Genomic DNA, 56221 nt, shown 5'->3' on the forward strand with positions numbered 1-56221 from the left:
AGGAGGCATCATGGCTGTAATCGTTCCCTCGCGCCGTGTGCGCAAAACCCCGTTCACACCCGGTGTCGAGGCGGCAGGGGTCAAGGCCTATACGGTCTACAACCACATGCTGTTGCCAGTCGTTTTTGAGAGCGTTGAAGCGGATGCCGCGCATCTGAAAGAGCATGTGCAGGTTTGGGATGTGGCGGTGGAGCGCCAGGTTTCGATCAAGGGGCCGGATGCCCTGCGGTTGATGAAGCTGATCAGCCCGCGCGATATGGATCGGATGCAGCCTGATCAGTGCTATTACGTACCGACAGTGGACCACAATGGCGGCATGCTGAACGATCCGGTGTCAATCAAACTGGCCGAGGACCATTTTTGGCTAAGCCTTGCTGACGGCGATGCCCTGCAGTTTGCCCTTGGGCTGGCGATTGCCAAGGGGTTTGATGTCGAGATTGTAGAACCCGATGTATCGCCACTGGCGGTGCAGGGTCCTAAGGCGGATGACCTGATGGCGCGGGTCTTTGGCGACGTGGTGCGGGACATCCGATTTTTCCGATACAAGCGGTTGGCGTTTCAGGACACTGAATTTGTCGTGGCGCGGTCGGGTTGGTCAAAGCAGGGCGGGTTCGAGATTTACGTTGAGGGTAGTGACTATGGCATGCTGCTTTGGGATGCCTTGTTTGCGGCGGGCGAAGACTTGAACGTGCGCGCGGGATGCCCGAACAACATCGAGCGGATCGAAAGCGGATTGTTGTCGTTCGGCTCTGACATGCGGCGCGAGAACACGCCGGTGGAATGCGGCCTGGGCAAATTCTGCAACAGCCCTGAGGAATACATCGGTCGGGCGGCCATTGAGGCCCAGCTGCGCGATGGCCCCCCAAGGCAAATTCGCGCGGTGGCGATCTCGGGTGATAGAATTCACAGCTGTAGCGAAGGTTGGCCGATGCTGGCGGATGGTAAACAGGTTGGGCTGGTGGCAAGTGCGGTTTGGTCGCCAGAGTTTCAGACGAACGTTGCCATCGGCATGGTGGATCGCAGCCATTGGGACGCAGGGACCGTGACCGAGATTGCGACGGAACATGGGATGCGCGAAGCGACTGTTCAGAAATCTTTCTGGCGGTAGCGTGAGCGGCGGGGGCAGGGTGCCTCCGGCGGGAGTATTTTTGGCAACACGAAGCCTGGTTTGGGATTTGGTGAAATGGAGAGAACTATGTTCAACGCTTTGGTGATGGAACAGAACGAAGACGGTTTGGCCGCGGCCAATCTGAAGCAGATCGATGAAGATGCATTGCCCGAAGGCAATGTAACTGTGGCGGTGGAGTATTCCACCGTGAACTACAAGGATGGTTTGTGCTTGTCGGCCAAAGGTGGCGGGCTGGTGCGCAAATACCCCCATGTGCCGGGAATTGATTTCGCAGGAACCGTCGAAGCCTCGGACGATGACCGATACAAGCCTGGCGACAAGGTTGTGCTGACCGGTTGGCGTGTGGGTGAGATGCATTGGGGTGGTTACGCCCAGAAGGCTCGGGTCAAGGCCGATTGGCTGGTGCCGCTGCCTACTGGTTTGACTACGAAACAGGCGATGGCCGTAGGCACCGCAGGATTTACCTCGATGCTGGCTGTCATGGCATTGGAAGACCACGGGCTGAAGCCGGGGCAGGGACCGGTGCTGGTCACAGGGGCCGCAGGCGGCGTTGGCTCGGTCGCGACGGCGATCCTGGCTAATCTGGGGTATGAGGTTGCCGGTGTAACCGGACGCCCGGAAAGCGGCGACTATCTGAAGTCTCTGGGGGCCACGTCCATAGTGCCACGTGAAGAACTGAACGAGACCACCAAGCGTCCACTGGAAGCAGAAACCTGGGCTGGGTGCGTTGACGCCGTCGGCGGTGACATGTTGGCGCGGGTGCTGGGGCAGATGAAGTATGGCGCGTCGGTTTCGTCTGTTGGGTTAGCGGGCGGCGCGGCGTTGCCAGCAACCGTGATTCCGTTTCTGCTGCGGGGCGTCAACCTATTGGGCATCGACTCGGTTATGCAACCTTATGCAAACCGACTGCGTGCCTGGGAACGGATCGCCAAGGATTTGCCCATGGACAAGTTGGAAGCGATGGTCCACTCGGCGACTTTGTCGGATTTACCACAATTAGGGGCCGACATCCTGAAGGGCCAAGTACAGGGTCGAGCGGTAGTCGACGTCAACGCCTGACTGGACCAAAAGCCGAAACACTCCCCAAAGCGGGCAACCGCTTCGGGGAGGTCACTACAAGATGGCAGACAGTCCCGAGACGTAGCTGTCCCAGCCAAGATCATGGTTGGTGAGGCTTTCTTGCGATGTGAAGCCCTCGTGTAGTATGTCGAGCCGTGTGTCTTCTCCATCAGGATGGAAACAGACCATTATCCACGTCTCTTCGTCTGCCCCATTCCATCGCCAAGAGTAACGCAAGCGTTGCTCTGGCCGAACTTCGCTGAACGTGCCTTCGCAATCGGCAGTATTGTTTTCTGGCGTCATGAAGAGTTGATAGCGTCCACCAACCCGAGGCTCGACGTTCATGCGGATTGCAGGGGGGATCACGGTCTGCGAGGAAACCCAGGCGGCGTAGACCGTGGCGACCGGGGCCGGGATTTTATAGGATTTGCGGATTTTCAATTTGGCGCCTTTGATCGGGATTTTGGGGTAGGTATGAGTTTAGCAGGCCATCCGGGTTGGGCCAAATTTCGCGCAGCAAAAAAAGAGTAGGCCCTGTGCTTTAGACCTCTGTCAGACCCTAAACTGATGCGATAGGGTCTTGGGGAAGTTGAATGAGGGCGCGCTGATGACCTATGACAGTGATAACATTTTCGCAAAGATTCTGAGGGGCGAAATCCCGTGTGAGAAGCTTTATGAAGATGAAGAGACTTTTGTTTTTATGGACATCATGCCGCGCGCGGATGGGCATTGTTTGGTCATCCCTAAAACCCCGTGTCGCAACATGCTGGATGCCTCGGTAGAGCAGTTGGCTGCCTGCCTGAACACAGTGCAAAAGATCAGCCACGCTTGCATGGATGCTTTTGACGCGCAAGGGATCACTTTGCAGCAATTCAACGAACCAGCAGGTGGCCAAGAGGTTTACCACCTGCATTTCCATATCCTTCCGCGTCACGAGGGCCTAAAACTGCGCCCTCCAGGGCAAATGGCGGACTTCGCTGTGTTGAAGCAACAGGCGGATAAAATTCGCAAGGCGCTCGCGAGGTAGACCCCAAATGCGATTTAATCCTCCCTCGGCCGGTTTTGCTTCGGTCGCTGTATTTGTGTCCGCCTCGGCCTGGGGGCTGTACTGGATTCCACTGCGTGCGCTGGACGAACAAGGCGTGGGAGGCAGCTGGGCCGTCGCCCTGCTGAACGCCCCTGCAGCGCTGGTGCTTGCAGTCATTGTTCTTTTCCAGTTACAGGCACATCGCGGACATATGCGCGATGCAGCAGCCATCGGGCTGGCGACAGGTCTTGGTCTCGCGTTGTATGGAATTGGAATTGCACACACGACTGTCATGCGGGCAACGCTGTTGTTCTATCTCACGCCCGTTTGGGCGACGCTGATCGGCATAGTCTGGCTGGAGGAAAAGGCTGGGGTGTTGCGCTGGGTGGCAATCGGCATTGGGCTAGTGGGCCTGCTTTTGCTAGTGTCAGGTGGCGACGGATCTACTTCATTGGGGATCGGGGATGTCTTTGCCTTTTTCTCCGGCGTCGCTTGGGCCATTGGGGCCTCCATGATCAAGAAATACGAAGGCGTGCCCCTGGCTGGCATGACGATGTTCCAGTTCACTGCGACCACCTTTTTTGGCTTGCTATTAGGGGCAGTGGCTGGCGTGCTGCATGTTCCGGATCAAGGGGCTTTGCTAGCGGCCTTGCCTTATGGCGCGTCGATCTCGATCCTGTTGATAATTCCGGCAGTGATTGTGCTGTTCTGGGCGCAAAAATTCCTGTTTCCGGGGCGAGTGGGGTTGTTGATGATGTCCGAAGTTTTGGTTGCCGGAATTACGGCCAGCCTATTCTTGCCACATGAACGGATGAATGGTGTGGAATGGGCTGGGGCGGCGTTGATTCTTAGTGCCTGTCTGGTTGAAGTTCTTCTGACACCATCGGAACAGACCTAGAGGCCGGAATCACCTTGCAAGCGCGCAATCTCTGACGCAACCTGCGCGAAAATGTGACTTCTGGAGCCAACATGCAGCTTGATATCGATTTTGTCCGCAGTCAGTTTCCGGCCTTTGCGGAGCCGTCTCTTGAGGGTCAGGCGTTTTTTGAAAACGCAGGTGGTTCGTATACGTGTCAGCCGGTGATCGACCGCCTCACGCGGTTCTATCACCAGCGCAAGGTACAGCCCTATGGACCCTACGCGGCGTCGCAACTCGGCGGAGCTGAAATGGACGAGGCGCGGGTGCGATTGGCCGCAATTCTTGGTGTGGAGACGGATGAGCTGAGCTTCGGCCCCTCGACCACGCAGAACACCTATGTGTTGGCTCAGGCCTTTCGCCAGTGGATGAAACCGGGCGATGCGATCATTGTGACCAATCAGGATCATGAAGCCAACACAGGCCCATGGCGGCGTCTGGCCGAGGCAGGCGTTGAAGTGCGAGAGTGGCAAATTGATCCTGAGAGCGGGCATCTTGATCTGGAAAAGCTTGAAGATCTGCTGGATGATGACGTGCGACTGGTTTGCTTTCCGCATTGCTCAAACGTTGTCGGTGAGATCAACCCTGTTGCCGAGATTTCGGCCCGCGCGCATGCCGCAGGGGCCTTTGTCTGCGTTGATGGCGTGAGCTATGCGCCGCATGGATTGCCTGACGTCGGCGCGATGGGGGCGGATATCTATCTGTTTTCAAGCTATAAAACTTACGGGCCTCATCAGGGCATTATGGTAATCCGCCGGGCCTTGGGGCGCATGCTGCCCAATCAAGCGCACTATTTTAACGCGGACACGCTTTACAAACGCTTCACCCCGGCCGGTCCCGATCACGCACAAGTTGCGGCCAGTGCCGGCATGGCAGATTACATAGATGCACTGGCCGCCCACCATGGCGTGGGGGAGGATACGCCCGGCGGGCGTGGCGAAGCAGTGCACGACCTGATGCGAGCACACGAGCAGCGATTGCTGCAGCCGCTTCTTGATTGGGCAGCTAGTCGGAACTCAGTGCGGCTGTTGGGCCCTGAGACTGCGGAAAACCGTGCACCGACAGTGGCTCTGGCATGCGAAAAACCAGGCTATGCGCTTGCAGAGGCTTTGGGCGAGCATGGGATTATGGCCGGAGGTGGCGACTTTTATGCGGTGCGCGCATTGGAAGCACAGGGTGTAGACCTTGACAAAGGCGTCCTGCGTCTCAGCTTTGTGCACTACACCTCTCAAGTCGAGATGGATCAGCTTCTGAACGCGCTGGAAGCCGTGTTGTAGGTCGATTTCCAGTGGTTTTGCCGTATTCTGCGGCGCGGCAACAGAAAATCTTGCCCAAACCGAATTAGTCGGATTAGCATCACGAGGACCAACCGCGGGGGAGAATGCGGATGATCCTGACAACCACTAATGGGCAGACGGGGCTGCCTCGGTATTTTGCACGGGTTTTTGACATTGCGAGGCGGATCAACCGTGGTCGCATTGATTTTGTTCTGAATGATGGCCGCACTTTCCGCGCCGAAGGTGCGCTTCCTGGTCCCGTAAGCGAAGTGTCAATCCACAATATAGATACTTTTGCTCGGCTGGTCCGGGAAGGAGATCTTGGATTTTGCGATGCCTACATCGAAGGCTGGTGGAGCACGCCTGATCTGCAAGCGTTTCTGGATTTCCTGCGATCGGACAACGACGTTTTGTATGATGGGTTTCCGGGTATGACGTTTGTGCGTGTCTATGAACGCATGCGCCACTGGATGAACCGAAACACACGAGAACAGGCCAAAAAGAACATCAGCTACCACTATGATCTTGGCAATGATTTCTATGGGTTGTGGCTCGACGATACGATGACATATTCGTCAGCTCTGTTTCGCACAGGACAAGAAAGCCTGGAGGCCGCCCAGACCCAAAAATATGCTTCGATGGTGGATCAAATGGGAGCTGAACCAGGGGATCACGTGCTGGAGATCGGTTGCGGCTGGGGCGGCTTTGCAGAATATGCCGCGAAAGAGCGAGGGTTGAACGTGACCTGCCTGACGATCAGTCAGGAACAGATCAACTATGCGAGGGAACGTATTGAAAAGGCAGGTCTTTCCGACAGGGTAACATTCAAGCTTCAGGATTACCGCGACGAGACCGGCGAGTACGATGGTATTGCCAGCATCGAGATGTTTGAGGCGGTGGGCGAAAAGTACTGGCCTGCCTATTTTGATACCGTGCGTGAGAGGCTGAAACCCGGAAAGAATGCGACCCTTCAGATCATCACCTTGGCCGAAGAACGTTTTGAGTCCTATCGAAAAGGTGTCGACTTTATTCAAAAATACATCTTCCCTGGCGGTATGTTGCCCAGCCCCGGCGCGCTGCGCAGCGAAGTACAAAGGGCTGGGATGGAATTTCTGTCGTCGCTGGAATTCGGGGAAAGTTACAGCCAAACCCTGCGGCGGTGGCACGATACCTTCAACGATAAGTGGAACGACGTGCAGACGCTGGGGTTTGATGATCGATTTCGCCGCATGTGGAATTTCTATCTCACCTCTTGCGCCGCCGCGTTTCACAGCGGAAACTGCGACGTAACACAGATCACAATACGCAGGCCCGGCTGATGCCCACAGGATCGAAACTCATTGGCGCCCTTTGCCTTGGCATTTTGGGCGCGCTTGTCGCTGAACTGACCAAGCCGCAATTTCCCGAGGGTACGCCCTTTGGCTACTACACCTTTGTGTGCGGCGGTTTTGGGTTGCTGATCGGTTGGCGTGTTTTGGGCGCACGTGCAACTGGCAAAGGGCTCACAGATTCGATCAATAACGGCATCACTGCAGTGGTGGCCCAAGTGCTGGTGACACTCTTTGCACTGTCGTCCTATGAGATGATTGCTCAGTCCATGCGCTATCGCTATAGCGACCTGACAGAGGCGCTTCGAGGTGTAATCGAGATTGGTGGTGGATACGCCTTGCATCTTTTGAGTACGCAGGTTCTTACCACATTGGTTATTGGCGCTGTGCTGTCCGGAGTAATTGCCGATTTTGCCTATCGGCATTGGAGATAAGCTTTTGAAATCGTTGTTTTTCTATGGCACATTGCGGCACGTGCCATTGCTATCTCTGGTGCTGGGCCGCTCAGCTCAGACTTTGGATGTTTCCGAAGCGACACTTGCGGATCACCAGGTATTTTGGGCCAAGGATCAGGCCTTTCCGATGATCGTCAGAGGTGAGGGGACTGCCAAAGGCGTTTTGGTTGCCGGGTTGTCTGATGAAGATATTGCACGGTTGAACTACTATGAAGGTGGGTTCGACTACTCCCTAGAGAAGGTCGTGGTTTCTGTTTCCAACGAAGATTTTGAGACCGAAGTGTACTACCCGGAGCCCGGCCGGTGGCAGATTGGTAACCCTTGGTCTTTGCGCGATTGGGTGGCGCGTTGGGGCGAGATGACTCTTCATGCTGCTGAAGAGGTGATGGGGTATTACGGGGCTCGAAGTGCCCAGGAAGTTGCCCGTATGTTCCCCATGATCCGGGCAAGGGCCACAGCACGCGTGAATGCACGTGTGCGCAATCACGCCTATTCTCCCGGTGGCTTTACGGACAAGGATGTGAGCATCCAAAAGGTGGTGCGGCCCTACGCAAATTTCTTCTCACTGGAAGAGTACGACCTGTCCTTTCGACGTTACGATGGCGGGCAAAGCGACATGGTCTTGCGCGCAGTTTTCAAGGCCACAGATGCCGTCATCGTGCTGCCGTATGACCCGGTTAGGGATCGGGTTTTGTTGATTGAGCAGTTCCGTCCAGGGCCTTTGGCGCGAGGAGACCAGCTACCTTGGCAGCTGGAACCCATCGCCGGGAGGGTGGATGCCGGAGAAACAGCCGAAGAAACCGCGCATCGTGAAGCCTTGGAAGAGGCGGGGCTAACACTGGAGGCGCTGCATGAGGTGGCGCATTGTTACAGCAGCCCCGGGTGTTCTACGGAATACTACGATATTTACGTTGGCACATGTGATTTGCCGGATGATGTGACGGGCGTTTCTGGCGTTAAAGAGGAAGCCGAGGACATAAGGTCCTATCTTTTCAGCTTTGACGAGTTGATGCAGATGGTGGACCGGATGCAGGCCGTGAACGCACCCCTGGTACTGGCGGGATTATGGCTCGCACGACATCGTGAGCGGTTGCGCGCGGGCGCTTGAGTTCCCGCCACACCCGAACTACACAGGAATCCAAGGTATTTGGAAGGAAAACGCGATGCGAATTGCCGCTGATCTTGCTGACGCCGTCGGCAACACTCCCCTGATCCGCCTGCGTAATGCCAGCGAGGCGACAGGTTGTGACATTTACGGCAAAGCCGAGTTCATGAACCCAGGCCAATCTGTCAAAGATCGTGCCGCGCTGTTCATCATATGGGACGCTGTGGCGCGCGGGGACCTCAAGCCCGGCGGCACCATTGTTGAGGGCACCGCGGGCAACACGGGGATAGGTCTGGCGCTGGTTGGGGCGTCGATGGGTTTCAAAACTGTGATTGTCATCCCGGAAACCCAAAGCCAGGAAAAGAAGGACATGATCCGTCTCGCGGGAGCCGAGTTGGTTCAGGTGCCCGCGGCACCTTATTCAAATCCGAACAATTACGTCCGATATTCAGGTAGATTGGCTGAAAGGCTTGCCAAATCCGAACCAAATGGGGCCATTTGGGCAAACCAGTTTGACAACATTGCCAACCGACAGGCGCATGTTGAGACCACGGGGCCGGAAATCTGGGAGCAAACTGGCGGCAAAGTCGACGGTTTTGTCTGCGCCGTTGGCTCCGGTGGCACGCTTGCGGGGGTTGGGGCGGCGCTGCAACCCAAAGGGGTCAAAGTGGCACTGGCGGATCCCGGCGGATCGGGCATGTTCAAGCTGTACACCGGCATCGATCACGGCGGGGACTCGATCACCGAAGGAATCGGACAGGGCCGGATCACGGCCAACCTAGAAGGGTTCACGCCGGATGCATGTTACAAAGTTCCCGACGATGAGGCGCTGCCCGTTGTCTTTGACCTCTTGACCGAAGAGGGCCTGTGTCTAGGGGGGTCCTCAGGTGTCAACGTAGCCGGGGCCATTCGCATGGCAAAAGAAATGGGACCCGGGCACACAATCGTGACGGTTCTGTGTGATTATGGAACTCGGTATCAGTCAAAACTGTTTAACCCTGCTTTCCTTAAGGAAAAGGCACTTCCGTCCCCCTCATGGTTGGGCGACCAGAGCCCCGGCAGCATTCCCGGTGTTTTTGAGGATGTCTAAACTCGGATGATTGCTTTTCGCCCCGTCTTTCTCGCCCTGACTTTGGCGTTGCTGTTTTTTGCGCAATTGAGTTTGGCGCAGAACACCTCGGGAGAGCCGGACTACGATGCATGGAGAAAAGTCGCGATCCGGGCGGAATTTGCAATCGAGGCCGATCGAGCTTCTGGCGCGGCCATGGACGAGCTGCGCAACCAGCTTATCGGCTGGAGCGCTAAATTTGCGGCAGCTGAGGAGCGTTCGACTATTTCAGAGGCAACTCTGAAAGCCCGGTTGGGGGCGTTGGGGCCGGGACCTGGTGAAGGCCAAAGCGAGCCTGCAGAAATTGCCCACCAACGCCAGGAACTGAATGCTCTTCTGGCCGAGGCCCGCATACCGTCGGTTAGGGCCGGCCTTGCCAAAGTTGAGGCAGACAGGTTGGTGCAGGGTATCGATACATTGTTGCGCGACCGTTATACGAGCGAATTGCTCAAACGGGGGCCCATACCCATTGCGCCATCAAATCTGGGAACTGGTCTGCAGAACCTGATGATGTCTGTGGGGCATGTGATCGGAGAAGTGCGAACTGCCTGGGCATACGAACGGTACGAGCGTCAGCTTGGTCAGAATTTCCTGATCTTCGCTTTTAATATGGCGATCGGCCTAACCTTGCTCGTTCGGGGGAGCACTTGGACGGCCACTGCTCAGCGTTTGTTCATGCGTGACCGAGAAGGTCCGCTGGCCGAAATCGTGGCTTTTGGATTGTCACTGGGATACCTGGTTCTTCCCCTGATCGGGATTGCATTTGTATCCGAGGCTTTTTACGCAACCGATTTGGCTGGATTGCGCGGGGATCGCATACTTGCCACGCTTCCAACGGCTCTTTTTGTCTATATTGTCCCTGTTTGGATCGGGCGTCGTATTTTTGTGCCGCTAGGAGGCTTGCGGGACATTCCCTATTTAGATGAAAGAGCGCGAAAAGAAGGGCTGCGCGCCTCTTATGCTGTCGGAACTGTTCTCGCTCTCTATCAAGTCGTACGTGCGGTGGCGGGTTATGACGGATGGGCACTCGAAGCGCAGTCGGTGGTGCTGTATCCTCTCATTGTAGCGGCTGGATATCTCATGCTGCGCTTCGCACGGGTGTTTCGCAAACGTGTGCGCGCCGCGCAAGAACAGCAACATGGGGAAACGCGGTATTATGACCACTTTCTCAATTTGGTTGCGCGATTTTACCAGGCCGCCGCAATTGTTGGGGTCCTATTGGCGACTGCAGGGTACACGCGAGCGGCCGAGGCATTGGTGTTCCCCGCTATCTACACGGTTCAGTTGATTGCCTTCCTGGTGCTTCTGCACTTTTTCTACAATCGCTTGTTCACGTATGGTCAGGACGAAGGCGCAGAAGAAAAAACCCTTTGGCCTTTGTTGCTTTCCCTTTTGTCAATTGCCATCGCAAGCCCTGTATTCCTGATGATCTGGGGAATGCGAGGTCAGGAAATCACCAGCCTGTATCAACAGGCTTTGGGAGGTTTTCGGGTTGGCGAGATTACGATTTCTCCCTCTGAAGTAATCCTGTTTGTTGCGATTTTCTCGGTTGGATTTGTTCTGACCAGATTGATTCAAGCCTTTCTGAAAAACACGTTCTTGCCGCGCACAAGGTTGGATCCAGGAGGGCAGAACGCGGTGGTCGCCGGTGTCGGCTACGTCGGCATCACAGTCGCGGCTATGGTTGCCCTGAACAACACAGGCATTGATCTGGGATCTATTGCTCTGGTGGCGTCAGCGCTTTCAGTTGGCATTGGTTTTGGTCTGCAGACCATCGTGTCGAATTTTGTCAGCGGCATTATTCTGTTGATAGAACGTCCTATCGCCGAAGGGGATTGGATCGAGGTCAACGGCCAGATGGGCTATGTGCGAGATATTTCAGTTCGCTCGACTCGGATTGAGACTTTTGACCGCACAGATGTGATTGTTCCAAATGGCGATCTGGTGGCAGGGACCGTGACAAACTACACCCGAGGCAACACGGTCGGGCGTGTGATTGTTCCAATTGGCGTGGCCTATGGCACAGAGCCTAGACAGGTCGAGAAAATCCTGTTGGAGGTGGCGAATGCGCACCCGATGGTGTTGGCAACTCCTGCGCCCTATGTGGTGTTCCAGGGCTTTGGCGCAAGTTCGCTTGACTTTGAAGTGCGTGCCTTGTTGCGGGATGTGAACTGGGTCCTGAGCGTGAGGTCGGACATGAACTACGAGATTGCCAAGCGTTTGGTGGAAGAGGGGATCGAGATCCCGTTCCCGCAGCAGGATGTTTGGCTGCGTAACCCGGAAAAGGTCAACCATCCGGTTCAGGTGGGCTCCGGCATAGGAGCTGTTTCCACTGGTCAGCCGGACGCGCCGGATTCAGGTGATGGTGGGGCTGATGGGGATGGAGACAGGTGATGACTGAGTTATTGTTTCGAGAAGATGCCTATGAGCGTGAGGCGCAGGCGACCGTAACAAGATTGACCCCGGAAGGGGGCATCGTGCTGGATCGAGCCCTGTTCTATCCAACTGGTGGCGGACAACCAGGCGACAGTGGCAGCCTGTCTTGGAACGGGACGGTTCTGAAGATCGCCACAACCGTCAAAGGGGAGGGGGACCAAGTGGTGTTGGTCCCGGCTGAGCCGTCTTCACTGCCGCCTGAAGGCACTCCTGTCACCCAGACACTGGACTGGGAGAGGCGCTATCGTCACATGCGTATCCACACCGCTTTGCACCTGCTGTCCGTGGTGATCCCATTGCCTGTGACCGGGGGGTCGGTTGGCGCGGATAAAGGGCGGCTAGATTTCGATATGCCGGAAGCCCCCGCAGACAAGGATGCCCTCAATGAGTCACTGAACCACCTGATCGAACGGGACCTGGTTGTGACTGAAGGCTGGATTTCCGATGAAGAATTAGCCGCCAACCCGGGCCTCGTCAAAACTATGTCCGTAAAACCGCCGATGGGCGCAGGGCACGTGCGACTGGTTCGGATCGGTGAAGGCGCGGGCCAGGTAGACCTGCAACCCTGCGGCGGCACCCATGTCGCACGTACAGGCGAGATAGGTCGGGTGCGAATTGGCAAGGTTGAAAAGAAGGGCCGCCAGAACCGTCGCGTGAACCTGCATCTGGATGGGTGATAATTGAAGGTTTGATGCTGTTTGCCCCTTGCAAGTAGCTGCAATTGCGGGCTAAAGACCGCAGCACGGAGCGGTGGCCGAGTGGTCGAAGGCGCACGCCTGGAAAGTGTGTAGGCGGGAGACCGTCTCCAGGGTTCGAATCCCTGTCGCTCCGCCATAACCCACACTCACTAATCCCAAATTCATCGTGTTTTCGAGGGTGTTTTCATGTTCGGCCGGAAAATCTAGATCAAGAAGAACCTTACCGCCCAGAACAGCCCGGCTGCATGCAAGATGGGGTAGACCCAAATGACCAAGTAGCGGTCTATTTTGCGTGCCAGTGCTTCCCGCCCGACGATCTTCAGGCGTCGAAGGGCGATGTTCACCAAAACAGTCGACCCTGTGATGATAAACATGCCTACCAGGAGAGAATCCATAAAGGTGAGGTAGCCCAGCCGTGGCAGGGTTGTAGAGATCGCAAAGTTGAAGGCGACAAACACCAAAAGGTTGGCCGAAGCCATGTCGATTCGCCTGCGGTATTCCTCGAGGAAAAAGGTGGCCCAGCTGACGAACAGGATGATGACTAAGGGCAACAGAATGCGAAGGATGTAGTATTGGACGTGGCGTGTGGCCTCAAACTCCAGCGCGACAACTGAAACATCTCTGCCGCCAATCCCCTTGGCCGTAAACGCCTTGAGTTTGGGATTGGAGAGAATCCACTCTTCCTCGCCGAGCATATCTCCCATGCCGGTTTGTTCCGGAAGCGGGTGGAATTCGATGAACCCGTTCGGTAACATTGAAGACACTTCGACAAAAAACGTTTGAGTGTCAAATGGATAACGTGTGAAGTCAAAGTAGGGCGCTTGCAAGGTTGCCGTAAACCTTTCTGCGTAGGTCACCTGGCCAGTGTGTGTCAGAAGGATCGATACCTGCTGTACAAATCGCCGTCCCTGTTGGTTTCGCAGGATGAAGTACGGTGGCTGGGCGTTGTTGTCCGTCAAAAGCTGGCGAAAACTGTCTAGGCTGTAGGCCCGAAAGGGCGCGTCACCTTCTTTTGCATCAAAAGCCAGTTCGGGATAGGTGACTTTGAGATACAACGTCCCGACAACGCCGAAGTTTTCAGCTTGTTGGTCGACAAACGTAATCTGGTCGATAGTTATTCCGACGCCCACTTTCTGCGTGTCACCCCTTTGTGCCTGATAATCAGCAATGCTGAATTGGCCAAATCCTTGCGTTTGGGCGCCGAGAGCTGTGGCCAAAAACAGTGTGGTCACAAAAGAAAGGAATAGCATTGAAGCGGAAATTAAACGGCGGGTCATGTCAGCAAAGCTCTGGAAATTTCACCTTACCTTTGACCAAATGGGACATGGACTCAAGACCGGGTTGCTACAGTCTTCGAATTAGAAATTTTTTGGGAATCATGTGTTTTCGCATTTTTCACATAAAAAAAGCCGCCTCGACGAGTGACGAGACGGCTTCGCATCAGAACTATTGTGTTTAGCCTTGAGATTTTGCCATGCGCTTGCGCTCATGGGGGTCAAGAAAGCGTTTGCGAAGCCGGATGTTGTTTGGCGTGACCTCAACCAACTCGTCGTCGTTAATATAGGCGATGGCCTCTTCCAGCGACAGGGTCATTGGTGTGGTCAGGCGAACCGCTTCGTCTGTGCCGCTAGCGCGCACGTTGGTCAGTTTCTTGCCTTTGAGAGGGTTCACTTCAAGGTCATTTTCACGGCTGTGCTCGCCGATGATCATGCCGGTATAAACCTGCGCTTGGGCGCCGATCATCATCTTTCCGCGGTCTTCGAGGTTCCACAGAGCAAAGGCCACCGAGGTGCCGTTTTCCATAGAGATCAACACACCAGCTCGGCGGCCAGCGATGGCGCCTTTGTAGGGAGTCCAGCCATGGAACACGCGGTTCAGCACGCCGGTACCGCGCGTATCGGTCAAAAACTCGCCGTGATACCCGATTAGGCCACGCGACGGCACATGGGCGATGATGCGGGTTTTGCCGGCGCCGGCGGGACGCATTTCAACCAGCTCGCCTTTGCGGGCGCCGGTCAGTTTCTCGATCACGGCGCCCGAGTACTCGTCATCCACGTCGATCGTGGCTTCTTCGACAGGCTCCATCTTCTGTCCGTCTTCTTCGCGCATGATGACCTGAGGGCGTGAAATCGACAATTCAAAGCCTTCGCGGCGCATGTTTTCGATCAGAACGCCCATCTGGAGTTCGCCGCGGCCCGAGACTTCAAATGCCTCTCCGCCAGGGGTGTCTGCGATCTTGATGGCAACATTGGATTCCGCCTCTTTCATCAAGCGATCGCGGATCACGCGGCTCTGCACTTTTTTGCCGTCACGTCCCGCAAGTGGCGAGTCGTTGATGCCGAAAGTCACGGTGATGGTGGGGGGATCGATGGGCTGCGCCTCGAGCGGTTCATCCACCGCCAGTGCGCAGATGGTGTCAGCCACAGTGGCCTTGGACATACCTGCAATTGACACGATATCACCCGCCTGAGCTTCGTCGATATCCTGCTGAGCCAGGCCACGGAAGGCTTGAATCTTGGTCACGCGAAACTGTTCAATTTTTTGACCGATGCGGCTGATAGCCTGAACGGTTGCCCCAACCTTGAGGGTACCGGACTCAACGCGACCCGTCAGGATGCGGCCCACGAAAGGATCACTTCCCAACGTGGTGGCGAGCATGCGGAAGTCCTCGCCCTGATGATGGATCTGCTTGGGGGCAGGAACGTGATTGACGATCAGGTTGAACAGCGCGTGAAGATCTTTGCGGGGTCCATCCAGCTCTGCATCCGCCCAGCCATTGCGCCCTGAGGCGTACATGTGTGGAAAGTCCAATTGATCTTCGTTCGCATCTAGCGAGGCAAAGAGGTCAAAACACTCGTCGAGCGCGCGATCAGGTTCGGCGTCGGGCTTGTCGACCTTGTTCAAAACAACGATGGGCCGCAGGCCCAATGCCAGCGCCTTGGACGTTACGAACTTGGTCTGCGGCATAGGGCCTTCGGCTGCATCCACCAACAGAACAACGCCGTCCACCATCGATAGGATGCGCTCGACCTCACCACCAAAGTCGGCGTGTCCGGGGGTGTCAACGATATTGATGCGTGTACCTTTCCACTCGACCGACGTCGGCTTGGCGAAGATGGTAATGCCGCGTTCGCGCTCAAGGTCATTGGAATCCATGGCGCGCTCGGCCACTTCCTGGTTTTCGCGGAATGCGCCGGACTGTTTCAGCAGTTCGTCCACAAGGGTGGTCTTGCCGTGGTCAACGTGCGCGATGATCGCAATGTTACGAAGGTCCATGAGGTATCTCTTTTCCTGTTCGCGCCCGCCCTATATCGCAGGCGCAGAAAAGGCCAGCCCTTTAATGTGCTCCGGTTTTGGAAAACAGGTGAATGATCAGGATGCCGAGAACAATGAAGCCCATGCCAACAACGGCTGGCAGGTCGAGTTTCTGATTGAACACCAGATAGCCAATGATCGCGATGAAAACGATCCCAAACCCCGACCAAATCGCATATGTGATGCCAACCGGGATGTACTCAAGCGTCAGGCCCATTAAGTAGAATGAAATCGCATAGGCAATGACCACCGTCACAGAGGGCCAGAGGCGGCTGAACTGGTGACTGGCCTGCAAGGCAGAGGTGCCGATGGTTTCGGTCATGACGGCAGCAATCAGAAGCAAGTAACCTTTGGGCATCTCGAACCTAGAGTTGGGGACAGTAGCGGGACTTTACCTGAGGCCGCAACGTTCCCAGAGGCGGAAACCGACATCTCGAAACACGTTTGAAAACAATCCCTCGTTGGCTCAACAACATCGCATAAACAAAGATATCCAAATGGCAAAGGGAAATTGACGTCTGTCAATGGTACTTGGTCTCCAGACCATTGACGTGCACCTTGGCGTGTCACGCGCGTTTATTGTTTGAACAAGAAAAAAGAGGTGGAAGCCAGTTAGGTGAAGGTGGCAACGGGTCGGTCTCTGAGCTAGCTTTGAAAAAATTGTTCAGCGCGGGGCGCAAAATGAAGAGATTGACGGTTTTTCAGGCCTTGGTGCAGGCTTGGCAGTTACGATGGCCCATTCTGGCCTCTCATCTGGCATTCAATGTTCTGTTAACGGCGTTTTTGGCGCCGCTATTGGCGTTCACGATGCGGCTGGTCCTGAAGCTTTCTGGTGAACCGGCGCTTTCAGATTTTGACATCGCGATGTTCCTGGTTTCACCTATCGGTCTTTTGGCTCTGTTGGTCATGGCTGGGCTGATCCTGACGCTTACAGTTCTGAACGTATCTATCATGATGGGGGTGGCGCTTTCGGCCCGTCGTAACGAAGGATATCAGATTGGATCAGGGATCACTGCTGTGCTGCAAAACTGGCAACAGATTTTCAGCTTTGCGGTACACCTTACGGTGCGTGTTCTCTTGCTTGGCGTGCCATTTGTCGCCGCTGCCGGAGGTATCTACCTGAAATGGTTGACGGAATACGATATCAACTTCTATCTCAACACACGCCCGCCAGCATTCTACGGGGTCATCGCAGGAGCGGGCCTGTCCTTGGCGTTGGGTGGCCTGTTGCTGCTCTACAAACTGCTTGGCTGGGCGCTGGCTTTGCCGCTGGTGGTCTTTTCTGATGCCTCACCCAATGCCAGTTTTGCGGAAAGCTTTCGTTTGATGCAAGGCAACCGCATGCGGCTCTTGCGCAAGTTGATCCTCTGGGGGGCGTTGTCGGCAATCGCACTGTCTGTAACGCTAGCCTTGGTCGGCGGTATTGCAGATATCTTGATTGGCGGGGAGGGCGACGACATTCGTATTCTGGCCAGGACGCTGATTGGGTGTTCTCTTGTGCTCGCCGGGCTCAACCTGATCGTAACGACAATCAGCACCGGAACACTGGCAATCCTGTTGGTCGACTATGCCGGATGGCCGGGTCAGAAAACACAGATTACGACCTCGCCGCCGCGCCATTTTGGCCGTCTGCTTGTGCTCGGTGCGGTGATCAGCTTCGCAATGACTGGCTTGGGCGTGGCTCAGCTCGCCCGAACCAAGGTGGCAGACACAATTGAAGTGATCGCCCACCGCGGCGCCGCTGGGGCACGACCTGAAAACACGATGGCATCGATCCAAAAGGCCATAGAGGATGGGGCAGATTGGGTTGAAATTGATGTTCAGGAAACCAACGACGGCGTTGTCGTCGTAATCCACGACAGCGATTTCATGAAGATTGGTGGCGATCCGACCAAGATTTGGGATGCAACGATGCAGGATATTGCCCGCATCGACGTCGGAAGCTGGTTTGACCCGTCGTATGCCGACCAGCGTGTGCCGACATTGGAAGAGGTGCTAAACATTGCCAAAGGACATGCGGGCGTTTTGATTGAGCTGAAGTACTACGGGCACGATATGGCGCTTGAGCAGCGAGTCGCAGACATCGTTCAGGCCACAGGCATGGAAACCGAGGTCAAGGCGATGTCGCTGAAGTATGATGCGGTTCAGAAAATGAAAACTATTCGCCCCGATTGGCAGGTGGGTTTGCTGTCGTCTGCATCCGCTGGACGAATTTGGGAACTTGAAACGGATTTTCTTGCCGTGAACAAGACCATGGCTTCTACGCGTCTGGTCCGTGAGATGCGGGCGGCAGGTAAGAAACTCTACGTCTGGACGGTGAACGAACCAATGGAAATGTCTCGCATGATATCGTTGGGAGTTGACGGTCTGATAACGGATGAACCAGGCCTTGCGCGAGAGGTGATAGAACACCGCCATGACCTCAGCACTGTTGAGCGATTGGTGCTGGCGATGGGTAACTATGTGGGGTTGGGTTTGGATGAAAAGCTGTACCGTGACAGTTCTCCGTAAAGGTTTGACGCTAGCGATGCTGCTGGGAGGTTTTGGTGGTGCTCTGGCAGCAGAAGAAGCTCCAACAGGTTGGATTGCTCAGGCGGAGCTCAAGGCCCATGAGCGCCTGATGAGCTTGCGCAATGATCCGACGCAGTCTTTGAACCAGTTCACAACAGATGGTTGTTCAGGAGGGCTGTCTGCGACCTGGAGTGCCATCGCGGGACTCTTTCCCGAGTTTGATGAGCTTCACATGTCCAAGCCCCCCTGGGAAAGTTGCTGTGTCACCCATGACAGGTCCTACCACTCCGCCGAAAATGCCCACACTTCGCGAGAAAGCTACCTTGCACGCCTCAAGGCAGATGAAGTCCTGCAGCATTGCGTACGGGAAACCGCAGAGGCGCGTCGAGACGCTCTGAAGAGAGACTATGGGATGAGCGACGCCAGGGTTGACCAGGCTTACGACATGATTGCCGCCAGCATGTTTGATGCAGTGCGTGTAGGAGGGGGCCCCTGTTCGGGGTTACCGTGGCGCTGGGGCTATGGCTGGCCCCACTGTGGTCTGTTCATGGAGTAGGCGTTAGCTGGCGTTCACTGAGAACCACGCGGCAATACGGCTTTGCAGGAATGCCCACAACTTTGGCGCGCCTTTTTCCACCTTCCAGCCGACCCGATCTTCGAGCTGCTGTCGGGTGACATTGAATTCGGGCCAGGTTCCACCACCCGTTTCAAGGTTGCAGATGACGGGTTGAACACGATCTACCGACTTGGCGAAAACCGCGTCATCACTTTCGGCCGCTTCGAACTCATCCCAGAGTGCTCGAAAAGAGTCACGCTGATCGGCAGGAAGAAGGCCAAAGATCCGGTCTGCCGCCCGCGCCTCGGCGGCCTGCGTCTCTGAACTGCCATGGGCCGCTCCACCCTGTGCGTGGACCGGAACATCGCCGACATCGATCTCGACCAGATCGTGGATCAACAGCATCTTGATGACACGGTTGATGTTGATGGGTCTGCTGGCATGCTCTGCCAGAACCATCGCGTAAAGTGCTATATGCCAGCTGTGTTCGCCAGAATTTTCACGGCGGCTTGCATCGAGGGTCTTCGTGGCCCTGAGAACCGATTTCAGCTTGTCGGCTTCGTTCAGAAACGCAATTTGCGCTGCAAGCCGGCCATCACTCATTTTGACTTTAGCTCATAGCCTGCTGCACGCAGGCGTTCATTCAACTGAACGCGCGCGCGCTCTTCCGCGGCATAAACCCGAACCGCGGTCATGAAAGCTTCGTGCATCGTGGAAGACGTCGCCTCGAGCGTATTCGCGATGTCTTTGATCAACTCGTCGTCATCGGTGGCTTTTTGCGCTTTCAGAACATCCTGAGCGAGCCTGTTCGCGAGGTCATCGTAGTAGGCCATGAGCTATCGCGTATTTTCTGTCAGGCGGCGTTTCACATAATCGCTCACATTGCCAACCATGTTGTCCATGTAGTCTTCGGTTTCAAAGAAATGGCCAGCACCCTCGATCTCCTGGTGGGTGATCGTAATGCCTTTTTGCTCATGAAGTTTGTTGACCAGTGTATGTGTGTCTGCGGGAGGCGCCACGCGATCCGATGTTCCATTGATGATCAGACCCGACGAAGGGCAGGGGGCCAGGAACGAGAAATCATACATGTTGGCGGGCGGGGCCACTGAGATAAAACCGGTAATCTCCGGGCGACGCATCAAAAGTTGCATGCCAATCCATGCGCCGAACGAGAACCCTGCAACCCAGCAATGCTTTGAGTTGTTGTTCATCGACTGGAGATAATCCAGCGCCGACGCCGCATCGCTCAACTCGCCAACGCCTTGGTCGTATTCGCCCTGGCTGCGACCAACCCCGCGGAAATTGAACCGCAGAACCGTAAAGCCCATGTTGTAAAAGGCGTAGTGCAGGTTATAGACAACCTTGTTGTTCATCGTGCCGCCAAATTGTGGATGCGGATGAAGCACAATGGCGATCGGTGCGTCTTTTTCTTTTTGGGGGTGGTAACGGCCTTCAAGGCGGCCTTCGGGTCCGGCGAAAATGACCTCGGGCATGTGTTTCCCTGTCTCCTGCAAGGTGCTCCTATATTCTTGACGAATTCGCTAGGGCACTTTAGAACGGTTCTAAGAATTTCCGGTTGTTACCGGAAGTGTTGCAAGCGATTTAGGGGTTGCGGCGCTTAACGTCAATCAATTGCTGGGAGTGACTCGTGAAACTGTCGACCAAGGGACGTTATGCCGTCGTTGCACTTTGCGATATCGCATTGCAGAAAGAGGGTGAGTTGGTGACGCTTTCGGAGATTTCCGAGCGCCAGGATATTTCCTTACCTTATCTTGAGCAGCTCTTTGTCAAACTGCGTCGCGCTGGCCTCGTGGAGAGTGTGCGCGGTCCGGGCGGGGGGTATCGGCTGGCCAAGTCAGCTTCGGACATCCGTGTTGTGGAAATACTCTCGGCGGTGGATGAAACGGTTTCTGCTCTGCACACCGGCGCCGGTGCGACGGGTGGCCTTTCAGGATCGCGGGCGCAGTCACTGTCCAACCGTTTGTGGGAAGGGCTTTCGGCACAGGTTTATGTATTCCTGCACCAAGCCCGGTTGAGTGATGTCATTGGCAATGAGCTGGCCCCTTGCCCTGCAGTGCCCGGAATTTTTGCGGTTGTTGACGCGGAATGAAGCGGGTCTACCTCGATTACAACGCCAGCGCACCTTTGCGGCCGGAGGCTCGGGACGCAATGATTACCGCAATGGACGTGGCTGGAAACCCTTCCAGCGTGCATGCGGAAGGTCGTGCGGCCAAAGGGTTGCTGGAACGCGCGCGAGGGCAGCTGTCCGAAGCGCTCGGCGCTGACGGCGCCGACATCGTGTTCACGTCCGGCGCAACCGAAGCAGCAGCTCTGGCACTTGCGGGCCGCGAGTTGCATGGCGCAGATATCGAGCATGATGCGGTGGCGGCCTGGATTGCACCAGACTTGCCAGTAGGTGACAATGGAAGGGTTTCGCTCATTGATCCCACCCAGTCCTGCCTGCAATTGGCCAATTCCGAAACTGGAATTGTTCAAGAACTACCCAGCAACTTGGCTGTGAGCGACATGACACAGGCGTTCGGCAAATTACCCGTGGCTTTCAACTGGTCCGGTGCAACAGCTGCGCTGTCTTCGGCTCACAAGCTTGGTGGCCCAAAAGGTATCGGAGCTCTGATCCTTCGAAGGGGAACAGATCTCGCTGCGCAGTTAAGGGGCGGCGGTCAAGAATTGGGGCGCCGCGCCGGCACAGAAAACATCATCGGCGCTGTTGGTTTTGCGGCTGCGGCCGTGGCAGCGCAACGTGATCTCTCTGATGGAGTGTGGGATCGGGTTGCATCTCTGCGAGATTTGCTGGAAGAGGCTCTTGTCGATCAGGCAAAGGATACTATTTTTGTCGGGAAAGGTTCAAAGCGCCTGCCAAATACGCTTTGCCTGGCAACACCTGGCTGGAAAGGCGAAACTCAGGTGATGCAGATGGATCTGGCAGGCTATGCCATTTCGGCTGGGTCTGCCTGTTCGTCTGGCAAAGTACGCGCGAGCCGGGTCTTGAAGGCCATGGGATACACAGACGCTGTCGCCGCAGGGGCGATCCGGGTTTCTCTGGGACCCGACACAACGAAACAGGACGTGATGGGCTTTGCAGATGCATGGCTGGCCCAACATAAGAAACACCGCGCGCGCGCGGCTTGAGCGAACAGGAGAGCGATATGGCCATGGTGGACCAGGTTGAGGTTAAGGAAGGTGTCGATCAGGAAACTGTCGACGCCGTGCGCGAAGTTGGCGGCAAATACAAATATGGCTGGGAAACCGAAATTGAGATGGAATACGCTCCTAGGGGGCTGACCGAAGATATCGTGCGCCTGATTTCGGAAAAGAACGAAGAGCCAGAGTGGATGACCGATTGGCGGCTCGAAGCTTTTGCTCGTTGGCAACAGTTGAAGGAACCTGAATGGGCGATGCTGGATTATCCAGAGGTCGATTTTCAGGATCAGTACTATTATGCCCGTCCCAAGAGTATGGAAGAAAAACCCAAGTCGCTGGACGAGGTCGATCCCAAGCTGCTTGCCACTTATGAAAAGCTGGGCATCCCACTGAAAGAACAGATGATCCTGGCGGGTGTTGAAGGCGCTGCAGATACGCCCGCAGAGGGTCGCAAGGTCGCCGTGGATGCGGTTTTTGACTCAGTTTCTGTGGGCACAACGTTCCAGAAAGAATTGCAAGAGGCGGGCGTTATCTTCTGCTCAATCTCAGAAGCCGTTCGTGAGCATCCCGAACTGGTGCGCAAGTATCTTGGTTCCGTGGTGCCGGTTTCGGACAACTTCTATGCCACGCTGAATAGCGCAGTTTATTCGGATGGATCCTTTGTTTACGTACCGCCGGGTGTGCGATGCCCGATGGAACTGTCGACCTATTTCCGCATCAATGCCGAGAACACTGGCCAGTTTGAGCGTACGTTGATTATCGCCGACAAAGGTTCTTATGTGTCGTACCTTGAGGGCTGTACCGCCCCGCAGCGCGACACGTCGCAGCTGCACGCAGCGGTGGTCGAAATCATCGTCGAGGAAGACGCTGAGGTGAAGTACTCGACCGTCCAGAACTGGTATCCTGGGGACGAGAACGGCAAAGGCGGCATCTATAACTTCGTGACCAAACGCGCCGATTGCCGGGGTGACCGTTCCAAAGTGATGTGGACTCAGGTCGAAACAGGCTCTGCCGTAACGTGGAAGTATCCCTCTTGCATTCTGCGTGGCGATGACAGCCAGGGCGAGTTCTACTCGATCGCGATCACCAATCACCATCAACAGGCCGATACCGGCACCAAGATGATCCACCTGGGTAAGAATACAAAGTCGCGCATTGTGTCCAAGGGCATTAGCGCCGGTGTGGCTCAGAACACCTATCGTGGTCAGGTTTCCATGCACCCCAAGGCGCAGAATGGCCGCAACTACACGCAATGCGACTCGTTGTTGATCGGCGACAAATGTGGCGCGCACACGGTGCCCTATATTGAAGTCCGTAATAACTCCGCGCGGGTAGAACATGAAGCGACGACCTCCAAAGTGGATGACGACCAAATGTTCTACTGTCGACAGCGCGGCATGGACGAGGAAGAGGCAGTGGCTCTGATCGTGAATGGTTTTGCCAAAGAGGTGCTCCAGGCGCTGCCCATGGAATTTGCCATGGAAGCGCAACAGCTTGTGGCGATTTCGCTGGAGGGGTCCGTTGGCTAATACCACGGCAAAAATAGAAGCCGCGTTGCCCTACGTTCTGCCGGTACTCGGCGGGCTTTTGGGGGTAATCTGGGTTAACCTCAACAAATTTGAGTTCATCAATCCGGTGTTCGCGATCGTCATCGGTGTGGTTCTGGGCCGCTTAGCTGCACTGTTAACAACGCGGCTTATGCGCAAAGCGCGTCGTAAGGAGCGCTGAATTGGAAAAGTTCGGTCAATTGATGCAGCAAACGGTCGGTGGCGGCTCTGACATAGCGCTGAGCGGTACTACTGGATCTAACGTTCGCAAATGCAGCTCCGTTTCCGGCGTAATGCTGGATGGAGGGGCAATCTTTGCGACTTCGCCTGCTTGCGGAATTGTTGCTATGGGTTCGATGATGCTTTTGATTTGGCTTGGAACTTCTTAATGGTTGGCACGTTTGAAAATGACAGGGTCGCAGCACTGATCGATATGTTGAAGCCTGAAAGGTTGACGCGGATCGTCGACGTTGGGGCAAATCCGGTGAACGATCCACCTTACAAAGCACTGCTTGAAATGGGGTCATGCGAGGTTTGGGGGTTTGAGCCGCACCCGGAAGCCTTTGAGGCGCTTCAGAACGTTGAGAACCCCAATGTGCACTATCTGCCTTTTGCGGTCGGGGCAGGCGGCAAGGCAACGCTGAATATCTGTAACTCGAGCGCCTTTACGTCTTTGCTGGAGCCCAATTCCAAAGCGGTAACTTACCTTGGCATGTGGGGTCATGCGATGACCGTTGCCGAAAAGGTCGAAATGGACACCAAACGTCTGGACGATCTTGACGATATCCCGGCTTTTGACTTGCTGAAGATCGACGTACAAGGCGGCGAAGGGCTGGTGTTTCAGGGCGCTCAGGAAAAACTCGCCGCCTCGGTCGCGGTGATTACAGAAGTCGCCGCCATTCCGCTTTATGTTGATCAACCTTTGCTGGACGAGCAAATGCGCCTGCTGCGCCAGACAGGTCATCATCTGCACAAGTTTCAGAGTTTCAAAAGCCGAAAGCTGCACCGCCGGATTAGCAAGACAATCGAAGGTCGCGCCCTCAGCAATCAGTTGATTGATGGCGACGCCGTGTTCGTGCGCGACATGATGGATCTTCAGTTGATGAGCGACGAAGAGTTAAAACATCTGGCTATTCTGGCAGATGCTGTGATCGAAAGCTACGACCTGTCGATCGCCGCTATGCAAGAGCTGATAATCCGCGGTCATCTGAAGGGTCGGGATGTTAAGCAATACATCGAACACGTCATCAAAATTCCCCGCGTTAGAACGCGGTAATTAACCTGAATACAACTCACATCGCGCGAACATTAGATGAGGCAAAAAATGCTGGAAATCAAAGGCCTGAAGGTCAAACTTGAAGAAGAAGACAAGCAAATCCTGAAAGGGGTGGATCTGACAGTAGAAGCGGGCAAGGTGCACGCGATCATGGGTCCCAATGGGTCTGGCAAGTCGACCCTGTCTTATGTGCTCTCAGGGCGAGATGGTTACGAGGTGACTGGCGGAAGCGCCACGCTTCTCGGCGAAGACCTGCTGGATATGGAGACCGAAGAGCGCGCTGCAGCTGGCCTGTTCCTGGCCTTCCAGTACCCGGTGGAAATCCCCGGAGTTGGTAACATGACTTTCCTGCGCACAGCGGTAAACGCCCAACGCAAGGCGCGCGGCGAAGACGAGATGAGCGCGGCTGAATTCTTGAAGGTTATCCGAGCCAAAGCGAAGACGCTGAAGATCGACGCGGATATGCTGAAGCGTCCCGTCAATGTAGGTTTCTCTGGCGGTGAAAAGAAACGCAACGAGATCCTGCAGATGGCCATGTTAGAGCCCAAGATGTGTATCTTGGATGAAACCGATTCAGGCCTTGATGTTGATGCAATGAAGCTGGTGTCCGAGGGGGTGAACGCTCTACGTGATGAAGGCCGCGGTTTCCTGGTGATTACCCACTATCAACGCCTCCTGGACCACATCAAACCCGACGTGGTGCACATCATGGCAGACGGCCGCATCGTTAAGTCCGGCGGGCCAGAGTTGGCGCTGGAAGTCGAAAACAACGGTTACGCCGACATTCTGGCGGAGGTGGCCTGATGGCACTCGATGACCGCAAAATGACTGCCACAGAGGAACGGCTGTCATCGATGACACTACCTGACGTGGGGTGCACCGCAAAGGCGCGTGAAGCAGCGCTTGTGCGCGTACGCAGCATGGGGCTACCAGGGCGACGGGATGAGTATTGGCGCTGGACTCGACCAGATACGCTGGTGCAACCCGAAGCACCTGAAGCAGCCTTGTTCCAAGGGGATGAAGTGCCATTTTTCAGTGGGCGCGACAGGTTAAAAATCGTATTTGTCGACGGGGTTTTTGATCCTGCCCGTTCGGATGACCTGAACCTCGAAGGCATACAGGTGGACCGGCTGGAGGACATCTGCTGTACGGATGATCATTGGGCCGAAGACCTTTATGGTGAGTTGGAAGCAGCCGGCCATGACCCGGTTGATCGACCGCTCGCGGCGCTGAACACGGCATTTGCCGGAGATGGCGTGGCAATCCGCGTCATGCAAACGCCTTCCAAGCCGATTAGCTTGGTATACTTCCACGAATCCACCGACTCCGACGTGTTTTTACACCACGTTGTTCGCGTGGAAACGGGGGCCGAAGTAACGATCCTTGAAAATGGACCTGCAGCGGCACGTTTCAACAAATGCATGGAGATCGACATTGCGGATGGCGGCACCTTGCATCATGTGCGGGCGCAGGGACGCGATCACGAGCGTCGCGCGGTCACGCATATGTTTGCACGCATGGGCGAGGAATCGGTTTTCAAGAGCTTCACCCTTACCGCGAACGGTGTATTGACCCGTAATGAAGTGATGGTGGAACTGACCGGCGACAATGCCGTGGTGCACATCGCAGGCGCTTGTATGGGGGATGGCGATTTCCATCATGATGATACCGTTTTCATCACTCATGACGGCGTGAATTGCGAAAGCCGTCAGGTCTTTAAAAAGGTCCTTTGCAACGGAGCTACTGGGGTGTTTCAAGGCAAGATCCTTGTGAAACCCGACGCGCAGAAAACAGACGGGTACCAGATCAGCCAATCCTTGCTGCTGGACGGTGACAGCCAGTTCTACGCAAAGCCCGAGCTGGAAATCTATGCAGACGATGTCGCCTGTTCGCATGGCTCCACTTCCGGTGCCATTGACGAAGAAGCGCTGTTCTATTTGCGCGCGCGCGGTGTTCCTCATGGAAAGGCAACCGATCTATTGACACTGGCCTTTCTTGCGGAAGCCCTTGACGAGATTGACGACGAAACCATCGCCGAAGAAATCTACGAGCGTCTTGAAGCATGGCTGTCCCGGAGACGCCACGGCTGATGTCCGTCCTACGTGACATTGCTGCAACCTATGGCGGGCCACACAAAGTTGTGGCGCGCCATTTGGCCGTTGGGCAACGCGAAGATCGTGCGCTTGCCATTCTAATGGCTGGCTGCGCCATGCTCTTTGTTTCCTCCTGGCCCTACAATGCGCGTGTGGCTCATTTGGAAGGTCAGGACATGGGGCCGCTGATGGGCGGATCTTTGTTCGCCTTGATGTTCATGGCCCCATTGATTTTTTACATTCTTGCAGGCGTTGTCGGCTTTTTGCTGGGCCTGGCAGGATGGAAGGGCGGCGGCTACGCCAGCCGCTTTGCTCTTTTCTGGGCGATTTTGGCGACCACGCCGATGCTTCTACTGCATGGGTTGGTGCGCGGATTCCTGGGGCCCGGTCTGGAAGAACAAATTGTTGGCCTAATCTGGTTTGTGGTGTTTCTCTGGTTCTGGCTCTCTGGATTGCGACAAGCGGGCAGGGCACAGACATGATCTCATTTCTGCGGGCTCTGTTGATTCAAACGATCTATGCACCGGCAGATGCCGGGCGCAGCATCATTGGTATCAACTTACCACGAGAGGCAGCCTGGATGGCGCTCTTGTTGGCCGCCATCATTAACACGTTTGTCTATTTCACAAACCTCACGCTGTTTCCTTTGCCTGACGACTTCTGGATGCCCGTCATTCGCACACCGGTGACTTACCTCGCCGCGTCATTCTCTTTGACCACTGTGATGATTTTTGCGCTGTTCTGGATTGGGCGGTTCTTGGAGGGGCAAGCGCAATTGCCTGACCTCGTGAGCCTCATGGCTTGGCTTTTGTGCGTTCAAAGCCTGGCCGACGTGGCCTTTCTTGTTCTTTTTGTGTTTGTTCCGATGCTTGCCGGGCTGTTTTCCATGGCGGCGGCGCTCTACGGCATCTGGATCCTCATCAACTTCATAACGGTAGCGCAGGGCTTTCCTGATCGCGGCAAAGCCGTTTTGACAATCGTCTTAGCGCTGGTCGGATTGGTCGTGGGCATGTCCCTCTTCATGTCCGTCATCGGCGTCACAGCAATGGGAATACGCTGATGTATGACGTCGCGAAAATCCGAACAGACTTTCCAATCCTGTCACGTGAAGTGAATGGAAAGCCTCTGGTCTACCTCGACAACGGCGCTTCGGCGCAAAAACCGCAGGTGGTGATTGACGCAATCACACAAGCCTACTCTCATGAATATGCAAATGTTCACAGAGGTTTACATTACCTTTCTAATCTAGCAACGGACAAGTATGAAGCTGTTCGCGGCACAATCGCGCGGTTCCTGAATGCGGCCTCCGAAGATGAGATTGCGCTGAATTCCGGGACAACCGAAGGTATCAACATGGTGGCCTACGGCTGGGCGATGCCACGGATGCAAGCTGGCGATGAAATCGTGCTGTCTGTGATGGAACACCATGCCAATATCGTGCCTTGGCATTTTCTGCGGGAACGCCAGGGCGTTGTTCTGAAATGGGTTGATGTGGATTCGGCCGGGGCGTTGGACCCGCAGGCTGTGTTGGACGCGATCGGTCCCAAGACCAAGCTGGTTGCGATCACCCAGTGTTCCAACGTGCTGGGCACAATGGTGGATGTGAAATCCATCACCCAAGGCGCCCATGCCAAGGGTGTTCCGGTTCTGGTCGATGGTTCGCAAGGCTCGGTTCACGCGCCTGTCGACGTCCAAGACATTGGCTGCGACTTCTATGCCATCACGGGTCACAAGCTCTATGGTCCTTCGGGTTCCGGTGCGATTTTTTGCAAAGCGGAACGAATGGCCGAAATGCGCCCCTTTATCGGTGGCGGCGACATGATCAAGGAAGTCTCGAAAGAGGCGGTGGTTTATAACGATCCACCAATGAAGTTCGAAGCAGGTACTCCGGGGATCGTTCAGACCATCGGTCTTGGTGTGGCCTTGGAATACCTGATGGAATTGGGCATGGAGAATGTGGCCGCTCATGAGGCAAGCCTTCGGGACTATGCCATGCAGAAACTCACCGGGTTGAACTGGTTGCAAGTGCAGGGAACCACCGCTGACAAGGCGGCTATTTTTTCCTTTACCCTCGATGGGGCCGCGCACGCCCATGATATCTCTACGATTCTCGACAAAAAGGGCGTTGCCGTTCGGGCAGGGCACCATTGCGCAGGACCCTTGATGGATCACCTGGGCGTTACGGCTACCTGCCGCGCGTCCTTTGGGCTCTATAATTCGACGGACGAAGTCGACAAACTGGTCGAGGCGCTGGAATTGGCGCACGAATTGTTTGCCTAACGGCAAAATCCGATTGCGAGGGGCGGTGGCTCTGGCTATACCGCCCCTGACGCACCTTTAGCTCAGCTGGATAGAGCGCTGCCCTCCGAAGGCAGAGGCCAGAGGTTCGAATCCTCTAAGGTGCGCCAAAATCTCCTCAAAATGACTCGCATGGCACGTGTAGTTGCCCCTATCCTGTTGTCACGGGAAACGAGGTCAGAGCACGGATCCACTGGGTGGAAGACACAGGCATAAGTGAACAGACAGCTTTAATGCTGGCGGTGAGGGATCGACGCGACAAGTCGGCCTTTGCCCAGTTGTTTGACCACTATGCTCCCCGCCTGAAAGGCTTCATCATGCGTGGCGGCACAAGTTCGGCGCAGGCCGAAGAGATCGTGCAGGATGTCATGTTGTCTGTCTGGCATAAAGCGGCGCAATTCGACCCGCATCAAAGCCAGGTTTCCGGCTGGATCTATCGCATTGCCCGAAATCGTCAAATTGACATTCAGCGCAAGGAAAGCCGACCCGTTCCCGAAGAGATCAAACAGCCCGAATTCACCGAACTGGACAGCAGCCAGATCGTGGCATTAGAACAAGAGGCCAGCAAATTGCGCAACGCCATCTCTGGTTTGAAACCGTCACAAAGGGATGTGATCGAACAAGCCTATTTGGGCGAGCTGACCCATCAGGAGATCCAGGAACAAACAGGATTGCCTCTGGGCACCATCAAATCCCGAATTAGATTAGGTCTTGAAAAACTACGACACGATCTGAAATCCATGCGTGAAACATGAGTGACATTCGTCATCATATCCCCGAGCCGCTTTTGCTGGCTTATGCGTCAGGCAACCTGCCGCACGCCTATGCCGTGGTGGTGGCCGCGCATATTTCGGTGTGCGACACATGCCGCGCGGTGTCAGAGGGCCACGCGACCGTTGGTGGTCAGGTCATAGAGGCAACATCAAGGGAACCAATCTCTTCCGCGCTCAGATCGCGGGTCCTTGACATGCTGGATAATCCCGATCCCTTGCCGTCCACGCCGCAAGCCAAAGGCATATATCCCGCTCCGGTCGCAGAGTTGTTTCCCGGTCAGATGCCAAACTGGAAGAGTTTGGGGATGGGCGTCAAACAGTCGATCCTGTCACAGAACAGAAGCGGTAGTGTGCGCCTTTTGTACATTCCAGGCGGGCGTGCAATGCCGCATCACGGCCACAACGGCCTGGAACTCACGCTTGTGTTGCAAGGGGCTTTTCGGGACGAGACCGGGCGATTTGCCCGTGGCGATGTGGAACTTGGCCTACCCGATTTAAATCACACACCCGTTGCCGAGGAAGGACCTGCATGTATCTGTTTGGCGGCGACGGATGCCAAATTGAAGTTCAACAGCCTGATTCCACGACTGCTGCAACCTTTCCTGAAAATCTGAATTTGGCTCGATTGCGTAGGGCCAACCCAATTGAACCTGGTTCTACCATACGAGATTTTGCGTCACCGTGGCGTAAGAGCTGTGTTCGAATACCTTCCATAGTCAGGCCGGTTCTTATTTGTGCAAGCCAAGTCGCTGCAGTGCGGCGGGTGAGCGGGCTTGTGCGACTCAGGGCTTTGCGTTCACGTGCAGGGACCCGGAACAAGGATGTCCGCCATGCCGCCCCGCTTTGATACGTTTTCCGCCGCATTGACCTTCGACGACCTTCCAGATGCTGTGCTGGCCGTTTTGCGCCGTAGTTTCTTGGATACCATGGGCGTTGCAGCTGTAGGCAGTACAACCCCGATGTCAGCCATTGCGCAAAAAGCCGCGCTTGCTCTCTTTGGACCGGGCAACGCAGGTGCATCCAGAATGCTGATGGACGGGCGTGCCGTCAGTCCCGCAGGGGCAGCCATGGCAGGGGCCTTTACCGTCGACAGTATCGACGCCCATGATGGCACAACGCCGTGCAAAGGCCACGTCGGCTCTGCGGTTTTCCCCGCCCTGATCGCGATGGCACAGGCGCAGGACAGACCTTTGGACGGACAGCGCTTTGCCACGATACTGGCCATTGCCTACGAAGTCAGTTGCCGCGCAGGATTGGTGCAACACGCCACCTGTGCCGATTATCACACCTCGGGCGCCTGGACCGCTGTGGGTGTAGCGGCTGCGGGCGCACGAATGCTGGGTGGGGGCACTGAGATTATCCGGCAGGCGGCCGGGATTGGCGAATACCACGGCCCACGCAGCCAGATGATGCGCTGTATCGACTTTCCCACCAATGTGCGCGATGGCGTCGGGTGGGGCGCGCCATCCGGTGTTACGGCGGCCTATCTTGCGATGGAAGGGTTCACAGGAGCACCGGCCCTGACGTGCGAGGGGCCGGGATCTGAACCATTCTGGAAAGATCTGGGGCAGGGGTGGCGGTTGGTCGATCACACCCATTACAAGGCTTACCCCTGTTGTCGGTGGTCCCACCCGGCGGTTGATGGTGCCGCGCACCTGATGCAAGCTCATGGCCTGTCGCCTGACGATGTGGCCTCAATCGAGATCAAAACGTTTCACTACGCAACCCGGCTTGCGGGATATGAGCCAAAAAATCAGGATGAATTTGCCTATGCCATTGCCTTTCCGGTTGCCGCGATGATTGCCCGCGGGCAGGTCGGGGTGTCGGAGCTTTCGTCCGAGGCGTTAAGAGACCAGGAAATCCTGCGTCTCAGCCGGGCAACCACGTTGATCGATGATGTCAAAATGACCGAGATGAGCACCGATAAACGTTGGGCCGAGATCACTTTGATCCTGCAGGATGGAACGCGCTTGGTCGACAAACCCCGCACACCTCGGGGCGATCCGGACATGCCATTGAGTGACGGTGAGATTCTGGACAAGTTTCATTTGCTGGCTGACCCGGTGATTGGCAGAGATCGCGCGGCAGATATCCGAGATCTGAGCCAGCAATTCGATCGCCTTGACGTGCATGACTTTGCGCGCCTCATAACACTATGCACTGATGCGCCATGACACAAAAAACCGGCCCATTTGGACCGGTTTCAAAGCTTGCTTCTGAGAAGGTCGGATTAACGTCCCCAGGTCCTCACGACGCCACAGTCCATGTGCACAAAGTTCGAGCCAGAGTAGCGCCCAACGCCCCCAGCGCGACAGGCGGATGCGGCACGTGCCACTTGGCTGACCGAGCGCGAGGCGAGACGCAGATCTGCGGCTTGCCCCTTCATGTGCAGCGAGTTCTTCGCCACGCCACGCGAGCGCGAGCGCAGCATGGCGTTGGTTTCCGGGCTGCGATAGCCGGAAAGCAGCATGTAGGGTTCGTTTACATCCAACATATTGTGCGAGGCGGCCATGATGTCGACAGTGCGCAGGTCAATTGACTTGACGCCATCGGTGCGCCAATCGCGCATGAACTTGTTGACCTCTTTCACGGCGTCTTTGATGTAGTCGCCCTCGATCCAATAGATCGTGTCGAGCCGTTCACCGGTACGCCCGGAGTACATCCGAATGCGCCGGATATCACCGGCTCCCCGAAGGAAACCTGCTGCATTTGAGAAGGTTGGAGCCGCGACAACTGTCGTTGCCGCAAACGCGCGTAAAAGGCCGCGCCGTGTGAAGCTCACAGAGCTGGATTCGGTCATTGTTAAAGCGCCTGTCCCGTCGCTACCTCACTACGATTCATCGCAGTTTTTGTTACCATCCCCAAGTGTGCGCATTTTATGACACAGATCGAATCGCCAACCAAGTGCTGATTTGCCGCAAGCTTTTGCTTTCAAGGGTTTTAGGCAAAAACCTGCTGAATTCGATCTGATGTGTCCTGTTCTCCGCATTTCTGCGCCCGACTGGCATCATTGTATATCGAAATGAACCGGTTGAAGCATTTGTGAATAGACAGAGGTGTTCTTTCCGGGAACATAGAGGGTCAAAGGTTAAAGTGCGGATGAGTCTAGATGATGTTGTCTTTCTATTCGATTAAGCGATTTGTTGCGGTTGCCGGGCTGTCTGCGGTGCTTTTGGGAACTGGTGCCGTACTGCCCGCCAGTGCTCAAGTGACGGCTTTCAAGCAGGCCGTGGCAGAGTCCGCAGCCCGCCACGATGAAGTCGCTGCTTTTTATCGTGAAAACGGCTATCAGCCGATTTGGACAGCAGAAGGATCACAAGGCCTGGCGCGACGCAAAGCTCTAATGAGCGCACTGCAAAACGCTGATGACCACGCGCTTCCGATTGATCGTTACGGGTTTGACACGCTTTATCAGCAAATGGCCGGGGCACGTACGCCACGTGATCTGGGTTTGTTGGAGGTCGCGATGAGCAAGGCCTATGTGGCTTATGCCCGCGATGTTCAAACCGGTATGTTCAAGCCGTCATCTCTGGACAATGGTATCGTGCGCGAAGCGCCGGTGCGTGATCAAAAGCTGTATTTGGTGGAACTGCAAGAGGCTGATCCACAACGCTACATCACGGATCTCGCCCCCCGCACACCCGAATACCTGCGCTTGATGAAAGAAAAGATGCGCCTTGAGCGGGTCACAGCCTCTGGCGGGTGGGGGCCAAAGGTCAACGCCAAGAAACTCGAACCCGGCGACAGCGGCAACGCGGTTGTTGCGCTTCGCAACCGTCTGATGGCGATGGGGTATCTTGATCGCAGCGCCAGTCGCAAATTCGACCGCACAGTAGAAAAGGCAGTTCAGGCGTTCCAGATCGACCACGGCTTGGACGCCGACGGAGTGGCCGGTGGTGGCACAATTACCGAGATCAACAGGTCTCCGGACTATCGTTTGCAGTCAGTTATGGTGGCCATGGAGCGTGAACGCTGGCTGAACAAGGACCGCGGGCAGCGGCATGTTTTGGTGAACCTCACCGATTTCCATGCCCGGATCGTGGATGATGGAAAAGTCACCTTTAAAACCCGCTCGGTAGTTGGCAAGAACCAGCACGACCGTCGAAGCCCCGAGTTTTCCGATGTTATGGAACACATGGTCATCAACCCGACTTGGAATGTCCCACGCTCGATCGCGACCAAGGAATACCTGCCGATGTTGCAGCGCAATCCGAATGCTGTCAGCTACCTCAGGCTGATTGATGGCAGTGGTCGGGTGGTGAACCGGGGCAACGTGGACTTTACCCAGTATTCTGCACGTTCATTCCCGTTTGACATCAAGCAACCACCGGGGAAATCAAACGCCTTGGGTCTGGTCAAGTTCATGTTCCCGAACAAACACAACATCTATCTGCATGACACCCCGGCCAAGAGCCTGTTCGCCCGTGAATCCCGCGCATTCAGCCATGGTTGTATTCGATTGCAGCAGCCCTTTGACTTCGCCTACACCTTACTGTCAGTGCAAGAAGACAACCCAAAAGAAGTCTTTCATAAACATCTGAAATCCGGGCGTGAAACCCAGGTTGACCTGAAACAGCCAATCCCGGTCCACATTATTTACCGCACGGCCTTCACCAATGCCAAAGGACCGGTGCAATATCGTCGGGATGTTTATGGACGTGATGCCAAAATCTGGAAGGCAATGGCCAATGAAGGGGTGGTGTTGCGCACGGTTCAGGGCTAAATAATGCCTCGCAATACGCGGGGTAGACATGGCTTATACGATCCAGCAGATTGCCGACGCCATCGCGGCGCGGGCATTTGGAAACACCGCTCTTACAGTTGAACGCGTCACAGAACCCGCTGAGGCGAGTGCCGGAGATCTCGCTCTTCTGACGAACCCCAAGTTTGCTGGTGGACTGGCACAGGGCAAGGCTCGGGCCGCGATGGTCTGGCCGGGTGCTGATTGGCAAGCGTTGGGGCTGGAAGCGGCCATTGAATCTCCGCGGGGACGCTTTGGTATGTCCGGCCTTTCTGCTCTTATGGACCCGGGTCAGCATTTTGGCAAAGGCATTCATCCCTCCGCAGTGATTGACCCCAGCGCAGTCATTGGAGCAGGTGTCACGATTGGCGCGCTCAGCGTGGTGGGCCCCCGCGCCAAAATAGACGACGGTTGCACTATTGGGCCGCATTGCGTGATCGGTGCGGATGTGACGCTGGGCAAGGGGGGGTACTTGCGAGAAATGGTTTCGATCGGCGCGCGTGCCACCGTTGGTGAACGTGTCTTCATGCAGCCAGGTGTACGTATCGCATCAGACGGGTTCTCATTTGTCACACCTGAAAAATCCGGTGTCGAAGAAGCACGCGAAAGCCTTGGAGATCAGGGTGACATCAAATCTCAGGCCTGGGCCCGCATCCATTCCTTGGGGTCCGTAACAATAGGGGACGATGTCGAGATTGGTGCCAACACCTGCATTGATTGCGGGACCATTCGCGACACGGTGATTGGCAATGGCGTAAAACTCGATAATCTCGTCCACATTGCCCATAATGTGGTGATTGGCGACAATACTCTGCTTGCCGGACAATGTGGCATTGCTGGTTCCACGGTGATCGGCAAAAACGTCGTGATGGGTGGTCAATGTGGCGTCACGGACAACACCACCGTAGGCGACAACGTGATCGCTGGCGGCGCGACCAAGATGATGTCCAAAGTGCCCGCAGGCCGCGTGATGCTCGGCTCTCCTGCCGTGAAGATGGAGACGCATCTGGAGATGTACAAAGGGCTGCGGCGCCTGCCGAGACTGATCAGCGATGTTGCCAAACTGCAAAAAAGCATTTCAAAGCGCGGCTCGAATGACTAAATCACTGCCAAGCTGGGCGGAAAGGACTAGGAAATGAGCGTCAAGGACAAGGTCATTGGTATTGTTGCCGAACAGGCCGTTCTCGAACCTTCGGACGTAACCATGGAAAGCACGCTTGAGGATTTGGGCATCGATAGCCTTGGTCTGGTGGAAAGCATCTTTGCCATTGAAGAAGCCTTTGACATTTCAGTGCCGTTCAATGCCAACGACCCCACAGAAAGCGACTTTGATATTTCATCAGTTGCGACCATTGTGGCGGGTATCGAAAAGCTGATCGCAGATCAGTCCTAAGATCAATCGGAACCAAAGCCTCATGAAACGAGTCGTCATCACCGGAGCAGGGACCATCAATGCCCTTGGCCAGACCGTGGCCGAGACCTTTGAGGCAATGAAGGAAGGCCGCTGCGGCATTGGTCCGCTCGAGATGAAAGACGTGGATCGGCTGGCAATCAAGATCGGCGGCCAGGTCAAAGGGTTTGAGGCGGAAGGGCGCTTCAATCGCCAACAAATGGCGCTCTATGATCGATTTACACAATTTGCCCTGGTGGCTGCCCGCGAAGCGATTGCACAGTCGGGCCTGGAGTTTTCAGGTGAGATGGCCGCCAAATCCGGTGTTGTGCTGGGCACGTCGGGTGGCGGCATGCAGACCTTGGACGAAAACTATCGTTCCGTTTACGAAGACGGCAAGAACCGGGTGCACCCCTTTGTTGTTCCAAAGCTCATGAACAATGCGGCCGCCAGCCACGTCAGTATGGAATTCAATCTCAAAGGGCCGAGTTTCACTGTGGCTACGGCATGTGCGTCGTCCAACCACGCGATGAGCCAGGCCTTTCAGTTGGTTCGCAGCGGTGTGGCCCCTGTCATGATCTCCGGAGGTTCGGAGTCGATGCTGTGTTTCGGCGGCATCAAGGCCTGGGAAGGGCTGCGTGTCATGTCGAAAGACGCCTGCCGCCCGTTCAGCGCCAATCGCAATGGGATGGTGCAGGGCGAAGGGGCCGGCGTGTTTGTTTTCGAAGAGTATGAACATGCACGCGCACGCGGGGCGGATATCCTTGCTGAAGTGATTGGATTTGCAATGTCTTCAGATGCTGCAGATATCGTCATGCCCTCGAAACAAGGGGCAGCAAGGGCCATTTCCGGGGCCCTTTCCGACGCCAGGATAAATGCCGAAGATGTCGGCTACATCAATGCACACGGCACTGGCACCGCTGCAAATGACAAAACCGAATGTGCGGCCGTCGCCGACGTCTTTGGACCACATGCGGATAGCTTGATGATTTCCTCAACCAAATCCATGCACGGGCATTTGATTGGTGGAACCGGTGCAGTTGAACTCCTGGCCTGCATAATGGCACTGCGCGAGGGCATAGTTGCCCCGACCATTGGCTATGAAGAACCAGATCCTGAGTGTGCCTTGGACGTGGTGCCAAACACTGCCCGAGAGGCGAAAGTCGACGTGGCCCTGTCAAACGCCTTTGCATTCGGCGGACTGAACGCTGTGCTGGCCCTTCGCAAGGTTTGATCCTAGGCATTCAACAAAAAAGCCGCCTGATCCGGCGGCTCTTTCTTCGTTAGCAGGTGCAAGAAGCTTAGTTGGCGACAACTGTTGCCTTGTCATAGGCTTCTTTGAAGCCCTTCAATGACATGTTCACGCTCACAACCTGATCCGGAGCTATGGCTGGCACCAGAGAGACGGTCACGTTTTGACCGTTCTTGTAAGCTTCGGCTTCAATCGCTGAAATACCCATACGGGCAAGACAACCAATCTGGGTGCAATAGGTATAGGGGATGCGGTTGGCCAAAACCCCATCCAGGGCCAGCGTCAACTGTTGTGGGAGCAGCGTCTGCAGCGGCACGATAAATGTTGCACCTGCGGCAGCTGGTGCCCCTTCAGGCAGGCGATACATTGTGACTTCGGCTACGGCACTGCCTTGTGCATCCTTCAAAACCTGATGCATGCGGCAGGGGCGTGGCTCAGGTCCGGTCGTCGCACATTCCAATGCCCAATCCCCAATGACCTCGCGGGTAAACTCTTCTCCATCAGATTGTACGGGCGCAGTTGTCGACCCGTCCATCAGGGAACCATCTGACAATGAGCCGACTTGGGCTGCCAGCGGCGTGCTCAGTATCGCTGCCATAGCAACGGTCATGACAAAGCGTAACTTGGACATTTTCTATAGTTCCATTTTTTGGCGTTTTACATTTGCGCCTCGGCTTAACATGGCTATCTGACAATGTCATCGCGATGCGAGCAACATATTCAGACAAAGCGGAAAATCGCTCTTTGGGGCCTAAAAAGAAAAAGAGGCCCGAAGGCCTCTTTTCCATTTTCACTCCCCGTCGGACTGGCCGACTTATTCATTGCCGAAACGCTACGAAGAAAAAGCGGACCCGTCAACAGTAAAAAAACCGGTTTGAGGACTGATTTTTCACAAAAAAAGGGCCGCACAAGTCGAGGCGGCCCAGTCTGACAGGGAGGAAGTCCGTCGGCGCGTGTCACCAGAACGCGCCGGACAAAATCAACAGTGGCAGAGATAAGTTAACGATGTATTTTGGTCGCGGTCGCACACGAGTGTAAGAGGGAACAAGTCTTTGGATAAAACGGTTTTTCTAGGAGGAGGTGGCGAAGACTATGCCACCCAACAGGGTTTGACTCTAAAGTACGCCAATCGGCACGGATTGATTGCGGGTGCGACAGGGACCGGAAAAACCGTGACACTACAAATCCTCGCTGAGGGATTCTCGAATGCCGGTGTCCCGGTTTTTCTCTCAGACGTAAAGGGGGACCTTTCCGGCCTGGCAGATTCCGGCAGCGAGAGTTTCAAGCTTCATCAAGCCTTTACGGATCGTGCGGCCAAGATCGGCTTTGACGATTACGCCTACAGCCGTTTCCCAGTCACGTTTTGGGACCTCTTTGGCGAGCAGGGCCACCCTGTTCGCACCACGGTCGCCGAGATGGGGCCGTTGTTGCTCTCACGTCTGATGGAGTTGACCGAAGCACAAGAGGGTATCCTGAATATTGCCTTCCGGTTGGCCGATGAACAGGGCTTGCCACTGTTGGATCTGAAAGACCTTCAATCCCTGCTGGTCTGGGTTGGAGAAAACCGTCAGGAACTGGCCCTGCGCTATGGCACAGTTTCTGTCGCCTCGATCGGCGCCATTCAACGTCGTCTGTTGATTTTGGAAAACCAGGGCGGTGCCAAGCTTTTTGGAGAACCTGCCCTGGCGCTATCTGACATCATGCAGACGGATTCCGATGGCCGTGGCCGTATCAACATTCTAGCCTCTGACAAGCTGATGGGCTCACCCAGGTTGTATGCAACGTTTCTGCTGTGGCTCTTGTCTGAATTGTTCGAAGAGCTGCCCGAAGTGGGGGACCCGGACAAACCCAAGCTTGTGTTTTTCTTTGACGAGGCCCACTTGCTGTTTGATGGCGCGCCCAAGGCGTTGATCGACAAGGTTGAACAGGTCGCCCGCCTTATCCGGTCAAAGGGGGTGGGGATCTACTTCATCACACAAAACCCCAGCGATGTGCCCGAAGATATCCTCGGCCAGCTTGGGAACCGTATCCAGCATGCCTTGCGCGCCTTTACGGCGCGGGACCGGAAACAGCTGAAACTGGCCGCCGAAACCTACCGCGACAACCCTCGGTTTTCTACCGAAGAAGCAATCCAACAGGTTGGCGTGGGCGAAGCGGTCACGTCGATGTTGATGAAAAAGGGTGTGCCGGGTGTTGTAGAGCGGACGCTGATCCGTCCACCATCTTCCAAGCTTGGGCCCATCGATGCGGTTTTTCGCAAGCAGGTCATCGCAGCCTCTCCTGTTGCCGGAAAGTATGAACAGCTTCAGGATCGACGGTCTGCTTATGAAATTCTGAAACAGCGCGCCGATCAGGCTGCAACCGATGCCGCCGTGATGGAAGAACGCGATGAGGACCTCTCGACTGCTGAGCGCGAGTACAATGCCGGACGCCGCTATTCCGGAACCCGGGTGACGCGTTCAACGTCCCGTCGCAACCGGAATACCGATAGTTTTGGCGAAGCCATGGGCAAGATGGTGATGAAAGAACTGACAGGCACAACAGGCCGCAAGTTGGTGCGTGGTATTTTAGGTGGTTTGTTCAAAGGACGCTGAGCAGCTCTTGCTCTAGGCTGGTATTTGCTGAGTGGCACAGTGAATACCGCCACCAATCCAACCCAGGTTGTCCGAATTGAGTTGGACGATGTCCCGATCAGGATAGTGCCTCGCCAAAACCTTTTGGGCAATGGCATCCGTTTCTTGATCCCCGAACTGAGGGCAAATCACAGCGCCATTACAAACATAATAGTTCACGTATGAGGCGACAAAATCCCGGCCCTTTGCCCGAGGCCGGTCTGGTTCGGGAATAACCTCGACCTCCAAGCCGCGCGTGACCAATGTCTGATGTGTATTAACCGCAGCCTGGTGAAAGGGATCACGCCCCGCCACGTTGCGTGGCAGATTGACCAGAACCCGCGAAGCACCGGTGAACCGTGCAAGGCTGTCGATATGATAATCGGTGATGTCTCTTCCCTTGAGACCCTTGCTCCAGATTATCTCTTCCGCGCCATAAGCATTGCACAGCCTCTCGCCGATCTCCTCGCGGCTTAGTCCCGGATTGCGATTTCGGTTCACCCAGCTGCTTTCGTGAGCGATCAGACGGCCGTGTCCATCGTGCTCAACGCCACCAGCTTCACCGCGCAATCCAGAATCAATGATGTCTACCCCCAAGAGCTCGCTGACTCGCCGCGCAACGGCACCATCGTTTTGATGCACCTGTTTGCCACCCCATCCATTGAAACGGATGTGACTAATGACATTCCGATTGTTGCTGTCCTTGGCAAAAAGAGGCCCGCTGTCGCGGCACCAGAGATCGTCTGTCGGGACGGGCCAAAGCGAAACATTGGATGAAAGGCGCGGTTGCAACTTGGCGTGCAGTTCTGCCTCGGCCAACAGCTTGACCGGCTCAAACTGACTGATGGTGTTGGCAATGTTTAGGATGGTGTTTTGTACGTCACGCAGGAAAGATGCGTCGCGATAGACACGTCGGCTGGTTGGCCACTGCATCAGTGTGGCCTGATGCGGGGCCTCTTCAGGTGGAACCCAAAGCTCCGACGACGAGCGGGCGGCGAGGCGGGCAGGGGACATTACAGCGCCCCCTGTGGCCAAAGTAAGGCCAACGAACTTACGCCGCCCGAACCTCATTTCTCGGGTATCAATCCCCTTGGCGAGAATCTGAGCACCAACAGCAGGATAACCCCCATAGAAAGCAGCTTCATATGTGCCGCGCTGTCAATGAGGTGTATTTTTAGCGCGTTGTCGTCCGCCATTCCAGCTGTGACAAAGGCCATGATGTCCGGCCCCCAAACCTCTACCTTTGTGTAGAGGTAAAAGATCAGGAAGCCGCCCAAAACCGCACCCAGGTTATTGCCGGACCCTCCAACAATCACCATCACCCAGATCAGGAAGGTATAGCGCAGAGGTTGATAGGAGCCCGGTGTCAACTGACCATCCAAAGTGGTCATCATTGCGCCCGCGATACCGCATACGGCAGAGCCGAGAACAAAGATCTGCAGGTGTCGGCGGGTGACGTCCTTACCCATGGCCTCAGCCGCAACTTCATTGTCACGAATGGCGCGCATCATACGGCCCCACGGGCTGTGCAAGGCCAATTGAGCGGCCGCAAAGATCAGAACCAGAACGGCCGTAAACAACACCGAATAACCAAGCTTCACATAGAGGGTAGAGGCCGTCACCGGATCAATGCCCAGCGACTGCGCCACACCCGCAAACCGTTCACTTTGTTGCAGGTCAATCTCGTAAGGCATGGGCCGGGGCAGACCAACCACGTTCTTCACGCCGCGCGCCAGCCAGTCCTCGTTTTTCATCACGGCAATGATGATCTCGGCAATACCCAGAGTCGCAATAGCAAGATAGTCGGACCGCAAGCCAAGCGCGGTCTTGCCAACAAGCCATGCAGCACCGGCGGCGAGAACACCCCCGATGGGCCAGGCGAGCAAAACAGGCAGACCCAGTCCACCCAGATAACCGGTGCCCGCCGGGTTGACCGCTTCAATCGCCTGAACCGCGGGATCGAACACACCGCGATAAACAAAGAAGCCTACCAGCAATACGCCGATGGTCCCCAGAATACGCGCACGTCCGGCCAATCGCTTGTAAGTAAAGACTGCCGCGACAACACTGGCAGCACCGACCAGCAGGCCTGCAATGACCCTCGCGCCACCGGCGCTCCAGGCTTCGCCCACAGGCGGCATCGAGGCCAGAACCACGCCAAGACCGCCAAGAGCCACAAAGCCCATGATACCCACGTTGAACAAGCCCGCGAAGCCCCATTGCAGGTTCACACCCAACGCGAGAATGGCCGAAATCAGTCCAAAGTTCAGAATGAACAGCGCCGAGTTCCACGACACGAACACACCTTCGCCGATGATCAACAATGCCATCGCCCCGAAAAGCAGGGACTTTCTCATCATGTCGCTCATACTGATTTCCCCTTGAAAATGCCTGTGGGCTTGAACAGAAGCACAGCGATCAGGATCACGAAGCTGACCGCAAATTTGTAATCGGTGCTGAGGAGCTGAACGAGCCCATCTGGCGCAAGCGATTCAGGAAGCCAGTAGCCCAACACCTTTTTCCAGGCATAGGTGATCGTCACCTCGGAAAAGGCAATAATGAACCCGCCTGCGATGGCCCCCAGAGGGTTCCCCAACCCCCCCAGAATAGCTGAAGCAAAGATCGGCAACAGCAGCATAAAATAGACAAACGGCTTAAACGATTTGTCGAGACCATAAAGCGTGCCCGCAATCGTGGCGAGCGCCGCAACGATCAGCCATGTGTACATCACAACACGTTCCGGATTGATGCCCGACAACAAGGCCAGATCTTCGTTGTCCGAATAGGCGCGCATGGATTTCCCGGTGCGGGTGCGGTTCAGGAACCAGAACAAAGCGATCACACAGAGCACAGCGACAACCACCGTGATGCCTTGTGAGGTCTTGATTGCCAGCCCCTCACGCAGACCTGTCATCTGCTTGAACTCACGTACCGAAATGATAAAGCGCTCGCCGTCTGCAAACTTCTGGTCATTCGGCCCGATGATAAAGCGTACTAGACCGTTGAGTATGAACATCACGCCCATCGAGACGATCACCAGGATCACTGGCTTGGCCTTTTGCTCTCGGTAGAAACGGTAGACCATCCTGTCAGTGATCAACACCAGAACCATCGTCCCGAATACCGCCAGTGGAAGCGCCAAGAGCGCCGTGGGCAGGGGACCCAGGTTCACACCCATGCCCTGCAACCACCAAGTTACCAGCACCGAGAGCATGGCGCCAAAGGCCATGGTATCTCCGTGGGCGAAGTTCGAGAACCGAAGGATCCCGTAGATCAGCGTCACCCCAAGCGCGCCCAAAGCCAATTGGCTTCCATAGGCGATCGCGGGGATCAGCACAAAATTGGAGAGGGCCACAAGCCCGTTCAGAAAATCCATCAGGACATCTCTCCCTGTTCGCTATTATTGTTATACATGTGATTAACCTTCATGGCACTGGCCACGATACCGAACCTGATCCTTGCCAATGTGGGCGTCCCGGTTCGGGGTGTAGATAAGATCGTCGAATTGACCATCCGGTGAGATGCGCAACTGGCGTTGCAATGCCTGCGCTCGGGGAAGCCCCCGCTGAGCCATTTCACCTATCATCACCGGCGCGGTTTCCCGCGGAACGGCATCGGCCAGATGCCTCACCGCTCTTTCGGCTCCCCGCATCTTCATCTCAAGCTGTCTTCGGCAGGCTGACAGAAGTTCGACAGTCTGGTTCATATCTCCAGAACAGGACATGGCCGGCGTTTTCACCCAGAACCACATCAGCCTGTTTTCTCGCATTGAAACGTAATGATCTGGCGCTCATTGTTCTGAAACAACCCTTTCCCAGCCATCTCCAGGGTCCGCGTGTGGTACAAAACATAGGTTGATGCTTGTTCTTTATGCGGTTGATTGTTGTCGGGAAGTTCCGGGCCAAACCATCCATCCTGACGTTCTTCAAAGCTGGCTTTTCTATATGTGCCTGCGAAATCCGTGACCTTCGAAAGCGTCCGGTAGGTCGAGTGCCGTGTCGCGCCCTCAGCGTCAAATTCGTCATAGGACAGGCTTCGTGTCCATTTCTCACGCCGTTGCGCAAAAGGTGAAAACGAGCTTGTGTAGGTCTCGGCACTCAGACGTACGACGGTCTTGAAAGACACGTCCGACGTGCAGTCCGCCCGCGCGTTGCAGCGTTGTATGGATCGGCACTGCATCTCTATTGCGTCGTAATGCACAACGACAACTGCCTGGGCGGCAGGCGGTAGCAATAGAACGCCGAGAAGGACCAGGATCAAACGCATACCTTATCCGCCCAGGAACGATTTACGGACTTCCGGGTCCGCCAACAGTTCTTTTCCTGTCCCGGTATAGGCATTCCGACCGGTCACAAGAACGTAACCTTTGTCCGCAATCTCCAGCGCCTGACGAGCGTTCTGTTCAACCATCAGGATCGGAATACCGGTGCGGCTGACTTCAATGATGCGATCGAACAGTTCGTCCATGACAATGGGCGATACACCCGCGGTGGGTTCATCCAGCATCAGCACCTTGGGCTGAGTCATGAGGGCACGACCCACGGCGACTTGCTGACGCTGCCCGCCTGACAGTTCGCCCGCATGTTGATAGCGTTTCTCTTTCAGGATCGGGAACAGGTCATAGACCTGTGTCATCGTATCGCTAAAGTCATCGGTGCGGATAAAAGCGCCCATCTCAAGGTTTTCTTCGACCGTCATCGAGGTAAAGATGTTCTGGGTTTGCGGCACGAACCCCATGCCCTTTTGCACGCGGTCCTGTGGGCTAAGCTTGGTGATATCCTCACCATCCAGCATCACCTTGCCTGTGTGCACGTTCAGCATTCCAAAAACCGCCTTCATCGCGGTTGATTTCCCGGCACCGTTTGGCCCGACAATTACGGCGATCTCGCCCTTGTCGACGGCAACTGTACACTCATGCAGGATGTCCGGCCCTTTGCCGTAGCCACCCGTCATGTTTTCTCCGATCAGAAAGCTCATGCTCTCTCTTTCTCCCCTGATTGGCCAGGCTCGTCTTCGCGAGATTAAAGGCCTCTGGTTACGTCGTTTTGATCCGCCAAGCCTGTGTTTCCGGCAACAGGCAGGCGATCAGGTGCTCAGTCCACCCGTATCTTGCGGATGAGATTCAATTGGTTTTCTTCTGCCGCACTGTTTGGTTGGTCCGAAAGGCCGAGAACCTGTGGAATACCTGCCCAAAGCAGACGATCGTCCAGCAAGAGATAGGACACAAACCACAAAGCGTTTTTGTTTTGCGACAGCGGATAGTGAAAGACAACATGCGTCCATTCACGGTCGTTGATGCTATCCTGGCTCGACCCGACAATTTTGCCGTGTTTCGGATCAATTCCGCTCTCGCTGATGAGCGAAGAGGGCAGCGCCGTGACGAGGTTTTCGCGGGTGTAAGTATGGTTCGTTGGCAGGTCTACTTCGATTACTCGCGCTTCGAGACCGGTTTTGGCATGAGTGAGCCGATCGTACTCTGCGAATCCCTGCAGCCCTCTCTGTGCAGTCCAAACCTGCTCCGGGTCACAGAGCCAAATGCCCTTGTGGACAAGTTCGCAACCTTCATGAGCGGCCGCCTGCAGGGCCGTCAATGATGCAAGAATGGCTGCACGAATGCGCATCACGCTTCCATCATGTCTTTGTTCTTCAGGCCGGTCCCCAAATAGGCCTCGATCACATGCTCATTTGCCTTGATCTCGTCCAGCGTGCCTTCGGCCAGAACTTTGCCTTCGGCCATACAGATCACCGGGTCGCAGATCTTGCCGATGAAATCCATGTCGTGTTCGATCACAACAAAGGTGTAGTTTCGTTCTTTGTTGAGCCGCAGAATAGCGTCACCAATGGTGTTAAGAAGGGTGCGGTTTACGCCGGCGCCCACTTCGTCCAGAAACACGATCTTGGCATCGACCATCATGGTGCGCCCGAGTTCCAACAGCTTTTTCTGCCCGCCAGAAACCTGACCGGCCTTGTGGTCTGCAAGATGTTCAATGGTCAGAAATTCAAGAACTTCGTCAGCCTTGGCGCGCAGGGCACGTTCTTCGTCGGCGATCCGTTTGCGTCCAAACCACGTATTCCAAAGCGCTTCGCCTGATTGTGTGCCCGGAACCATCATCAGGTTTTCGCGACACGACATCGAGGAAAACTCGTGCGCAATCTGAAAGGTGCGCAGCAAACCTTTGTGGAACAATTCGTGGGGCGGAAGGCCAGTGATGTCTTCGCCAGCCATTGTCACCTTACCGGATGTCGGCTTAAGAACGCCAGCTATCACATTGAAAAGTGTTGTTTTTCCGGCGCCATTGGGGCCAATCAGCCCGGTGATTGAGCCGGGTTCAATTGACATGGTTGCACCGTCTACGGCACGGAAACCGCCGAAATGCTTGTGAACGTCCTCTACGACGATCATGGCTCACCCCCCTGTGAGTTATGTCAGGTCACGATTCTGGCCGCGCCTTATATATTGAAAAACAGCCCGGACAAGTGCCGGGCTGCTTCTTAGTCTAGCACAAAGACAGATTAGCGGAACTTGGCCGTGTTGTCTTTGCCGCCATCATAGCTGATTTCGCGGTAGGTGCCTGCGGCCTCGCCGGGGCCGATCAGCTCAACCCCGGTTGCGCCGACATAGTCAACGTCACCACCAGCAGCGATGATTTCCAACGCCTTGGCCAGCTCACCAACACCAATTTGCTCACCTGGCGCATTGGCCACATCCATGACCTTGTCTTTATAGGCCTGAGGGTCAGAGGACCCAGCCGCCTGCATGGCCAGCATGATCAGCGCAGCCGCGTCATATGACTCAGGAGTGAAAGGCGAGGTCGTGTCAAATGCACCGCCAACAAGTGTTGCGTATTTGTCCGCCAACTCTTGCGAGGGGCTCGGGTGTGCGCCCGACGACCCGTCGATCTCGGTTCCAAAGTTTTCCAGCAGGGCGGCCGAAACCATGCCGTCCGGGAAGTGGAACGTGTCAAAAGCGCCCGAGTCGAGTGCTGCGCGCACGATACCCGAACCACCCTGATCGACGTAGCCTGCGACAACCAGCCGATCACCACCAGCCGCGGCCAGTGCGCCAACTTCAGCTGAATAGTCAGCTTTGCCGTCCTCGTGCGCCGCGTTGATGGTCACTTTGCCACCGGCCGCTTCGTAGGCCGCCTGGAAGCTGTCAGCCAGACCTTTGCCGTAGTCGTTGTTGGTATAGGTCACGGCCACTTCTTTGATTCCCTGATCCATCAGAATCTCGGTAATCACAACACCCTGGCGGGCATCCGATGGTGACGTGCGGAAGAACAGGCCATTGTCTTCGGCGGTCGACAGTGCTGGCGACGTGGCCGAGGGGGACACCATGACTACGCCGTTTGGCAGCGCTACGTTCGACAGGATTGCGCCGGTAACACCGGAACAGTCAGCACCCACGATGCCTTTGACGCCGTCCGAGGTGATCAGACGTTCAGCCACAGCCGATGCAGCAGCCGCATCGATACAGGTCGAGTCACCACGTACAGGCATGACCGACGAACCGCCAAGCAACTTGCCCGAGTCAGTTACCTCTTTCATTGCCAGCTCAGCACCAGCAGCCATTTGCGGCGTCAGAGATTCGATGGGGCCGGTAAAGCCCAGGATCACACCAAGCTTGATGTCTTCCGCAAAGGCGGTACCAGCCATCAGCGCTGTGGCAGCAGTTGCCATCATCAGTTTCTTCATGAGACACTCCCTATGTCTTTTGTTTGTTGTTGTTTGGATTGTTACACTCCAGCCCCGAGCCTATGCGCGGATTTTTCAAATGAAAAGGGGGCAATGAGGGTAAATTCCCCTTGGGAAACCGGGAAGTCTGATAATCGAGTGCTAGCTCAGTAACAGAGAGGTCCTGATGGGTCGAAAGATGATGCGCACAATGCTGGCTATTGTTTGTGCCGGGGTCATGGCATTGCCGCTCTGGGCGGATACTCTGGACTCCACTCAAGGCCCGCTGGACGTCACAATCATGGCCAAGGGATTTGCGACACCCTGGGCGATCGGATTTCTGCCAGAAGGCGGGTTTCTTGTGACCGAGCGCGAAGGGCGGCTTTGGCGGGTTCAGGACGGCAATCGCAGCAAGATTTCCGGCCTTCCTAACATCCGCGCACGCGGGCAGGGCGGTTTGATGGATATCCTGATCCCCCGGGATTTTGCCCAAAGGCGCCAGCTGTTTCTGACCTTTGCCAAGACTATATCAGGAGGCGGAGGAACCGCAGTATTGAGCGCAACGCTTCCCAAAGGTGGGTCGCGGCTGCAGAACGTGCAAGTGATCTTTGAGATGGCGGATGGTGCCTCGGGTGGGCGCCATTTTGGCAGCCGACTGGTCGAAAGCAGCGATGGTAGCCTTTTTGTCACCATAGGAGATCGCGGCACCGACGATCAGGCACAATCACTATCCAGCCATCGCGGCAAGATCCTGCGTATCTCGCGCAGCGGCGTTGCGCCCAAGGGGAACCCCTTTACGACCAGCGCCGATGCCCAGCCGGAAATCTGGTCTTATGGTCATCGCAATCCACAAGGCATGGCCATGGACGCACAAGGCTGGCTTTGGGCCGTGGAACATGGCGCCAAAGGTGGCGACGAAGTGAACCTTATCCAAAAAGGCAGGAACTATGGCTGGCCGGTGATTTCCTATGGCACGCATTATTCCGGCGGAAAGATTGGCGAGGGCACGTCCAAGCCCGGAATGGAACAACCCGCTTTCTATTGGGACCCTTCCATCGCGCCTTCTGGAATGATGCTGTATTCCGGCAGGCTTTGGCCGAATTGGCGTGGGCATATGTTTATCGGAAGCCTGAAGTTCGACTATATTTCAAGGCTTTCCGGCGCACGTCTCAAGGAGCGCGAGCAGATAAAGGGATCCGCCACCGCGCGAGTCCGCGACATTCGAGAGGCACCTGATGGATCGATCTGGTTTATTGCCGAGGATGACGGACGGATCCTGCGTCTCAGCCCCGCCAAATAGCTGGCACCCTGAAATGTCCTGTGCAAACATGGCCCCAGTCTTTTGTCCAAGGAGTTTTTGATGCGCCGATTTTCCACGCTGCTTATTGCCGGTCTTATTGCCACCGGCAGCGTCCAATCAAGTTTGGCGCAGACTGCAACCAGTACCCGTCAGGTTTATACCCAGGCGCGCGAAGAACTGGACGCGTTGATCATGCAGCGGCGCCTGGGCGATGCGATCCGCATGTTTGACGAGATCATCGAGGTCGATGAGGCAGAACTGGATGCGCTCGACGCCCAGATGAAAGAGATCTACGAACACAACTTTGAGAGTGTCGGTCTAGTGCGGGCCGAGGTGCACAAGAATGGCTTCCGTCAGGAAATGATCGCCTACTGGACCGGACGCGACTATCTGTATCTCTACCTGTTAATGCACACGGATGGCAGCGATATCAGGCTGTTGAACTTCCAGTTCGACACCGACTTTCACGTTTTGAACAGTTTGTTCTGAGGTCCGGTAGCTACACCGACAGCCTTGCGGCTTGTGTTCCACGCTCGCGGTAGGGCGTCGTGTCATAATGCGCGCGATAACATTTGGAAAAGTGGCTGGGCGAGGCAAAGCCACAGGCCAAGGCCACGTTGATCACGCTCATATCCGTCTGCATCAAAAGGTTTCGCGCTTTCTGCAGGCGCAACTCCATATAGTACCGCTTGGGTGAGCGATTGAGATACCTGCGGAACAACCGCTCCAGCTGGCGGGTGGACATGCCCACATCCTTGGCCAGGATCGAGGGGCTGATCGGCTCCTCGATGTTGCTCTCCATCATCTGGATGACCTGGCTCAGTTTCGGGTGGCGCACACCGATCCGGGTCGGCACAGACAGGCGTTGGGTGTCCTGGTCCGTCCGGATCGAGGAGTAAATCTGCTGATCGGCCACCCAGTTGGCAAGCTCTTCGCCATGATCATCCGCAATGATTTGCAAAAACATATCGATGGACGAAGTTCCACCCGCGGTGGTCAAACGATTGCCGTCCATGGCAAACACCGACTTGCCCAGCTCCACTTCGGGGAACTCTTCGGCAAAACTGTCCTGATTTTCCCAGTGGATCGTGGCCTTTTTGTTGTCCAGCAACCCAGCTTTGGCCATGACATAAGCGGCCGTACACAACCCGCCGACACGAACACCTTTACGGGCCTCGCGTCGCAACCATGCCAGTAATTTCTTGGATGTTGCCGCCTGAATGTCGATGCCGCCGCACAGAATGACCGTATCATCGCGGTGGAGGTCGATTAAATCATCATCCAGCGAAAATTCGGTATAGGTCGAGCTTTTTGCCGTGTCTCCACCTTCTCCGATCAAGGTCCATTCGTACAAGGGGGTCGGATTTTGGCGGTTTGCCAGCCGGAGACAATCCAGTGCTGATGCAAAAGACAACAGTGTGAAATTCTCCAACAAAACAAAGACAAACCGACGCGTTTTGGGTCCGTTCAATGGTCTTGTGGGTGATCGTCTGGCATGCGACATCTATTGAGAGTCCTGATCCGGGCAGGGGTCTTAAGACCCGATGGTGAAACCTTAGCGCAACTTAGCGGCAACAGGTCAAGGCCCGTAATTCAGAACTGGTCCTTACTCAAGAGCTTTTGTATAGAGAGGCCCTGACCAATTTTTGACCGGAGAAAGACAATGGCAGAATGGCTAAAATCTGGCTGGCGCAACAAGCCGCGCATCCAGATGCCTGACTATGTGGATGAGGACGCGCTGAAGGCCGTGGAGGCCCAGCTGGCCAGCTATCCGCCGTTGGTTTTTGCAGGTGAGGCACGCCGTCTAAAGGACAAACTCGGGGCTGCCGCACGCGGCGAGGCCTTTTTGTTGCAAGGTGGTGATTGCGCCGAAAGCTTTGAACAATTCAGCGCCGATGGAATCCGCGATACCTTTAAGGTGATGCTGCAAATGGCGATGGTGCTGACCTATGGCGCTAAGGTGCCAGTGGTCAAAGTGGGCCGCATGGCAGGTCAGTTTGCCAAGCCGCGCTCGGCACCGACCGAGGTGGTGGATGGTGTGGAACTGCCCAGCTACCGCGGCGACATCATCAACGAGCTGGCCTTTACCTCGGCAGCCCGCATCCCGGACCCCCGGAAAATGTTGCAGGCTTACACGCAGGCGGCAGCCACCTTGAACCTGTTGCGGGCTTTTTCAACAGGCGGATACGCCGATGTTCACCAGGTTCACGCCTGGACCTTGGGCTTTGTCGAAGGCGAAAAAGCTGCAAAGTACCGCGATATGGCCAATCGCATTTCCGATGCTTTGGACTTCATGAACTCGGCGGGGGTCAACCCGGTGACGTCGGCGTCACTCAAGACTGTGGATTTTTACACCAGTCACGAGAGCCTGCTGCTTGAATACGAAGAGGCACTGACCCGCATCGACTCGACCAGTGGCAAGTGGCTGGCGGGTTCCGGTCACATGCTTTGGATCGGTGACCGCACGCGTCAGCCTGACGGAGCCCATGTGGAGTTCCTGAGCGGTGTTCAGAACCCGATCGGTCTGAAATGCGGCCCGACAACCACAGCCGAAGACCTCAAGGTACTGCTGAACAAACTGAACCCGGACAACGAAGAGGGTCGCCTGACCCTGATCGCGCGCTTTGGCGCTGGCACTGTTGGCGAGCACCTGCCACGCCTGATCAAGACAGTGCAGCAAGAAGGTGCAAACGTGCTGTGGTCCTGCGACCCGATGCACGGCAACACGATCAAGTCCGCGACCGGCTACAAAACCCGGCCCTTTGACAGCGTGCTGCGCGAAGTTCGCGAGTTTTTCGCCGTACACAAGGCCGAAGGCACCGTTCCCGGCGGCGTGCATTTCGAGATGACCGGACAAGACGTGACCGAATGCACCGGTGGCGTCCGGGCCGTAACCGAAGAAGACCTGTCAGACCGTTATCACACAGCCTGCGACCCGCGCTTGAACGCGTCGCAATCTCTTGAGCTGGCGTTCCTCGTCGCCGAGGAACTGTCAAGCTTGCGGGAACAGCGTCAGGCTCAGGCCGTTTGACCTAAACGTTCAACAAAACTGTAAAAAAGCGGCTCCGTTCACACGGGGCCGCTTTTTTGTTGAGCCCAATCAGGCGTCCGTTACGACAAGTCTCAGATGTGGCACGCCGGTTGCCACGGTACGGGGCAGGGAGGCCGGAGGCCCACTGGGCTGTGCCCGCGCCCGCCGGGGTCCGTGAGTGTCAATTTGTACATCTTCACCGCGCAGGGATTTCTGAAAACTGCTCGTCAGGGTGAAACGCCGGGGTGTGGCGCCCATTTGCCCGTCAATCTCCAAGCCACCCAGCACACGCGTCACATCCCCTCTGGACGATCGCAAAGGCAGCAGGATCATTTCTCCACTGATCGCAGGACGGCCAAAGCCACGCTCTCCCTCCAGACGCAGCCGGGCGCGCGCCGGACCCGAGAACACACCTTCCAGGACGTCCCGAAACCCATCGCGGGCCGAGGGGCCAAACAGGGCGGACATCGGCATGCCGCGCGTTTCCATTCCCATGACCTCGGAAAAGACACCGCCCGCGACCCGGATACGGGCCATGCCGGGTGCCATGCGTTCCAGTATAAAGGAATGTCGCAAAGCCGTCTCAATACCACGCGGATCGACGTCCATGCGCAAAGGCATGTCGCGATCTTCCCTTAAAGCTTCCCAATAGGCTTCGATCTCCTGCAGAACCGCACCTGTTCGGCGTTTTGGTTTGCGGCCCAGCCCCCCATCAAAAATGCGCATGTCATTCACCCTCAGACCCGTATCGCGTTTTGTCCGGCTTGAATGATTCCGTACCCCGCTTAGCGATCCCCAAAGGCAGCGTGCGATCATCCTTACCACCAGGTTAACATCTCACATTTTCCCTAAATGCAGGGAAAAAGCTCAGGAAATGGTTAACCTCTGAAACGCACATCACCGGGCAACCTTGCCTGTTGCCGCAATATGGCTTTATGTGTCGGCAACACGGGAACAGGAGAGCTATGTGCTTCATTCAATGACGGGATTTGCCGCGCTCAAGGGGGCGGCTCAGGGGTATAGCTGGGGCTGGGACCTGCGCAGCGTGAACTCCAAGGGGTTGGATCTGCGCCTCCGCGTCCCGGACTGGATTGAAGGCCTCGAGGCCGCCTTGCGCCGTGATCTTGGCAAAGCCATGGCCCGCGGATCCGTTACCCTTTCCTTGCGCGTCCAAAAGGACGAGGACGAAACACAGCTCGCGCTGAACACACAGCAACTCGCCGCGGTACTCGAAGCCATGGGAGAGGTCGAAGACCGCGCGATGGAACGTGGCCTGTCGCTGGCACCTTCCAAGGCCAGCGATATTCTGGGTCTCAAAGGCGTGCTGGATACCGCCAGTTTCGAAACCGATACCTCGGCCTTGCGCGCGGCGATCCTCAAGGATCTGCCGCATCTTCTCGACAGTTTCCTCGACATGCGCCGCAACGAGGGCGAAGCCCTCGACAGTGTCCTCAAAGATCAGCTCAACCAGGTTGAGACATTGACCGCACAGGCCGAAGACGCCGCAGAGGCCCGCAGAGATGAGACAGCCGCCAACCTGCGCGCAAATCTCGCGCGAGTGCTGGACAATACTGACGGAGCGGACGAGGCGCGCGTGGCTCAGGAACTTGCCATGATAGCTGTGAAAACCGATGTCACGGAAGAGATCGACCGCCTGCGCGCCCATGTCGTTGCCGCCCGCGACCTTCTTGCCAAAGGCAGCCCAGTGGGCCGCAAGATGGATTTCCTCATGCAGGAATTCAATAGAGAAGCCAACACTTTATGCTCCAAAGCTCAATCAGTTGATCTGACGCGGATCGGGTTGGACCTCAAGGCCGTGATCGATCAGATGCGCGAACAAGTACAAAACGTGGAATAACACAATGACCAACCGCCGCGGGCTACTCATCATCCTGTCTTCGCCATCTGGCGCAGGCAAATCCACCTTGGCCCGTCGCCTGATGGAGTGGGATCCCGGCCTCAGCTTTTCGGTTTCTGCCACCACCCGTGCGCCGCGCTCGGGCGAAGAACACGGGCGCGAATACTTCTTCCTCAGCGAAGACGATTTCAAAACGCAGGTCGCCGAGGGGCAGATGCTGGAACACGCTCATGTCTTCGGCAATTTCTACGGCTCACCCGCCGGCCCGGTCAAATCCACCATCGAGTCCGGCAACGACGTTTTGTTCGACGTCGACTGGCAGGGCGAGATTCAAATCCGCAACTCGGATCTCGGCAAACATGCCCTGTCCATCTTCATCCTGCCACCATCGATCACCGAATTGCACCGTCGGCTTGTCACCCGCGGACAGGACAGTGAAGAGGTGATCTCGAAACGGATGCAGAAAAGCTGGGATGAGATCAGCCACTGGGGTGCCTATGACTACGTGTTGATCAATGACGATCTTGATGCCACCGAAGCGCAATTGAAAACCATCATCAGCGCCGAGCGGATGCGGCGCGAGCAACAACCGTCTCTGCAGACTCATGTCCACACCCTGCAGGCCGAATTCGAGGAGATGTCCTGATGCCGCTTTATGAACTCGAAGGGATTGCCCCGACGCTTTCTGACGACACTTGGGTTGCGCCCGATGCAAATGTCATCGGCAATGTTTCGGTGAAAGAGGGGGCCTCGATCTGGTTCGGCTGCACCATTCGCGGGGATAACGAGCCCATCGTGATCGGCCGGGGGTCCAACGTTCAGGAAAATACCGTGATGCACACCGATCCGGGGTGCCCGTTGACCATCGGAGAAAACTGCACCATCGGCCACAAGGCCATGCTGCACGGGTGCACAATTGGCGACAACAGCCTGATTGGCATGGGAGCTACGGTTCTGAACGGCGCAAAGATTGGCAAAAACTGCCTGATCGGGGCAGGGGCGCTGGTCACGGAAGGCAAGGAAATCCCGGATAATTCTCTGGTCATGGGTGCGCCGGGAAAGGTCGTGCGCCAGCTGGATGAAACCGCAGCCAAGGGTCTGACCGGCAGCGCGTTGCACTACCAAGCCAACATGCGCCGCTTCCGAGATGGGTTGAAAGAGGCCTGAGTTTCGGTAGAATCACATAAAGAATGGACTGCAAACCACTGAATAAAAACAATATATGTACGGATTGAATCTTTTGTAACGCGCACCCATTGCGACTTTACAACCCAGCGTTTGCGGTCAATCTTGGGGTGGTTATCCACGTCTGGTTCCAAGCAAGCCCAAAATGACACCCGCCACGATTCAATCCTACCTCGACGCAATTCCGCTGCCTGCAGTCTTTGTTGGCATCGATCAGCGCATTCTGGGCGCCAACGCGCGGGCAGTGGCCATCAACCCCTTGGCGGGTGACAACCAACCTTTCGTTCTGATTTTCCGGCAACCCGGGCTGATCGAAGCCATTGAGAATTGCCTCGATCACCAATCCGCACGGAAAGCCGTCTATTATCACACCGACGGCCCGCATGAAGTTCGCTTTGATGTCACATTGTCTTATGTCGCCGGCGAACACCTCAGCGGGGTTCTTTTGTGTTTCACAGACGTGACCGAGCTGGAACAGGCCGATCAGATGCGCCGCGACTTTGTCGCCAATGTCAGCCACGAGCTGCGTTCACCGCTCACGGCGATCCTCGGCTTTATCGAAACTCTTCAGGGACCCGCGCGCGATGACCCGAACGTGCGTGGACGTTTTCTTGGCATCATGTCTGCCGAAGCAGGGCGCATGAACCGGCTGGTCGGAGATCTCCTGTCGCTGAGCAAGGTAGAAGAAGACGCCCGCCGCCGTCCCAAGGACGAGATCGACATGGATGCCCTGATCCGCTCGGCGGTCAGAAACCTCGCCCCCTTGGCCGCGGAAGATGGCAGCAATGTTCTGTACGATGCGCCCGAAACCGCGCCGATGGTTGTCGCAGACCACGATCAGATGATGCAGGTTTTTACCAACCTGATCGAAAACGCCCTCAAGTATGGCGGGCCAAAAACCGAGGTCGCCATTCACATTCGCGATGTGGATCGTGACGCAGGCCTGCGGGGTCCTGCATGGTGCATCGATGTCACCGACAATGGCCCCGGCATCGACCCCGCGCATATCCCGCGCCTGACCGAGCGTTTTTATCGAATCGATTCCCATCGATCGCGCGAGATGGGCGGCACCGGTCTGGGGCTTGCGATTGTGAAACACATCCTCAATC

59 protein-coding genes and 2 tRNA genes (2 of these 61 only partly in view) are annotated in these 56221 nt (G+C 55.9%); 41 read left to right on the plus strand and 20 right to left on the minus strand.

What is annotated here, in order from left to right:
- The 3 genes from EK369_RS02025 to acuI form a co-directional block, all read left to right on the plus strand.
- Positions 1 to 20, plus strand: partial view of a DinB family protein gene (locus tag EK369_RS02025; protein WP_306461198.1) — the end only. It extends 472 nt beyond the left edge of the window; 20 of the gene's 492 nt are visible here — the last part of the coding sequence; its start codon lies off the left edge, out of view; it ends in the stop codon at positions 18 to 20.
- Complete coding sequence (locus tag EK369_RS02030) at positions 11 to 1108, plus strand: dimethylsulfoniopropionate demethylase (RefSeq protein ID WP_127112013.1); 1098 nt, start codon at positions 11 to 13, stop codon at positions 1106 to 1108. Before EK369_RS02025 ends, EK369_RS02030 begins: the two co-directional genes overlap by 10 nt.
- A gap of 87 nt (positions 1109 to 1195) precedes the next feature.
- Positions 1196 to 2188 carry an acryloyl-CoA reductase gene (gene acuI, locus EK369_RS02035; protein WP_127112014.1) on the plus strand — a complete coding sequence of 331 codons (993 nt, stop codon included), beginning with the start codon at positions 1196 to 1198 and terminating at the stop codon, positions 2186 to 2188.
- Between the two features lie 54 nt (positions 2189 to 2242).
- Here the strand turns inward: acuI and EK369_RS02040 are convergent, their stop codons facing one another.
- Positions 2243 to 2629, minus strand: a complete 387-nt coding sequence (locus EK369_RS02040; RefSeq protein ID WP_164726807.1) for an SRPBCC family protein — start codon at positions 2627 to 2629, stop codon at positions 2243 to 2245.
- Between the two features lie 166 nt (positions 2630 to 2795).
- Between EK369_RS02040 and EK369_RS02045 the strand changes: the two genes are divergently transcribed.
- From EK369_RS02045 to EK369_RS02090, 10 genes are all read left to right on the plus strand, one after another.
- Entirely contained in the window at positions 2796 to 3215 is a 420-nt protein-coding gene (locus EK369_RS02045; RefSeq protein WP_438672150.1) for an HIT family protein, read from the plus strand.
- 7 nt (positions 3216 to 3222) lie between these two features.
- The gene (locus EK369_RS02050) at positions 3223 to 4113 is read left to right on the plus strand and encodes a DMT family transporter (RefSeq protein WP_127112016.1); all 891 of its coding nucleotides are present in this window, start codon (positions 3223 to 3225) and stop codon (positions 4111 to 4113) included.
- A gap of 71 nt (positions 4114 to 4184) precedes the next feature.
- Positions 4185 to 5408: an aminotransferase class V-fold PLP-dependent enzyme gene (locus tag EK369_RS02055; protein WP_127112017.1), complete on the plus strand. Its 1224-nt coding sequence runs from the start codon at positions 4185 to 4187 to the stop codon at positions 5406 to 5408.
- Positions 5409 to 5518: 110 nt separating this feature from the next.
- Positions 5519 to 6727 carry an SAM-dependent methyltransferase gene (locus EK369_RS02060; RefSeq protein WP_127112498.1) on the plus strand — a complete coding sequence of 403 codons (1209 nt, stop codon included), beginning with the start codon at positions 5519 to 5521 and terminating at the stop codon, positions 6725 to 6727.
- Positions 6727 to 7170, plus strand: a complete 444-nt coding sequence (locus tag EK369_RS02065; protein ID WP_127112018.1) for a TrgA family protein — start codon at positions 6727 to 6729, stop codon at positions 7168 to 7170. Before EK369_RS02060 ends, EK369_RS02065 begins: the two co-directional genes overlap by 1 nt.
- A gap of 13 nt (positions 7171 to 7183) precedes the next feature.
- Entirely contained in the window at positions 7184 to 8299 is a 1116-nt protein-coding gene (locus EK369_RS02070) for an NUDIX domain-containing protein (protein ID WP_306461202.1), read from the plus strand.
- Positions 8300 to 8354: 55 nt separating this feature from the next.
- Complete coding sequence (locus tag EK369_RS02075) at positions 8355 to 9386, plus strand: cysteine synthase A (RefSeq protein ID WP_127112020.1); 1032 nt, start codon at positions 8355 to 8357, stop codon at positions 9384 to 9386.
- A gap of 6 nt (positions 9387 to 9392) precedes the next feature.
- Complete coding sequence (locus EK369_RS02080; protein WP_127112021.1) at positions 9393 to 11798, plus strand: DUF3772 domain-containing protein; 2406 nt, start codon at positions 9393 to 9395, stop codon at positions 11796 to 11798.
- Positions 11798 to 12517, plus strand: a complete 720-nt coding sequence (locus tag EK369_RS02085; RefSeq protein ID WP_127112022.1) for an alanyl-tRNA editing protein — start codon at positions 11798 to 11800, stop codon at positions 12515 to 12517. The genes EK369_RS02080 and EK369_RS02085 overlap by 1 nt, the downstream gene beginning before the upstream one ends.
- A gap of 67 nt (positions 12518 to 12584) precedes the next feature.
- Positions 12585 to 12674, plus strand: a tRNA-Ser gene (locus tag EK369_RS02090).
- Between the two features lie 67 nt (positions 12675 to 12741).
- Here EK369_RS02090 and EK369_RS02095 read toward each other — a convergent pair.
- The 3 genes from EK369_RS02095 to EK369_RS02105 all read right to left on the minus strand — a co-directional run bounded on the left by EK369_RS02095 (position 12742) and on the right by EK369_RS02105 (position 16211).
- Entirely contained in the window at positions 12742 to 13815 is a 1074-nt protein-coding gene (locus EK369_RS02095; protein WP_127112023.1) for a ligand-gated ion channel, read from the minus strand.
- 178 nt (positions 13816 to 13993) lie between these two features.
- The gene (gene typA / locus EK369_RS02100; RefSeq protein WP_127112024.1) at positions 13994 to 15814 is read right to left on the minus strand and encodes a translational GTPase TypA; all 1821 of its coding nucleotides are present in this window, start codon (positions 15812 to 15814) and stop codon (positions 13994 to 13996) included.
- 61 nt (positions 15815 to 15875) lie between these two features.
- Positions 15876 to 16211 carry an SMR family transporter gene (locus EK369_RS02105; protein WP_127112025.1) on the minus strand — a complete coding sequence of 112 codons (336 nt, stop codon included), beginning with the start codon at positions 16209 to 16211 and terminating at the stop codon, positions 15876 to 15878.
- Positions 16212 to 16534: 323 nt separating this feature from the next.
- On the opposite strand from EK369_RS02105, the gene EK369_RS02110 reads away from it, so the two are divergent.
- Entirely contained in the window at positions 16535 to 18364 is a 1830-nt protein-coding gene (locus EK369_RS02110) for a glycerophosphodiester phosphodiesterase (protein ID WP_127112026.1), read from the plus strand.
- Between the two features lie 4 nt (positions 18365 to 18368).
- On the plus strand, positions 18369 to 18920 hold the full coding sequence (locus EK369_RS02115) for a hypothetical protein (RefSeq protein WP_235871317.1): 552 nt from the start codon (positions 18369 to 18371) through the stop codon (positions 18918 to 18920).
- Positions 18921 to 18923: 3 nt separating this feature from the next.
- Here EK369_RS02115 and EK369_RS02120 read toward each other — a convergent pair whose 3' ends face one another.
- Genes EK369_RS02120 through EK369_RS02130 form a run of 3 tightly spaced genes read right to left on the minus strand, consistent with a single transcriptional unit; the run spans position 18924 to position 20413 of the window.
- Positions 18924 to 19523, minus strand: a complete 600-nt coding sequence (locus EK369_RS02120; RefSeq protein WP_127112028.1) for an HD domain-containing protein — start codon at positions 19521 to 19523, stop codon at positions 18924 to 18926.
- Positions 19520 to 19753 (minus strand): hypothetical protein, encoded by a 234-nt coding sequence (locus EK369_RS02125; RefSeq protein ID WP_127112029.1) that lies wholly within the window; start codon positions 19751 to 19753, stop codon positions 19520 to 19522. Before EK369_RS02125 ends, EK369_RS02120 begins: the two co-directional genes overlap by 4 nt.
- A 3-nt stretch (positions 19754 to 19756) precedes the next feature.
- Positions 19757 to 20413, minus strand: a complete 657-nt coding sequence (locus tag EK369_RS02130; RefSeq protein ID WP_127112030.1) for an alpha/beta hydrolase — start codon at positions 20411 to 20413, stop codon at positions 19757 to 19759.
- Between the two features lie 155 nt (positions 20414 to 20568).
- Between EK369_RS02130 and iscR the strand changes: the two genes are divergently transcribed.
- From iscR to EK369_RS02200, 14 genes are all read left to right on the plus strand, one after another.
- A complete protein-coding gene (iscR, locus tag EK369_RS02135) occupies positions 20569 to 21030 on the plus strand; it encodes a Fe-S cluster assembly transcriptional regulator IscR (protein ID WP_127112031.1) in 462 nt (153 codons plus the stop codon).
- A complete protein-coding gene (locus tag EK369_RS02140) occupies positions 21027 to 22070 on the plus strand; it encodes a cysteine desulfurase family protein (RefSeq protein WP_127112032.1) in 1044 nt (347 codons plus the stop codon). Before iscR ends, EK369_RS02140 begins: the two co-directional genes overlap by 4 nt.
- Positions 22071 to 22087: 17 nt before the next feature.
- Complete coding sequence (gene sufB, locus EK369_RS02145) at positions 22088 to 23611, plus strand: Fe-S cluster assembly protein SufB (protein ID WP_127112499.1); 1524 nt, start codon at positions 22088 to 22090, stop codon at positions 23609 to 23611.
- The gene (locus EK369_RS02150) at positions 23604 to 23810 is read left to right on the plus strand and encodes a hypothetical protein (protein ID WP_127112033.1); all 207 of its coding nucleotides are present in this window, start codon (positions 23604 to 23606) and stop codon (positions 23808 to 23810) included. Before sufB ends, EK369_RS02150 begins: the two co-directional genes overlap by 8 nt.
- A gap of 207 nt (positions 23811 to 24017) precedes the next feature.
- Positions 24018 to 24905, plus strand: coding sequence for an FkbM family methyltransferase (locus EK369_RS02155; RefSeq protein ID WP_164726810.1), 888 nt, complete (start codon positions 24018 to 24020; stop codon positions 24903 to 24905).
- Between the two features lie 48 nt (positions 24906 to 24953).
- A complete protein-coding gene (gene sufC, locus EK369_RS02160; protein WP_127112035.1) occupies positions 24954 to 25709 on the plus strand; it encodes a Fe-S cluster assembly ATPase SufC in 756 nt (251 codons plus the stop codon).
- Entirely contained in the window at positions 25709 to 26995 is a 1287-nt protein-coding gene (gene sufD, locus EK369_RS02165; protein ID WP_127112036.1) for a Fe-S cluster assembly protein SufD, read from the plus strand. Before sufC ends, sufD begins: the two co-directional genes overlap by 1 nt.
- Complete coding sequence (locus tag EK369_RS02170) at positions 26995 to 27480, plus strand: YIP1 family protein (protein WP_127112037.1); 486 nt, start codon at positions 26995 to 26997, stop codon at positions 27478 to 27480. Before sufD ends, EK369_RS02170 begins: the two co-directional genes overlap by 1 nt.
- Positions 27477 to 28058 carry a YIP1 family protein gene (locus EK369_RS02175; protein ID WP_127112038.1) on the plus strand — a complete coding sequence of 194 codons (582 nt, stop codon included), beginning with the start codon at positions 27477 to 27479 and terminating at the stop codon, positions 28056 to 28058. Before EK369_RS02170 ends, EK369_RS02175 begins: the two co-directional genes overlap by 4 nt.
- Positions 28058 to 29278, plus strand: coding sequence for a cysteine desulfurase (locus tag EK369_RS02180; protein WP_127112039.1), 1221 nt, complete (start codon positions 28058 to 28060; stop codon positions 29276 to 29278). The genes EK369_RS02175 and EK369_RS02180 overlap by 1 nt, the downstream gene beginning before the upstream one ends.
- Before the next feature lie 51 nt (positions 29279 to 29329).
- Positions 29330 to 29406: transfer RNA gene (locus EK369_RS02185), tRNA-Arg, on the plus strand.
- A 123-nt stretch (positions 29407 to 29529) separates the two neighbouring features.
- Positions 29530 to 30051: a sigma-70 family RNA polymerase sigma factor gene (locus EK369_RS02190; protein WP_127112500.1), complete on the plus strand. Its 522-nt coding sequence runs from the start codon at positions 29530 to 29532 to the stop codon at positions 30049 to 30051.
- The gene (locus tag EK369_RS02195; protein WP_127112040.1) at positions 30048 to 30683 is read left to right on the plus strand and encodes a ChrR family anti-sigma-E factor; all 636 of its coding nucleotides are present in this window, start codon (positions 30048 to 30050) and stop codon (positions 30681 to 30683) included. Before EK369_RS02190 ends, EK369_RS02195 begins: the two co-directional genes overlap by 4 nt.
- A 216-nt stretch (positions 30684 to 30899) precedes the next feature.
- Positions 30900 to 32243: an MmgE/PrpD family protein gene (locus EK369_RS02200; RefSeq protein ID WP_127112041.1), complete on the plus strand. Its 1344-nt coding sequence runs from the start codon at positions 30900 to 30902 to the stop codon at positions 32241 to 32243.
- Between the two features lie 56 nt (positions 32244 to 32299).
- On the opposite strand, the gene mepK is transcribed toward EK369_RS02200, so the two are convergent.
- The gene (mepK, locus tag EK369_RS02205) at positions 32300 to 32869 is read right to left on the minus strand and encodes a peptidoglycan L,D-endopeptidase MepK (RefSeq protein WP_127112042.1); all 570 of its coding nucleotides are present in this window, start codon (positions 32867 to 32869) and stop codon (positions 32300 to 32302) included.
- A gap of 309 nt (positions 32870 to 33178) precedes the next feature.
- Between mepK and EK369_RS02210 the strand changes: the two genes are divergently transcribed.
- Genes EK369_RS02210 through EK369_RS02225 form a run of 4 tightly spaced genes read left to right on the plus strand, consistent with a single transcriptional unit; the run spans position 33179 to position 37434 of the window.
- Positions 33179 to 34792, plus strand: coding sequence for a L,D-transpeptidase family protein (locus EK369_RS02210; protein WP_127112043.1), 1614 nt, complete (start codon positions 33179 to 33181; stop codon positions 34790 to 34792).
- Between the two features lie 28 nt (positions 34793 to 34820).
- Positions 34821 to 35912, plus strand: coding sequence for a UDP-3-O-(3-hydroxymyristoyl)glucosamine N-acyltransferase (locus EK369_RS02215; protein WP_127112044.1), 1092 nt, complete (start codon positions 34821 to 34823; stop codon positions 35910 to 35912).
- Between the two features lie 33 nt (positions 35913 to 35945).
- Positions 35946 to 36203 carry an acyl carrier protein gene (locus EK369_RS02220; RefSeq protein ID WP_127112045.1) on the plus strand — a complete coding sequence of 86 codons (258 nt, stop codon included), beginning with the start codon at positions 35946 to 35948 and terminating at the stop codon, positions 36201 to 36203.
- 22 nt (positions 36204 to 36225) lie between these two features.
- Positions 36226 to 37434 (plus strand): beta-ketoacyl-[acyl-carrier-protein] synthase family protein, encoded by a 1209-nt coding sequence (locus EK369_RS02225; RefSeq protein WP_127112046.1) that lies wholly within the window; start codon positions 36226 to 36228, stop codon positions 37432 to 37434.
- A 67-nt stretch (positions 37435 to 37501) separates the two neighbouring features.
- Here the strand turns inward: EK369_RS02225 and EK369_RS02230 are convergent, their stop codons facing one another.
- Positions 37502 to 38062: an invasion associated locus B family protein gene (locus EK369_RS02230; protein WP_164726812.1), complete on the minus strand. Its 561-nt coding sequence runs from the start codon at positions 38060 to 38062 to the stop codon at positions 37502 to 37504.
- Between the two features lie 442 nt (positions 38063 to 38504).
- Here EK369_RS02230 and EK369_RS02235 point away from each other — a divergent pair, with 442 nt between their 5' ends.
- A complete protein-coding gene (locus EK369_RS02235) occupies positions 38505 to 40046 on the plus strand; it encodes a helicase HerA-like domain-containing protein (RefSeq protein WP_127112048.1) in 1542 nt (513 codons plus the stop codon).
- Between the two features lie 12 nt (positions 40047 to 40058).
- Here EK369_RS02235 and EK369_RS02240 read toward each other — a convergent pair whose 3' ends face one another.
- The 9 genes from EK369_RS02240 to EK369_RS02280 form a co-directional block, all read right to left on the minus strand.
- Positions 40059 to 41078: an agmatine deiminase family protein gene (locus EK369_RS02240; protein WP_127112049.1), complete on the minus strand. Its 1020-nt coding sequence runs from the start codon at positions 41076 to 41078 to the stop codon at positions 40059 to 40061.
- Between the two features lie 53 nt (positions 41079 to 41131).
- A complete protein-coding gene (locus EK369_RS02245; protein ID WP_206198011.1) occupies positions 41132 to 42433 on the minus strand; it encodes a branched-chain amino acid ABC transporter permease in 1302 nt (433 codons plus the stop codon).
- A complete protein-coding gene (locus EK369_RS02250; RefSeq protein WP_127112050.1) occupies positions 42430 to 43440 on the minus strand; it encodes a branched-chain amino acid ABC transporter permease in 1011 nt (336 codons plus the stop codon). Before EK369_RS02250 ends, EK369_RS02245 begins: the two co-directional genes overlap by 4 nt.
- 42 nt (positions 43441 to 43482) lie before the next feature.
- A complete protein-coding gene (locus EK369_RS02255; RefSeq protein ID WP_164726814.1) occupies positions 43483 to 43770 on the minus strand; it encodes a hypothetical protein in 288 nt (95 codons plus the stop codon).
- A 44-nt stretch (positions 43771 to 43814) separates the two neighbouring features.
- Positions 43815 to 44330 (minus strand): hypothetical protein, encoded by a 516-nt coding sequence (locus tag EK369_RS02260; protein ID WP_127112052.1) that lies wholly within the window; start codon positions 44328 to 44330, stop codon positions 43815 to 43817.
- A gap of 3 nt (positions 44331 to 44333) precedes the next feature.
- The gene (locus EK369_RS02265) at positions 44334 to 45041 is read right to left on the minus strand and encodes an ABC transporter ATP-binding protein (protein WP_127112053.1); all 708 of its coding nucleotides are present in this window, start codon (positions 45039 to 45041) and stop codon (positions 44334 to 44336) included.
- A gap of 116 nt (positions 45042 to 45157) precedes the next feature.
- A complete protein-coding gene (locus EK369_RS02270; RefSeq protein ID WP_127112054.1) occupies positions 45158 to 45685 on the minus strand; it encodes a hypothetical protein in 528 nt (175 codons plus the stop codon).
- Complete coding sequence (locus EK369_RS02275) at positions 45685 to 46467, minus strand: ABC transporter ATP-binding protein (RefSeq protein ID WP_127112055.1); 783 nt, start codon at positions 46465 to 46467, stop codon at positions 45685 to 45687. The genes EK369_RS02270 and EK369_RS02275 overlap by 1 nt, the downstream gene beginning before the upstream one ends.
- A gap of 110 nt (positions 46468 to 46577) precedes the next feature.
- Positions 46578 to 47759: an ABC transporter substrate-binding protein gene (locus EK369_RS02280; RefSeq protein WP_127112056.1), complete on the minus strand. Its 1182-nt coding sequence runs from the start codon at positions 47757 to 47759 to the stop codon at positions 46578 to 46580.
- 166 nt (positions 47760 to 47925) lie between these two features.
- Here EK369_RS02280 and EK369_RS02285 point away from each other — a divergent pair, with 166 nt between their 5' ends.
- Both EK369_RS02285 and EK369_RS02290 read left to right on the plus strand, forming a co-directional pair.
- A complete protein-coding gene (locus EK369_RS02285; RefSeq protein ID WP_235871318.1) occupies positions 47926 to 49038 on the plus strand; it encodes a PQQ-dependent sugar dehydrogenase in 1113 nt (370 codons plus the stop codon).
- A gap of 60 nt (positions 49039 to 49098) precedes the next feature.
- Positions 49099 to 49527: a hypothetical protein gene (locus EK369_RS02290; protein WP_127112057.1), complete on the plus strand. Its 429-nt coding sequence runs from the start codon at positions 49099 to 49101 to the stop codon at positions 49525 to 49527.
- A gap of 10 nt (positions 49528 to 49537) precedes the next feature.
- Here EK369_RS02290 and EK369_RS02295 read toward each other — a convergent pair whose 3' ends face one another.
- Positions 49538 to 50542, minus strand: a complete 1005-nt coding sequence (locus tag EK369_RS02295) for a GlxA family transcriptional regulator (protein WP_127112058.1) — start codon at positions 50540 to 50542, stop codon at positions 49538 to 49540.
- 159 nt (positions 50543 to 50701) lie between these two features.
- On the opposite strand from EK369_RS02295, the gene EK369_RS02300 reads away from it, so the two are divergent.
- The gene (locus tag EK369_RS02300) at positions 50702 to 52069 is read left to right on the plus strand and encodes a class II 3-deoxy-7-phosphoheptulonate synthase (RefSeq protein WP_127112059.1); all 1368 of its coding nucleotides are present in this window, start codon (positions 50702 to 50704) and stop codon (positions 52067 to 52069) included.
- 69 nt (positions 52070 to 52138) lie between these two features.
- On the opposite strand, the gene EK369_RS02305 is transcribed toward EK369_RS02300, so the two are convergent.
- Complete coding sequence (locus tag EK369_RS02305) at positions 52139 to 52795, minus strand: PAS domain-containing protein (protein ID WP_164726816.1); 657 nt, start codon at positions 52793 to 52795, stop codon at positions 52139 to 52141.
- Positions 52796 to 53036: 241 nt separating this feature from the next.
- On the opposite strand from EK369_RS02305, the gene EK369_RS02310 reads away from it, so the two are divergent.
- From EK369_RS02310 to EK369_RS02325, 4 genes are all read left to right on the plus strand, one after another.
- Complete coding sequence (locus EK369_RS02310; protein WP_164726818.1) at positions 53037 to 53927, plus strand: YicC/YloC family endoribonuclease; 891 nt, start codon at positions 53037 to 53039, stop codon at positions 53925 to 53927.
- Positions 53928 to 53931: 4 nt separating this feature from the next.
- Positions 53932 to 54573, plus strand: coding sequence for a guanylate kinase (gene gmk / locus EK369_RS02315; RefSeq protein ID WP_127112061.1), 642 nt, complete (start codon positions 53932 to 53934; stop codon positions 54571 to 54573).
- On the plus strand, positions 54573 to 55094 hold the full coding sequence (locus EK369_RS02320; protein ID WP_127112062.1) for a gamma carbonic anhydrase family protein: 522 nt from the start codon (positions 54573 to 54575) through the stop codon (positions 55092 to 55094). Before gmk ends, EK369_RS02320 begins: the two co-directional genes overlap by 1 nt.
- A 163-nt stretch (positions 55095 to 55257) precedes the next feature.
- On the plus strand, positions 55258 to 56221 hold the 5' portion of the coding sequence (locus EK369_RS02325; protein ID WP_127112063.1) for a sensor histidine kinase. Its footprint extends 74 nt past the window's final position; the window shows 964 of its 1038 coding nt (coding positions 1-964); it begins with the start codon at positions 55258 to 55260; its stop codon lies off the right edge, out of view.

It is taken from the genome of Shimia sediminis (genome assembly GCF_003990645.1).
Taxonomy (GTDB): Bacteria; Pseudomonadota; Alphaproteobacteria; order Rhodobacterales; family Rhodobacteraceae; genus Shimia; species Shimia sediminis.

Bases quoted from the DNA above. Each gene is read 5' to 3' on its own strand.
- EK369_RS02030 (WP_127112013.1), top strand. From the start codon at position 11: ATGGCTGTAATCGTTCCCTCGCGCCGTGTGCGCAAAACCCCGTTCACA.
- acuI (WP_127112014.1), top strand. From the start codon at position 1,196: ATGTTCAACGCTTTGGTGATGGAACAGAACGAAGACGGTTTGGCCGCG.
- EK369_RS02045 (WP_438672150.1), top strand. From the start codon at position 2,796: ATGACCTATGACAGTGATAACATTTTCGCAAAGATTCTGAGGGGCGAA.
- EK369_RS02050 (WP_127112016.1), top strand. From the start codon at position 3,223: ATGCGATTTAATCCTCCCTCGGCCGGTTTTGCTTCGGTCGCTGTATTT.
- EK369_RS02055 (WP_127112017.1), top strand. From the start codon at position 4,185: ATGCAGCTTGATATCGATTTTGTCCGCAGTCAGTTTCCGGCCTTTGCG.
- EK369_RS02060 (WP_127112498.1), top strand. From the start codon at position 5,519: ATGATCCTGACAACCACTAATGGGCAGACGGGGCTGCCTCGGTATTTT.
- EK369_RS02065 (WP_127112018.1), top strand. From the start codon at position 6,727: ATGCCCACAGGATCGAAACTCATTGGCGCCCTTTGCCTTGGCATTTTG.
- EK369_RS02075 (WP_127112020.1), top strand. From the start codon at position 8,355: ATGCGAATTGCCGCTGATCTTGCTGACGCCGTCGGCAACACTCCCCTG.
- EK369_RS02080 (WP_127112021.1), top strand. From the start codon at position 9,393: ATGATTGCTTTTCGCCCCGTCTTTCTCGCCCTGACTTTGGCGTTGCTG.
- EK369_RS02085 (WP_127112022.1), top strand. From the start codon at position 11,798: ATGACTGAGTTATTGTTTCGAGAAGATGCCTATGAGCGTGAGGCGCAG.
- EK369_RS02095 (WP_127112023.1), bottom strand. From the start codon at position 13,815: ATGACCCGCCGTTTAATTTCCGCTTCAATGCTATTCCTTTCTTTTGTG.
- typA (WP_127112024.1), bottom strand. From the start codon at position 15,814: ATGGACCTTCGTAACATTGCGATCATCGCGCACGTTGACCACGGCAAG.
- EK369_RS02105 (WP_127112025.1), bottom strand. From the start codon at position 16,211: ATGCCCAAAGGTTACTTGCTTCTGATTGCTGCCGTCATGACCGAAACC.
- EK369_RS02110 (WP_127112026.1), top strand. From the start codon at position 16,535: ATGAAGAGATTGACGGTTTTTCAGGCCTTGGTGCAGGCTTGGCAGTTA.
- EK369_RS02120 (WP_127112028.1), bottom strand. From the start codon at position 19,523: ATGAGTGATGGCCGGCTTGCAGCGCAAATTGCGTTTCTGAACGAAGCC.
- EK369_RS02125 (WP_127112029.1), bottom strand. From the start codon at position 19,753: ATGGCCTACTACGATGACCTCGCGAACAGGCTCGCTCAGGATGTTCTG.
- EK369_RS02130 (WP_127112030.1), bottom strand. From the start codon at position 20,413: ATGCCCGAGGTCATTTTCGCCGGACCCGAAGGCCGCCTTGAAGGCCGT.
- EK369_RS02140 (WP_127112032.1), top strand. From the start codon at position 21,027: ATGAAGCGGGTCTACCTCGATTACAACGCCAGCGCACCTTTGCGGCCG.
- sufB (WP_127112499.1), top strand. From the start codon at position 22,088: ATGGCCATGGTGGACCAGGTTGAGGTTAAGGAAGGTGTCGATCAGGAA.
- EK369_RS02155 (WP_164726810.1), top strand. From the start codon at position 24,018: ATGGTTGGCACGTTTGAAAATGACAGGGTCGCAGCACTGATCGATATG.
- sufC (WP_127112035.1), top strand. From the start codon at position 24,954: ATGCTGGAAATCAAAGGCCTGAAGGTCAAACTTGAAGAAGAAGACAAG.
- sufD (WP_127112036.1), top strand. From the start codon at position 25,709: ATGGCACTCGATGACCGCAAAATGACTGCCACAGAGGAACGGCTGTCA.
- EK369_RS02170 (WP_127112037.1), top strand. From the start codon at position 26,995: ATGTCCGTCCTACGTGACATTGCTGCAACCTATGGCGGGCCACACAAA.
- EK369_RS02175 (WP_127112038.1), top strand. From the start codon at position 27,477: ATGATCTCATTTCTGCGGGCTCTGTTGATTCAAACGATCTATGCACCG.
- EK369_RS02180 (WP_127112039.1), top strand. From the start codon at position 28,058: ATGTATGACGTCGCGAAAATCCGAACAGACTTTCCAATCCTGTCACGT.
- EK369_RS02190 (WP_127112500.1), top strand. From the start codon at position 29,530: ATGCTGGCGGTGAGGGATCGACGCGACAAGTCGGCCTTTGCCCAGTTG.
- EK369_RS02195 (WP_127112040.1), top strand. From the start codon at position 30,048: ATGAGTGACATTCGTCATCATATCCCCGAGCCGCTTTTGCTGGCTTAT.
- EK369_RS02200 (WP_127112041.1), top strand. From the start codon at position 30,900: ATGCCGCCCCGCTTTGATACGTTTTCCGCCGCATTGACCTTCGACGAC.
- mepK (WP_127112042.1), bottom strand. From the start codon at position 32,869: ATGACCGAATCCAGCTCTGTGAGCTTCACACGGCGCGGCCTTTTACGC.
- EK369_RS02210 (WP_127112043.1), top strand. From the start codon at position 33,179: ATGATGTTGTCTTTCTATTCGATTAAGCGATTTGTTGCGGTTGCCGGG.
- EK369_RS02215 (WP_127112044.1), top strand. From the start codon at position 34,821: ATGGCTTATACGATCCAGCAGATTGCCGACGCCATCGCGGCGCGGGCA.
- EK369_RS02220 (WP_127112045.1), top strand. From the start codon at position 35,946: ATGAGCGTCAAGGACAAGGTCATTGGTATTGTTGCCGAACAGGCCGTT.
- EK369_RS02225 (WP_127112046.1), top strand. From the start codon at position 36,226: ATGAAACGAGTCGTCATCACCGGAGCAGGGACCATCAATGCCCTTGGC.
- EK369_RS02230 (WP_164726812.1), bottom strand. From the start codon at position 38,062: ATGACCGTTGCTATGGCAGCGATACTGAGCACGCCGCTGGCAGCCCAA.
- EK369_RS02240 (WP_127112049.1), bottom strand. From the start codon at position 41,078: ATGTCCCCTGCCCGCCTCGCCGCCCGCTCGTCGTCGGAGCTTTGGGTT.
- EK369_RS02245 (WP_206198011.1), bottom strand. From the start codon at position 42,433: ATGAGCGACATGATGAGAAAGTCCCTGCTTTTCGGGGCGATGGCATTG.
- EK369_RS02250 (WP_127112050.1), bottom strand. From the start codon at position 43,440: ATGGATTTTCTGAACGGGCTTGTGGCCCTCTCCAATTTTGTGCTGATC.
- EK369_RS02255 (WP_164726814.1), bottom strand. From the start codon at position 43,770: ATGAACCAGACTGTCGAACTTCTGTCAGCCTGCCGAAGACAGCTTGAG.
- EK369_RS02260 (WP_127112052.1), bottom strand. From the start codon at position 44,330: ATGCGTTTGATCCTGGTCCTTCTCGGCGTTCTATTGCTACCGCCTGCC.
- EK369_RS02265 (WP_127112053.1), bottom strand. From the start codon at position 45,041: ATGAGCTTTCTGATCGGAGAAAACATGACGGGTGGCTACGGCAAAGGG.
- EK369_RS02270 (WP_127112054.1), bottom strand. From the start codon at position 45,685: ATGCGCATTCGTGCAGCCATTCTTGCATCATTGACGGCCCTGCAGGCG.
- EK369_RS02275 (WP_127112055.1), bottom strand. From the start codon at position 46,467: ATGATCGTCGTAGAGGACGTTCACAAGCATTTCGGCGGTTTCCGTGCC.
- EK369_RS02280 (WP_127112056.1), bottom strand. From the start codon at position 47,759: ATGAAGAAACTGATGATGGCAACTGCTGCCACAGCGCTGATGGCTGGT.
- EK369_RS02285 (WP_235871318.1), top strand. From the start codon at position 47,926: ATGGGTCGAAAGATGATGCGCACAATGCTGGCTATTGTTTGTGCCGGG.
- EK369_RS02290 (WP_127112057.1), top strand. From the start codon at position 49,099: ATGCGCCGATTTTCCACGCTGCTTATTGCCGGTCTTATTGCCACCGGC.
- EK369_RS02295 (WP_127112058.1), bottom strand. From the start codon at position 50,542: ATGTCGCATGCCAGACGATCACCCACAAGACCATTGAACGGACCCAAA.
- EK369_RS02300 (WP_127112059.1), top strand. From the start codon at position 50,702: ATGGCAGAATGGCTAAAATCTGGCTGGCGCAACAAGCCGCGCATCCAG.
- EK369_RS02305 (WP_164726816.1), bottom strand. From the start codon at position 52,795: ATGCGCATTTTTGATGGGGGGCTGGGCCGCAAACCAAAACGCCGAACA.
- gmk (WP_127112061.1), top strand. From the start codon at position 53,932: ATGACCAACCGCCGCGGGCTACTCATCATCCTGTCTTCGCCATCTGGC.
- EK369_RS02320 (WP_127112062.1), top strand. From the start codon at position 54,573: ATGCCGCTTTATGAACTCGAAGGGATTGCCCCGACGCTTTCTGACGAC.